Origin of the sequence: Pelagerythrobacter marinus, from assembly GCF_034375205.1 — a bacterium.
GTDB classification, from domain to species: domain Bacteria; phylum Pseudomonadota; class Alphaproteobacteria; order Sphingomonadales; family Sphingomonadaceae; genus Pelagerythrobacter; species Pelagerythrobacter marinus.
Genome location: NZ_CP139719.1, coordinates 2,296,235 through 2,352,603, shown reverse-complemented (window position 1 = coordinate 2,352,603; position 56,369 = coordinate 2,296,235). Strand labels below are relative to the sequence as shown.

47 protein-coding genes and 1 pseudogene (2 of these 48 running past the window's edge) are annotated in these 56,369 nt (G+C 69.5%); 17 read left to right on the top strand and 31 right to left on the bottom strand.

Translation table 11 applies throughout. The annotated features are described in order from the left end of the window. Both T8T98_RS11500 and nadA read right to left on the bottom strand, forming a co-directional pair. Positions 1–1,277 carry the 5' portion of a DUF2254 domain-containing protein gene (locus tag T8T98_RS11500; protein WP_251105095.1) on the bottom strand. 43 nt of this gene lie to the left of the window's left edge, so 1,277 of the gene's 1,320 nt are visible here — the first part of the coding sequence; it begins with the start codon at positions 1,275–1,277; its stop codon lies beyond the left edge, outside the window. Positions 1,278–1,335: 58 nt separating this feature from the next. Next, positions 1,336–2,322, bottom strand: a complete 987-nt coding sequence (nadA, locus tag T8T98_RS11495) for a quinolinate synthase NadA (protein WP_160733931.1) — start codon at positions 2,320–2,322, stop codon at positions 1,336–1,338. Positions 2,323–2,460: 138 nt separating this feature from the next. Between nadA and T8T98_RS11490 the strand changes: the two genes are divergently transcribed. Continuing rightward, positions 2,461–4,449 carry a BCCT family transporter gene (locus tag T8T98_RS11490; RefSeq protein WP_322295674.1) on the top strand — a complete coding sequence of 663 codons (1,989 nt, stop codon included), beginning with the start codon at positions 2,461–2,463 and terminating at the stop codon, positions 4,447–4,449. A 73-nt stretch (positions 4,450–4,522) separates the two neighbouring features. Here T8T98_RS11490 and T8T98_RS11485 read toward each other — a convergent pair whose 3' ends face one another. Beyond that, the gene (locus T8T98_RS11485; RefSeq protein ID WP_251105097.1) at positions 4,523–5,230 is read right to left on the bottom strand and encodes a DUF4230 domain-containing protein; all 708 of its coding nucleotides are present in this window, start codon (positions 5,228–5,230) and stop codon (positions 4,523–4,525) included. Next, positions 5,227–6,114, bottom strand: coding sequence for an MBL fold metallo-hydrolase (locus T8T98_RS11480; RefSeq protein WP_160733929.1), 888 nt, complete (start codon positions 6,112–6,114; stop codon positions 5,227–5,229). Before T8T98_RS11480 ends, T8T98_RS11485 begins: the two co-directional genes overlap by 4 nt. Positions 6,115–6,203: 89 nt before the next feature. On the opposite strand from T8T98_RS11480, the gene glpK reads away from it, so the two are divergent. Beyond that, positions 6,204–7,685, top strand: coding sequence for a glycerol kinase GlpK (gene glpK, locus T8T98_RS11475; RefSeq protein WP_251105098.1), 1,482 nt, complete (start codon positions 6,204–6,206; stop codon positions 7,683–7,685). Here glpK and T8T98_RS11470 read toward each other — a convergent pair. Together T8T98_RS11470 and T8T98_RS11465 are read right to left on the bottom strand one after the other, a co-directional pair. Continuing rightward, positions 7,682–8,143 carry a DUF1465 family protein gene (locus T8T98_RS11470; protein ID WP_251105099.1) on the bottom strand — a complete coding sequence of 154 codons (462 nt, stop codon included), beginning with the start codon at positions 8,141–8,143 and terminating at the stop codon, positions 7,682–7,684. The two genes, glpK and T8T98_RS11470, sit on opposite strands and share 4 nt — an antisense overlap. A 109-nt stretch (positions 8,144–8,252) precedes the next feature. Further along, positions 8,253–8,450 (bottom strand): YdcH family protein, encoded by a 198-nt coding sequence (locus tag T8T98_RS11465; RefSeq protein WP_160733926.1) that lies wholly within the window; start codon positions 8,448–8,450, stop codon positions 8,253–8,255. A gap of 171 nt (positions 8,451–8,621) precedes the next feature. Here T8T98_RS11465 and T8T98_RS11460 point away from each other — a divergent pair, with 171 nt between their 5' ends. The 5 genes from T8T98_RS11460 to tilS all read left to right on the top strand — a co-directional run bounded on the left by T8T98_RS11460 (position 8,622) and on the right by tilS (position 14,318). Continuing rightward, positions 8,622–8,777, top strand: a complete 156-nt coding sequence (locus T8T98_RS11460; protein WP_160733925.1) for a YdcH family protein — start codon at positions 8,622–8,624, stop codon at positions 8,775–8,777. Between the two features lie 225 nt (positions 8,778–9,002). Further along, complete coding sequence (ptsP, locus tag T8T98_RS11455; RefSeq protein WP_251105100.1) at positions 9,003–11,273, top strand: phosphoenolpyruvate--protein phosphotransferase; 2,271 nt, start codon at positions 9,003–9,005, stop codon at positions 11,271–11,273. A 133-nt stretch (positions 11,274–11,406) separates the two neighbouring features. Next, the gene (locus T8T98_RS11450; protein WP_251105101.1) at positions 11,407–12,258 is read left to right on the top strand and encodes a helix-turn-helix domain-containing protein; all 852 of its coding nucleotides are present in this window, start codon (positions 11,407–11,409) and stop codon (positions 12,256–12,258) included. Between the two features lie 160 nt (positions 12,259–12,418). Continuing rightward, a complete protein-coding gene (locus T8T98_RS11445; RefSeq protein ID WP_160733922.1) occupies positions 12,419–13,369 on the top strand; it encodes a tetratricopeptide repeat protein in 951 nt (316 codons plus the stop codon). A gap of 82 nt (positions 13,370–13,451) precedes the next feature. Then, entirely contained in the window at positions 13,452–14,318 is an 867-nt protein-coding gene (gene tilS, locus T8T98_RS11440; RefSeq protein ID WP_251105951.1) for a tRNA lysidine(34) synthetase TilS, read from the top strand. On the opposite strand, the gene T8T98_RS11435 is transcribed toward tilS, so the two are convergent. The 4 genes from T8T98_RS11435 to zwf all read right to left on the bottom strand — a co-directional run bounded on the left by T8T98_RS11435 (position 14,319) and on the right by zwf (position 19,121). Continuing rightward, complete coding sequence (locus T8T98_RS11435) at positions 14,319–15,095, bottom strand: L,D-transpeptidase family protein (RefSeq protein WP_251105102.1); 777 nt, start codon at positions 15,093–15,095, stop codon at positions 14,319–14,321. A gap of 110 nt (positions 15,096–15,205) precedes the next feature. Then, positions 15,206–15,820: a bifunctional 4-hydroxy-2-oxoglutarate aldolase/2-dehydro-3-deoxy-phosphogluconate aldolase gene (gene eda, locus T8T98_RS11430; protein ID WP_251105103.1), complete on the bottom strand. Its 615-nt coding sequence runs from the start codon at positions 15,818–15,820 to the stop codon at positions 15,206–15,208. A 4-nt stretch (positions 15,821–15,824) separates the two neighbouring features. Further along, positions 15,825–17,633, bottom strand: a complete 1,809-nt coding sequence (gene edd, locus T8T98_RS11425; RefSeq protein ID WP_251105104.1) for a phosphogluconate dehydratase — start codon at positions 17,631–17,633, stop codon at positions 15,825–15,827. A gap of 48 nt (positions 17,634–17,681) precedes the next feature. Continuing rightward, positions 17,682–19,121 carry a glucose-6-phosphate dehydrogenase gene (gene zwf, locus T8T98_RS11420; protein ID WP_160733918.1) on the bottom strand — a complete coding sequence of 480 codons (1,440 nt, stop codon included), beginning with the start codon at positions 19,119–19,121 and terminating at the stop codon, positions 17,682–17,684. Between the two features lie 138 nt (positions 19,122–19,259). Here zwf and T8T98_RS11415 point away from each other — a divergent pair, with 138 nt between their 5' ends. Then, positions 19,260–20,288, top strand: a complete 1,029-nt coding sequence (locus T8T98_RS11415; protein ID WP_160733917.1) for a LacI family DNA-binding transcriptional regulator — start codon at positions 19,260–19,262, stop codon at positions 20,286–20,288. 40 nt (positions 20,289–20,328) lie between these two features. On the opposite strand, the gene T8T98_RS11410 is transcribed toward T8T98_RS11415, so the two are convergent. The 4 genes from T8T98_RS11410 to T8T98_RS11395 all read right to left on the bottom strand — a co-directional run bounded on the left by T8T98_RS11410 (position 20,329) and on the right by T8T98_RS11395 (position 25,421). Further along, positions 20,329–23,109 carry a phosphoenolpyruvate carboxylase gene (locus T8T98_RS11410; RefSeq protein ID WP_251105105.1) on the bottom strand — a complete coding sequence of 927 codons (2,781 nt, stop codon included), beginning with the start codon at positions 23,107–23,109 and terminating at the stop codon, positions 20,329–20,331. Then, positions 23,106–24,083: a glucokinase gene (gene glk, locus T8T98_RS11405; RefSeq protein WP_160733915.1), complete on the bottom strand. Its 978-nt coding sequence runs from the start codon at positions 24,081–24,083 to the stop codon at positions 23,106–23,108. Before glk ends, T8T98_RS11410 begins: the two co-directional genes overlap by 4 nt. 76 nt (positions 24,084–24,159) lie before the next feature. Further along, on the bottom strand, positions 24,160–24,969 hold the full coding sequence (locus T8T98_RS11400) for a transglutaminase-like domain-containing protein (RefSeq protein WP_160733914.1): 810 nt from the start codon (positions 24,967–24,969) through the stop codon (positions 24,160–24,162). A 35-nt stretch (positions 24,970–25,004) separates the two neighbouring features. Then, positions 25,005–25,421, bottom strand: coding sequence for a secondary thiamine-phosphate synthase enzyme YjbQ (locus T8T98_RS11395; protein ID WP_251105106.1), 417 nt, complete (start codon positions 25,419–25,421; stop codon positions 25,005–25,007). An 18-nt stretch (positions 25,422–25,439) separates the two neighbouring features. Here T8T98_RS11395 and T8T98_RS11390 point away from each other — a divergent pair, with 18 nt between their 5' ends. Further along, positions 25,440–26,021 carry an alpha-ketoglutarate-dependent dioxygenase AlkB gene (locus T8T98_RS11390; RefSeq protein ID WP_251105107.1) on the top strand — a complete coding sequence of 194 codons (582 nt, stop codon included), beginning with the start codon at positions 25,440–25,442 and terminating at the stop codon, positions 26,019–26,021. Here T8T98_RS11390 and T8T98_RS11385 read toward each other — a convergent pair. The 4 genes from T8T98_RS11385 to rimO all read right to left on the bottom strand — a co-directional run bounded on the left by T8T98_RS11385 (position 26,018) and on the right by rimO (position 31,287). Further along, positions 26,018–28,159, bottom strand: a complete 2,142-nt coding sequence (locus T8T98_RS11385; protein WP_251105108.1) for a TonB-dependent receptor — start codon at positions 28,157–28,159, stop codon at positions 26,018–26,020. The two genes, T8T98_RS11390 and T8T98_RS11385, sit on opposite strands and share 4 nt — an antisense overlap. A gap of 1 nt (position 28,160) precedes the next feature. Continuing rightward, positions 28,161–28,388 (bottom strand): hypothetical protein, encoded by a 228-nt coding sequence (locus tag T8T98_RS11380; RefSeq protein ID WP_251105109.1) that lies wholly within the window; start codon positions 28,386–28,388, stop codon positions 28,161–28,163. Then, positions 28,385–29,539 (bottom strand): PepSY-associated TM helix domain-containing protein, encoded by a 1,155-nt coding sequence (locus T8T98_RS11375; protein WP_251105110.1) that lies wholly within the window; start codon positions 29,537–29,539, stop codon positions 28,385–28,387. Before T8T98_RS11375 ends, T8T98_RS11380 begins: the two co-directional genes overlap by 4 nt. 356 nt (positions 29,540–29,895) lie before the next feature. Further along, entirely contained in the window at positions 29,896–31,287 is a 1,392-nt protein-coding gene (gene rimO, locus T8T98_RS11370) for a 30S ribosomal protein S12 methylthiotransferase RimO (RefSeq protein WP_160733908.1), read from the bottom strand. Positions 31,288–31,355: 68 nt separating this feature from the next. Here rimO and T8T98_RS11365 point away from each other — a divergent pair, with 68 nt between their 5' ends. Together T8T98_RS11365 and T8T98_RS11360 are read left to right on the top strand one after the other, a co-directional pair. Beyond that, a complete protein-coding gene (locus T8T98_RS11365; RefSeq protein WP_251105111.1) occupies positions 31,356–31,766 on the top strand; it encodes a DUF1761 domain-containing protein in 411 nt (136 codons plus the stop codon). Between the two features lie 52 nt (positions 31,767–31,818). Further along, complete coding sequence (locus tag T8T98_RS11360; RefSeq protein WP_251105112.1) at positions 31,819–32,226, top strand: DUF1761 domain-containing protein; 408 nt, start codon at positions 31,819–31,821, stop codon at positions 32,224–32,226. A gap of 22 nt (positions 32,227–32,248) precedes the next feature. Here the strand turns inward: T8T98_RS11360 and T8T98_RS11355 are convergent, their stop codons facing one another. The 4 genes from T8T98_RS11355 to serS all read right to left on the bottom strand — a co-directional run bounded on the left by T8T98_RS11355 (position 32,249) and on the right by serS (position 36,296). After that, positions 32,249–33,367, bottom strand: coding sequence for a potassium channel family protein (locus T8T98_RS11355; RefSeq protein ID WP_160733905.1), 1,119 nt, complete (start codon positions 33,365–33,367; stop codon positions 32,249–32,251). Positions 33,368–33,378: 11 nt separating this feature from the next. Continuing rightward, positions 33,379–34,158, bottom strand: a complete 780-nt coding sequence (locus tag T8T98_RS11350; RefSeq protein ID WP_160733904.1) for a M23 family metallopeptidase — start codon at positions 34,156–34,158, stop codon at positions 33,379–33,381. Beyond that, on the bottom strand, positions 34,155–34,919 hold the full coding sequence (gene surE / locus T8T98_RS11345; protein ID WP_251105113.1) for a 5'/3'-nucleotidase SurE: 765 nt from the start codon (positions 34,917–34,919) through the stop codon (positions 34,155–34,157). The genes T8T98_RS11350 and surE overlap by 4 nt, the downstream gene beginning before the upstream one ends. Before the next feature lie 93 nt (positions 34,920–35,012). After that, positions 35,013–36,296 (bottom strand): serine--tRNA ligase, encoded by a 1,284-nt coding sequence (serS, locus tag T8T98_RS11340; protein WP_251105114.1) that lies wholly within the window; start codon positions 36,294–36,296, stop codon positions 35,013–35,015. A 183-nt stretch (positions 36,297–36,479) separates the two neighbouring features. On the opposite strand from serS, the gene T8T98_RS11335 reads away from it, so the two are divergent. Then, positions 36,480–37,739 (top strand): sulfotransferase family protein, encoded by a 1,260-nt coding sequence (locus T8T98_RS11335; protein ID WP_251105115.1) that lies wholly within the window; start codon positions 36,480–36,482, stop codon positions 37,737–37,739. A gap of 66 nt (positions 37,740–37,805) precedes the next feature. Here T8T98_RS11335 and T8T98_RS11330 read toward each other — a convergent pair whose 3' ends face one another. Next, positions 37,806–40,169: a TonB-dependent receptor gene (locus tag T8T98_RS11330; RefSeq protein WP_251105116.1), complete on the bottom strand. Its 2,364-nt coding sequence runs from the start codon at positions 40,167–40,169 to the stop codon at positions 37,806–37,808. A gap of 103 nt (positions 40,170–40,272) precedes the next feature. Here T8T98_RS11330 and T8T98_RS11325 point away from each other — a divergent pair, with 103 nt between their 5' ends. After that, positions 40,273–40,911, top strand: coding sequence for a TetR/AcrR family transcriptional regulator (locus T8T98_RS11325; protein ID WP_251105117.1), 639 nt, complete (start codon positions 40,273–40,275; stop codon positions 40,909–40,911). A gap of 19 nt (positions 40,912–40,930) precedes the next feature. Here T8T98_RS11325 and T8T98_RS11320 read toward each other — a convergent pair whose 3' ends face one another. After that, a complete protein-coding gene (locus T8T98_RS11320; RefSeq protein ID WP_251105118.1) occupies positions 40,931–41,335 on the bottom strand; it encodes an SRPBCC family protein in 405 nt (134 codons plus the stop codon). Between the two features lie 102 nt (positions 41,336–41,437). Next, positions 41,438–42,025 carry a TetR/AcrR family transcriptional regulator gene (locus tag T8T98_RS11315; RefSeq protein WP_251105119.1) on the bottom strand — a complete coding sequence of 196 codons (588 nt, stop codon included), beginning with the start codon at positions 42,023–42,025 and terminating at the stop codon, positions 41,438–41,440. An 89-nt stretch (positions 42,026–42,114) separates the two neighbouring features. Here T8T98_RS11315 and T8T98_RS11310 point away from each other — a divergent pair, with 89 nt between their 5' ends. Together T8T98_RS11310 and T8T98_RS11305 are read left to right on the top strand one after the other, a co-directional pair. Then, on the top strand, positions 42,115–42,624 hold the full coding sequence (locus tag T8T98_RS11310) for a DoxX family protein (RefSeq protein ID WP_237487065.1): 510 nt from the start codon (positions 42,115–42,117) through the stop codon (positions 42,622–42,624). Between the two features lie 94 nt (positions 42,625–42,718). Further along, complete coding sequence (locus T8T98_RS11305) at positions 42,719–43,588, top strand: penicillin-binding transpeptidase domain-containing protein (RefSeq protein ID WP_251105120.1); 870 nt, start codon at positions 42,719–42,721, stop codon at positions 43,586–43,588. Positions 43,589–43,634: 46 nt separating this feature from the next. On the opposite strand, the gene T8T98_RS11300 is transcribed toward T8T98_RS11305, so the two are convergent. From T8T98_RS11300 to T8T98_RS11275, 6 genes and pseudogenes are all read right to left on the bottom strand, one after another. Next, positions 43,635–44,708, bottom strand: a complete 1,074-nt coding sequence (locus T8T98_RS11300; RefSeq protein WP_322295907.1) for a glycoside hydrolase family 97 catalytic domain-containing protein — start codon at positions 44,706–44,708, stop codon at positions 43,635–43,637. After that, positions 44,704–45,663 (bottom strand): annotated as a pseudogene (locus T8T98_RS11295) (glycoside hydrolase family 97 N-terminal domain-containing protein); the annotation flags it as partial. The gene T8T98_RS11300 and the pseudogene T8T98_RS11295, both read right to left, overlap by 5 nt. Then, on the bottom strand, positions 45,660–47,285 hold the full coding sequence (locus tag T8T98_RS11290) for an alpha-amylase family glycosyl hydrolase (RefSeq protein ID WP_251105121.1): 1,626 nt from the start codon (positions 47,283–47,285) through the stop codon (positions 45,660–45,662). The gene T8T98_RS11290 and the pseudogene T8T98_RS11295, both read right to left, overlap by 4 nt. Further along, positions 47,282–49,105 (bottom strand): alpha-amylase family glycosyl hydrolase, encoded by a 1,824-nt coding sequence (locus tag T8T98_RS11285; RefSeq protein WP_251105122.1) that lies wholly within the window; start codon positions 49,103–49,105, stop codon positions 47,282–47,284. Before T8T98_RS11285 ends, T8T98_RS11290 begins: the two co-directional genes overlap by 4 nt. Beyond that, the gene (locus T8T98_RS11280) at positions 49,102–50,658 is read right to left on the bottom strand and encodes a tryptophan halogenase family protein (RefSeq protein ID WP_251105123.1); all 1,557 of its coding nucleotides are present in this window, start codon (positions 50,656–50,658) and stop codon (positions 49,102–49,104) included. Before T8T98_RS11280 ends, T8T98_RS11285 begins: the two co-directional genes overlap by 4 nt. Before the next feature lie 69 nt (positions 50,659–50,727). Further along, the gene (locus T8T98_RS11275; RefSeq protein WP_251105124.1) at positions 50,728–53,427 is read right to left on the bottom strand and encodes a TonB-dependent receptor; all 2,700 of its coding nucleotides are present in this window, start codon (positions 53,425–53,427) and stop codon (positions 50,728–50,730) included. 281 nt (positions 53,428–53,708) lie between these two features. Between T8T98_RS11275 and T8T98_RS11270 the strand changes: the two genes are divergently transcribed. Continuing rightward, positions 53,709–54,746, top strand: coding sequence for a LacI family DNA-binding transcriptional regulator (locus T8T98_RS11270; RefSeq protein ID WP_160733891.1), 1,038 nt, complete (start codon positions 53,709–53,711; stop codon positions 54,744–54,746). A 114-nt stretch (positions 54,747–54,860) separates the two neighbouring features. After that, positions 54,861–56,369 carry the 5' portion of an MFS transporter gene (locus tag T8T98_RS11265; RefSeq protein WP_251105125.1) on the top strand. Its footprint extends 21 nt past the window's final position, so the window shows 1,509 of its 1,530 coding nt (coding positions 1–1,509); the start codon lies at positions 54,861–54,863; its stop codon lies beyond the right edge, outside the window.

Here is a 56,369-nt window from a genome sequence, read left to right as displayed (position 1 = left end):
ACCCTGTGCAGGTCGGGCCCGTCGAGCCGGTTGCACGCCTGTTCGTACAGCATCCGGCCCTGTTCGCGCAGCATGTCCTTGCGCCGGCGGTCGGGCAGCGGGATGGCGGCGTCGCGCAGCGCGTCGAACATGACCAGCGCCGCGACCGGGCTGGCAGCCACGCCGCCGCGGATCGCGTCGAAGCTGCGCTCGATGAACTGGCCGAACGTCTCGGGTAGGGGGGTGACCCGGTTTCCGTCGGGATGGTCCTCCCGCCGCCGCTCGAGGTCGCGCAGACCGAGATCGGCGATGGCCGCGCCGAGCCAGTGGATCGCGGTGATCGCGGTGAAGGGATCGTTGATCCCCGGCGACAGCGCCCGCAGGCCGATCTCCACCAGTTCGTCGAGCAGGAAGCGCGGGTCCTGCGTCGGCGTGCGGGTGGAGCCGAGCGTGAAGGCCCCGCGCAGCCGCTTTTCCTGCCGTTCGTCCATCTCGCCTTCGCAGATGCGGACCAGCGGCATTCCCGGGTGGACGAAATCGCCGGTGCGCACGTCCAGCGCGAGGCGGCAATCGGCCTCGCGCGCGACCTCTTCGAGGTCGTCGAACTCGATCAGCTGGACATAGCCGGTGGCCTGCGCGGCCAGCGGGCTGCCCTGCGGGGCCGGGGGGCTTTCGCCGCCGCGGTGATCCTGCGGATAGTTCTCGTCGATATCGCGCAGCAGCCGCCGGCCGATCCCCTCCAGCACCGAATTGATGCGGATCGAGGAAGGAACGTGGTTGAGGAAATAGACCAGCACCGCGATCGACAGCGCCATCAGGAAATAGGCGACCAGCAGCGAGAGCTGGGGCACGAAGCCGGGCAGGGCGGTGGCGATCGCGTCGTCGGTGCCCGCAGGCGGTTCCTCGTCCAGCCGGACCGAGCGCAGGACCGTGATCGCGTAGACGAAGGTGCCGATGAAGGTCGCCAGCGAGAGCTGGTTGCCCTTGTCCTCCATGAAATTGGTCAGGAGGCGCGGGCCATAGGTGCCGCTGGCATAGGCGACCGCGGCGATCGTGATCGAGAAGACGGTCGATGCCACGCCGATCATCGAGCCGGCGATCACCGTCAGCATGTTGGCCGCCCCGTCGGGCCGCGCCGGGACGATCGCCTCCACCCGGTTGAGCCATTCGGCCGCCCCCATCCGGTCCGCCTGGATGAGCCCGAAGGCGAGCAGGACGGCCCCCAGCGCGAACAGCGCCGGATAGAACCAGTAATTGGCGTTGAGCCGCGCCAGCAGCCAGCGAATATCCACCCTCATGGCCGGTCAACGCCCGGAAGGGGGATCGGTTGCATGGCGCGCGCCGGCCGGCAGCCGCTCAGACTTTGCCCAGGTCGCCCTTGCCGATCGTGCCGCTGGCCATTTCCAGCATCCGGTCGAGGCTCTGCTTGGCCTTCAGCCGCAGGCCTTCCTCGATCTCGATCCGCGGTTCGAGATCGCGCAGGCAGGCGTAGAGCTTCTCCAGCGTGTTCAGCGCCATGTAGGGGCAGATGTTGCACGAACAGTTGCCGTCCGCCCCCGGCGCGCCGATGAAGTTCTTTTCGGGCAGGGCCTTTTCCATCTGGTGGATGATGTGCGGTTCGGTCGCCACGATCAGCGTGTCGCCTTCGAACGTGCGCGCGAACTGCAGGATGCCGCTGGTCGAACCGACGTAGTCGGCATGGTCGATGATCGTCGGCGGGCATTCCGGGTGCGCGGCGATCGGGGCGCCGGGATGCTGTTCCTTCAGCTTCAGCAGCTCGGTCTCGCTGAAGGCCTCGTGCACGATGCACACGCCGGGCCAGAGGAGCATGTCGCGGTTGAACTTGCGGCTGAGATAGCCGCCCAGGTGCCGGTCGGGGCCGAAGATGATCGGCTGGTCCTCGGGAATCTGGCTGATGATCGTCTCGGCAGAGGAACTGGTGACGATCACGTCCGACAGCGCCTTAACCTCGGTCGAGCAGTTGATGTACGTCAGCGCGATGTGATCTGGATGCGCCTCGCGGAAGGCGGCGAACTTGTCCGGCGGGCAGGAATCCTCCAGCGAGCAGCCCGCGTCGAGATCGGGCAGGACGACGATCTTCTCGGGGCTGAGGATCTTGGCCGTATCGGCCATGAACTTGACCCCGCAGAACGCGATCACGTCGGCGTCGGTCTCGGCCGCCTTGCGGCTCAGTTCCAGCGAATCGCCGACGAAATCGGCCAGGTCCTGGATCTCCGGCTTCTGGTAATAGTGCGCCAGGATGATCGCGTTGCGCTCCTTGCGCAGGCGATCGATCTCTGCAAGCAGGTCGGTGCCGGAGGGGATATTGTTTTCAAACGACATGCCGGTCTCCTATGCCGGGCGATATAGGAAGCGTTCGGGCGATTGTCGCGGAGTTATTCTTCGACATCGCGTGGCCCCGCTATCCGCCCGCGGCCGTGCAGAACCTTCCCCGTGCAGGTGAACGAGATGGAGAAAGGCGTGAACGACCCAGTCCTCAAGGAAGCGGCGGCGATAGAGCAGAGCGCGCGGATCAAGGTCAATCCCCCGGTCTTCTTCACCTCGGCCGCGCTGATCCTGGCCTTCGCCCTGTTCGGGGCGCTGTTCTCGGAACGGGCCGGCGCCCTGTTCAGCCAGGTCCAGGCGCTGATCGTGGTCGATTTCGGCTGGTTCTACGTCGCGGCGGTGGCCGGCTTCCTCGTCTTCGCGGTGTTCCTCATGGTCAGCCGCTACGGCGACATCAAGCTGGGCCCCGACGATTGCGAGCCCGAATACAGCTATCTGTCCTGGTTCGCGATGCTGTTCAGCGCGGGAATGGGCATCGGCCTCGTGTTCTTCGGGGTGGCGGAACCGATCCAGCACTATGCCGCCCCGCCGGTGGGCGAGGGGCAGACGATCGACTCGGCGCGCCAGGCCATGGCGCTGACGTTCTTCCACTGGGGCTTCCACGCCTGGGGCATCTACGTCGTGGTCGGGCTGGCGCTGGCCTATTTCTCGTTCCGCCGTGGCCTGCCGCTGACCGTGCGCTCGGCGCTGTTCCCGCTGATCGGGCGGCGCATCCACGGCCCGATCGGCCACGCGGTCGACGTGTTTGCCGTGCTGGGCACGATGTTCGGCGTCGCCACGTCGCTGGGGGTCGGGGTGCTCCAGGTCAATGCCGGGTTCGCCTACCTCTTCGGGCTGCCGATCGGCACGCCGACCCAGCTGATCCTGATCGCGGTGATCACGGGCCTTGCCGCGATGTCGGTCTTCCTCGGCCTCGACCGGGGGGTCAAGCGCCTTTCCGAGATGAACATCGTGCTGGCCGTCCTGCTGCTGCTGTTCGTCCTGTTTGCCGGTTCGACCGTGTTCCTGCTGGAGGCGCTGATGCAGAACATCGGGGCCTACCTCTCATCCTTCGTCCAGCGCACGTTCCGCATGTACGCCTACGAGCCGAACCCGTGGCTGGGCGACTGGACGCTGTTCTACTGGGGCTGGTGGATCGCCTGGTCGCCGTTCGTCGGCATGTTCATCGCGCGCATTTCGCGCGGGCGGACGATACGCCAGTTCGTCGCCGGCGTCCTGCTGGTGCCGGTCCTGTTCACCTGCCTGTGGATGACGGTCTTCGGCAATACCGCGATCAACCTCGACATGACCGGGGTGGCGCCGATCGCCGACACGGTGGCCGACAACCTGCCGATCGCGCTGTTCGAAATGCTCAACCAACTGCCGTTCTCGGCGATCACCTCGCTGATCGCGACGCTCCTGGTCATCACCTTCTTCGTGACATCGGCCGACTCGGGCGCGCTGGTGATCGACATGATCACCTCGGGCGGGGCGGACAACCCGCCGGTGTGGCAGCGTATCTTCTGGGCCGCGAGCGCCGGCGGGATCGCCGCGGTCCTGCTGGTCGCGGGCGGGCTGGAGGCGCTGCAGACCGCGGCCATTGCCAGCGCCCTGCCCTTCGCGGTGATCATGGTGTTCATCTGCTTCGGCCTGCTGCGCGCGCTGCAGATGGAGGAACTGGGATCGGCCGCCGACCTGACGCAGCCGATCAGCGCGCCGGCCGACCCGGAACTGAGCTGGAAGCAGCGGCTCGCCTCGATCACGCATTTCTTCCACCGCGACGAGATCGAGCACTTCCTGGCCGACACCGCGCGCCCCGCGATCGACGAGGTCGCGACCGAGCTGCGCCGGCGCGGGCTCGCGCCCGAACTGGTCCAGGAAGGCGACCGGCTGGAACTGACGGTGCCGCACGGGGAGCGGGGCGCCTTCCGCTACACGATACGCAGCCGCGCCTTCCTCGCCCCCAGTTTCGTCTGGGCCGAAACGCGCAAGGCGCACGAGGAGGAACGGCGGCATTACCGCGCGATGGCCCACAGCTCCGAGGGTGAACATACCCACGACGTGACCGGCTATACCGCGGCGCAGCTGATCCACGACCTGCTGAACCGCTATGCCCATTTCCGCCATGCGCGGCGGCTGGCCTGAGGGCGCGCCGGGAGGGTGTGCCTGAGCGCAGCGACGCGCGCGCGCCGTGCCCGTTATGCCGGGGTGCCGCGGGCTAGGGCGCGGGGGGCGCGTCCTCGCCGTCGAACGTGACGCGGACGCTGGCCCGTTCGTAGCCGGCGACCTGCAGCGGGATGGCCAGGTTCTGGCGCACGGCCTCGCGCGCGGCGGTCCGCGCCAGTGCGAGCACTTCGGGGTTCCTGGCGAATTCGCCCGCCTTGCGCTCGGCCTGTTCGGAATTGTTGCGGCTGAGATCGCGCGAGGCGTCGCGGGTGATGAAGACGCCGCCCTGGAACACGCGGGCGCGCGCTTCGTCGAGGTTGGGCCGGCTCGTGCGCAGCGGGGGCAGGTGCACGGTCAGCCGCTGGGCCTCTGCATCCCATTCCATCCGCTCGCGATCGACTTGCGACAGGTCCACCCGGTATTCGACCGTCGCCGGGATGATCATCGCCTGGCGCGATCGCAGCACCGGCACGCCCAGGACGCCGCGCGTATCCTCGCTCTCCGCGACGACTTCGAAACGGGAAGAGAAGACGATGAGCGAGTTCTGCTTTTCGAACGCCAGCATCGCGCTGCCGACCGGGTCGCCCTCTTCCTGGTAGAAGAACGCGCGCCAGCCGAGCCAGGCCGCGAGCGCGAGCAGCGCGATGACGATCATCCACGGCACCGCCTGGACCAGCGCGAGCGGGCGTTCCTCGCGCAGCTCGGGGGCGGGGGTGGGGGTGGCGCTCCCGCGCTCGCGTTCGCGTTCGTCGGTCTTCATCCGGTTTTCCATCGATCACCCGAACGGGCCACGCGCCCGCGGCGTTCCAGGTCGAGCAGGTGGGCCGTCACGCTCATCTCCGCCGCGCCGTGCAGGCGCGGATCGAGGCCCTTGTACATCCGCGGCACGAAATCGGCCGCGGCCAGCGGCCCTTCGCCCAGCAGGCGCAGGATCTGGTTCTCGCGCTGGCGGCGATGGCCGATCATTCCGCGCACGAGCTGGCGCGGCTTCTCGATCGCGGGGCCGTGCGCGGGATAATAGACGCGGTCGTCGCGTTCGTGCAGCCGCTCCAGGCTGGCCATGTATTCGCCCATGTCGCCATCGGGCGGGACGACGACGCTGGTGGACCAGCCCATCACGTGGTCGCCGGTGAACAGGGCGCCCGTTTCCTCCAGCGCGAAGCACAAGTGGTTCGACGTGTGGCCCGGGGTATGGACCGCGCGCAGGGTCCAGCCCGGCCCGGTCATCGCCTCGCCGTCTTCCATCACCCGGTCGGGGGCATAGGCATCGTCGAACGCGGCGTCGGCGCGCGGCCCCCATGCGTCCAGCACCTCCCGGTCGAAGGCGAGCGGGGCGCAGCCGACCACCGGCGCGCCGGTCGCCGCGGCAAGCGGGCGCGCGCCCGGCGAATGGTCGCGGTGGGTATGGGTGCACATGATGGCGACGACTTCCGCCGTCCCCAGCGCGCCGCGAATGGCGGCGATATGCGCCTCGTCCGCGGGGCCCGGGTCGATCACCGCGACCCGGCCTGCGTCGCCCACGATGTAGGTCTGCGTGCCGGTATAGGTATAGGGGGAGGGATTGGGGGCGAGCACCCGGCGCACCAGCGGTTCGGGCTGCTCGGCCAGGCCGGTCGGCCAGGGCTTGGGGGGCGGTCCTGCCATGCGCTCCCATATGGGGGCGCGCCGCGCGCCTGTCGAGTTCCGGGCGACAGGCTCTGGCGCGGCGGGCGATTGGCGCTAGGGTGCAGGTCATGGGAGAAAGGATCCTCGTCCTCGACGCGGGCACGACCTCGACGCGCGCCATGGTCTTCGGCGCCGACGGGGCGCTGCACCAGATGGCCCAGCGGCCGCTGACGCAGCACTATCCCCGGCCGGGGTGGGTCGAACACGACGCGGACGAGATCTGGCAGCGCACGCTGGCCTGCGCGCGGGAGGTCATGGCCAGTGCCGGCGGCGCCGGGGCGATCGCGGCGATCGGGATCACCAACCAGCGCGAGACGGTCGTCGCCTGGGACCGCAACAGCGGGGAGCCGCTGGCACGCGCGATCGTGTGGCAGGATCGCCGCACGGCCCCGCTTTGCGCGCAGCTGAAGGACGAAGGGCACGAGCGCGCCGTCCAGCGCCGCACCGGGCTCCTGCTCGATCCCTATTTCTCGGCCACCAAGATGCGCTGGCTGCTCGACAACGAGGCCGCCGTGCGCGCGGCGGCGGAACGTCGTGCGCTGGCGCTGGGCACGGTCGAAAGCTGGCTGGTCCACAAGCTTTCCGGCGGGGCCTTCGTCAGCGATGCCAGCAATGCCAGCCGCACCCTGCTCCTGCCGCTTGACGGGGCCGGGTTCGATCCCGGTCTCTGTGCGCTCTTCGGCATTCCGCCGCGCGCCCTGGCCGACGTGGTCGATACGCACGGCACCCTGGCGGTCGCCTCGGCCGACGTGCTCGGCGCGGCGATCCCGGTCTGCGGGCTGGCCGGCGACCAGCAGGCCGCGACCGTCGGGCAGGGGTGCCTGGCGCCGGGGGAGACGAAGGCGACCTATGGCACCGGCGCGTTCATCCTGACGAACCAGGGCGACCGCGTGCCCGCCTCCGGCCACCGCCTGCTCGGCACGGTCCTGACCCAGCGCGAGGGGCGGCGGCGATATGCGCTGGAAGGATCGGTTTTCGTCGCCGGCAGCCTGGTCCAGTGGATACGCGATTCGCTGGGCCTGATCGGCTCCGCGGCGGAGACCGAGGCCCTGGCCCGCTCCATCCCCGACAGCGGCGGCGTCACGATCGTGCCCGCCCTTTCCGGGCTGGGCGCGCCGCACTGGCAGGCCGATGCCCGGGGCGTGATCGCGGGGCTCAGCTTCGCCAGCGGCCGGGCCCAGATCGCCCGCGCCGCGCTGGAGGCGATGGCCCACCAGACCCACGATCTCGCCGCCGCCTTCGCCGCGGACGGGGAAAGCTGGCAGGCCCTGCGGATCGACGGGGGGATGAGCGCCAACGACTGGATGGCGCAGGATCTGGCCAACATGCTGGGCATCGCGGTCGAGCGGCCCGATTTCGTGGAAACGACGGCTTTCGGCGCGGCCATCCTCGCCGCCGTGGGCGCCGGGTTCCACGCCAGCCTGGACGACGCCGTCGGCGCGATGCGCGGCGCCGTTCGCCGGTTTGAGCCCGCGATGGCGGGCGACGTGCGCGAGGAACGGCTGGCCCGCTGGCGCCGGGCGCTGGCCGCCGCGGTGCCCGCGGCCTAGATCTCGCCCACCGCCCGGCCGAGCCGTTCGCGCAGGCGCAGGACGGCCGCCGGGCGCATTTCGAAACTGTCGCGCCAGGCCCGGTCGAGCCGGGTAATGCGCGCGTGCAGCAGCTCGCTGGCGCGGACCAGCTCGCCGATGTCCCCCGGCAGCAGGGCGAGATTGTCCGGGTCGGACGGGCGATCGGGCGGCAGGGCGCCGTGGCGGCGCAGCTGGAACTCGCTCATCTCGCCGTGGAAATGGGCCCGGCGGTTGAGCAGCCAGGCCAGTGCATGCATGACGCGGGTGGTCGTGCGCAGCCCCTCCACCGACAGGGCGATGCGCGCGAAATCGTCCTCGTCCGCCGGCAGGCTGGCCTGCGACAGGTCGAACGCGGCGCGCACTTCGTCGGCCAGGGCCAGCGCCTCGTGATAGAGCGCCTCGATAATCGCCTGGCTGATATCCGCGTGCGTTCCCATCGCGGCCACAGCGCTACCCCAGCGCGCGCGCGCCCGCCAGATGCGCGGGGCCTGTTTTCCCACGCCGAATGCGCGTGTTCCGTTGCGGGACGATGCGTTTCCGGTCTGCTCAGGCGATGATGTCGGGAAGCAGCTCGTCCTCGATCGCGGCGATCCGGTCGCGCAGGCGCAGCTTGTGCTTCTTGAGCCGGGCGAGCTGGAGCTGGTCGGTCGAGCCGGCAGCGCGCAGCGCCTCGATCGCCGCGTCGAGATCGCGGTGCTCGACCCGCAGCGTCGCCAGTCGCTTGCGCAATTCCTGCTCGTTCATCCGGGGCCGATTCCACGCCGTTTCGTTTCACCGCGCCTCTGCCCGGTCCCGTCGAAATGCGCAATCGGGGGACTTCGCAAGCGGGCGCGCTTGTGGTTCTATAGCTGCACGCGGCTCGACCGCGAAGGCGAGTCGCTGTCCTAACGGTGTTCAACCAAAGGAGAGCACACAATGGTATCGTCCCACGCCAATGCCCTGCAGAGCAAGCACGCCGGCCTCGAGGAGCGTCTTCGCGACGAGTTGAACCGGCCCGTGCCCGACGCGGCGACGATCCAGGCCATCAAGCGGCAGAAGCTCAGGATCAAGGAAGAGCTTTCCACGATCTGAAGCGCCTGTTCCAGCACATGCGCGGCCCGGCCGGCCCATCGGCCGGGACGCCCCGCCCCGCCCCGCGCCGGGCGATCGCGCTTTCCCCGCGCCGGCGCATGGCAACGGCGCCTCTCGCCATCGGGCCGTGCGGGTGCGGATCGGCCCGGTTCGCGGCCACGGCGGTGCAATTTCGTAGCGTAAGCGCCGTTCCACAGCGCGCGCTTTTGGTATAGGCGGCTTTGCATGAGCGCCGCAGTCGCAGCCCGCCAGATCCTGACCCGCCTGCACGAAGTGATGGCCTCGCGCCTTCACGCGCAGGGCAAGCTCGACCAGGTCGTCGACATCATCGCCGAGTGCCTCGATAGCGAGGTCTGCTCGATCTACCTCCTGCGCGAGGGGATGCTGGAGCTTTTCGCCACGCACGGCCTCAACGCAGAGGCGGTCCACGTCACCCGCATGGCGATCGGCGAGGGGCTGGTCGGCACGATCGCCGACAATGTCGAGACGCTGAACCTGGCCGAGGCGAAGGCCCATCCCGATTTCCAGTACCGGCCCGAGACGGGGGAGGAGAAGTTCCATTCCTTCGCCGGGGTGCCGATCGTCTATCGCGAGCGGGCGGTGGGCGTGCTGTGCGTGCAGCACCTCGACCCGCGCCGGTACGAGGATGTCGAGATCGAGGCGCTGCAGACCACCGCCATGGTCCTGTCGGAGCTGATTTCGAACAACGAGCTGATCGACGAGGAGGAAGCGCGCGGCCTCGCCCCGGCCGACACCGGGCCGGCGACCGTGGCGGGCCTGCCGCTGGTCAAGGGGCTGGGCAGCGGGGTCGCCGTCTATCACCAGCCCCGGATCACGATCGACCAGGTCATGGCCGACGACATCGAGGCCGAGCGCCAGCGCGTCTATCGCGCGTTCGACCGGATGCGCGACCAGATCGACAACCTGGCCGACCGGGCCGAGTTCGGCGTCGGCGGCGAACACGAAGAGGTTCTCAAGACCTACAAGATGTTCGCCTACGACGAAGGATGGAGCCGGCGCATCAACGAGGCGATCGATTCCGGCCTGACGGCGGAAGCCGCGATCGAGCGGGTCCAGCAACGCACCCGGATGCGCATGCGCGAGATCGACGATCCTCTGCTGCAGGACCGGATGCACGACCTGGAGGATCTCGCCAACCGGCTGCTGCGGATCGTCTCGGGGCAGATCGGCACCGCCGCCAGCCAGGGCCTGCGGGGGGACGCGATCCTGATCGCCAAGAACCTCGGCCCGGCCGAACTGCTCGAATACGACCGCCGCCGCCTGAAGGGCGTGATCCTCGAAGAAGGCTCGCTGACCGCGCACGTGGTGATCGTCGCGCGGGCCATGGGCGTGCCGGTGCTCGGCCGCGTGCGGGGGCTGCGCGGCATGGTGCAGGAAGGGGATCTCGTCCTGCTCGATGCCGATAACGGCAATGCCGTCGCCCGCCCGGCGCAGCAGGTCGTCGATGCCTTCGCCGCCCGCTTCGCCAAGTCGCGCGAGCGGCAGGCGCACTATGCCGAACTGCGCGACGTGGAGCCCTTCACCCGCTGCGGGACGCGGATCGAGGTGATGATAAACGCCGGCCTGCGCGACGACATCTCCGCCCTGCCGCTGGTCGGGGCCGACGGGATCGGCCTGTTCCGGACCGAGTTCCAGTTCCTCGTTTCCGCGACCCTGCCCCAGCGCGAGCGGCAATTCCGCCTCTACCGCGATGTCCTCGACGCCGCGGGCGACCGGCCGGTGATCTTCCGCACCGTCGATATCGGGGGCGACAAGGCCCTGCCGTACTTGCGCGAAAGCGAGTTCGAGAACGACGAGAATCCCGCCATGGGCTGGCGCGCCCTGCGCCTGGCGCTCGAACGCGAAGGGCTGCTGAAAGTCCAGGCCCGCGCGCTGCTGGAGGCGGCGGCCGGGCGTTCGCTGCACGTCATGTTCCCGATGGTCAGCGAACCGTGGGAATTCGACGCCGCCAAGGCCGTGTTCGACAGCCAGCTGGCGCACTTGCGGCGCAAGAAGAAGCTCCTGCCCGAAGCGATCCGTTACGGTGCAATGCTGGAAGTGCCGGCGCTGGCCGAAGTGCTCGACCAGATGGTGCCGCGCCTGTCCTTCCTCTCGGTCGGGACCAACGACCTGACGCAGTTCCTCTTCGCCGCCGATCGCGCCAACCCCAAGCTGGCAGAGCGCTACGACTGGTTGAGCCCGGCGATCCTGCGTTTCCTGCGCCGGATCGCCCAGGCCACCGCGGGCAGCGGGGTGGACCTTGGCGTCTGCGGCGAGATGGGCGGCCGGCGGCTGGAGGCCCTGGCCCTCCTCGGGCTGGGATTCCGGCGGCTTTCGATCACCCCGGTCGCGGTCGGGCCGATCAAGGCGCTGGTGCGCCAGGTGGACCTGGCCGAACTGGAAAAGGCGATGCAGGGCTGGCTCGCCGCCCCGCCGCAGGACATGCGCGGCGCGCTCACCGCCTGGGCGCAGGAACGCGGCATCGAAACCGACTGAACCGTCGCGCCCCTGCGCCCTTCCGTCGCAAAGCCCGGCAGGGGCCCGGCGATCGGCTTGACAGGGTGGCGCGCCCGCTATTGTCCGGTTACTATCAATCGGGCCGTATTATTTCGGGTACGCTAGGGACGGCATGTCAGACGAAACAAGTGAAACTCCTGGCGAGCTGCCACTGGAGGGCGCGGGCCAGCGTTTGCGCCGGGCGCGCGAGGAAGCGGGCCTGACGGTCGAGCAGGTCGCGGCCGAGACGCGCATTCCGCAACGGCACCTCGAAGTGATCGAGGCGGGCGATTTCGCCGCCCTTCCGGCGCGCACTTACGCGATCGGCTTCTCGCGCACTTACGCCAAGGCCGTGGGCCTCGACGAGGGCGAGATCGCGCGCCAGGTGCGCGAGGAAACGGGCGCGGTGCAGGAACGCGGGCAGCCGCACGGCGCCAGCTTCGAACCGGGCGACCCGGCCCGCGTCCCCTCGCGCGGGCTCGCCTGGCTCAGCGCGCTGGCGGTGGTCCTGCTGGTCGCGGGCGGCTTCGCCTATTTCAAGGACTACTTCTTCCCCGGCGCGGGGCCCGGGCCGATCACCGCGCCGGAAGCCGAGGTGGCCGCGGCCGGCGAGGGCGCGGCCGATGCGCGCGCGGATGCCGCGCCGCCGCCGGCCGGCGGCCCGGTCGTCTTCACCGCGCTGGAAGACAATACCTGGGTCAAGTTCTACGACGCCAGCGGCGAACAGCTGATGCAGAAGCAGATGGCGCGCGGCGAGACCTATACCGTTCCCGCCGATGCCGATGGTCCGCTGGTCTGGACCGGGCGCCCCTATGCCCTGGCGATAACCGTCGGCGGCCGCAGCGTGCCCAAGCTTTCGGAAGAGGACGAGATCGTGCGCGACGTGCCGGTCAGCGCGGAGGCCCTGCTGGCCCGGGCCGATGCCGGCGCGGCGGATGAGGCGCCGTCCGCGGGGCAGGCCGAAGCCGGCGCGGGCGGGGCGTAAACCGGGTTAGATTTCCCCCGCTTTACCGCCCGAACGCCTCGACAGGGGCGATCGTTTGAGGCAAAAATCGCCGCCATTCAGGCGCAGTTCGGCAAACGTGGTGCCTTCAAGGGGGCGCAGCGCCGGGCGGCGCGGATCGAGGGACAGGAGCGAACTTGACATGAGCAGCCGCACGGGCCGTGCACTTCTTGGCGTACTGGCAATCGTATCGGTCGGGGCCGTTCCGGCACCGGCCCTGGCCCAGGACGGCAGTGCCGAGGCGCGCCTGCGCAAGCTGGAAGCCGAAGTGCGCGCCTTGCAGCGCACCGTCTTCCCCGGGCCCGAAGGGCGTTTCTTCCAGCCGGAGATCACCGGCCCGGCGCAGCAGGGCAGCACCGCGGCGGCACCGTCCACGACCGCGGTGACCGACATTCTCGCCCGTCTCGACGCGCTGGAGGGCCAGATCCAGTCGCTCACCGCGCAGACCGAGAACAACACCAATGCCCTGGGGCAGCTCGAAAGCCGTCTCGCCGCGCTGGAGGTGACGCGCGGCGCGGCGCCTGCCACCGGCGCGCCCGCCGCCGACGCTACCGGCAATGGCAGCGGCAATGGCGGCGCGGCGCAGGAAAACCTTTCCGCGATGACCGGCGGCGCTTCGTCCGCCGGCGCGCAGCAGCCGGCGACCGGCCCCACGGCGGCGCGGCTGGCGGCGGTGCAGGAAATCGCCAAGCCGCAGACCGACGATCCGGGCGACGACGAGTATTCCTACGGCTACCGCCTGTGGAACGCCGGCTTCTACCCCGAGGCGCAGCAGCAACTGACGCTGTTCGTCGAGAAATATCCCGATCACTGGCGCACGACCTATGGCCGCAACCTGCTCGGCCGGGCCTACCTCGATGCGGGCAAGCCGGCCGAGGCCGCGCCCTGGTTCCTGCGGAACTACCAGGCGGACAAGCAGGCCGCGCGCGCCCCCGACAGCCTGCTCTACCTGGCCGAGGCGATGATCGCGTCGAACGACACCAGCCGCGCCTGCATCGCGCTGGCCGAATTCGCCGAGACTTATCCGGCGATCGCGGCCGGCCGCCTTTCCGACCAGTACGAGGCCAATCGCCGCAAGGTGACCTGCAATTGACGGCCCGCCCGATCCCGACAGCCTAGAGCGCTTTCGCGCCGATCTCGCGCGGGTCTGGCCGGCGGAGGGCGGAAGGCTCGGCATCGCGGTTTCGGGCGGCCCCGACAGCCTGGCCCTGCTCCTGCTCGCCCACGCGGCCCTGCCCGGACGGGTCGAGGCTGGGACGGTCGATCACGGGCTGCGCGATGAAAGCGCGGCCGAAGCGGCGATGGTCGCCGGCCTCTGTCACCGCCTGGGCATCGAGCACGCGACCCTGCCGGTCGCGCTGGACGATGGCAACGTGCAGGACCGCGCCCGCGCCGCGCGCTATGCCGCGCTGGGCGCGTGGATGGAGCGCCGCTCGCTCGACGCGCTGGCGACCGCCCATCATGCCGACGACCAGGCCGAAACGCTGCTGATGCGGCTCAACCGCGGCAGCGGCCTGTCGGGGCTGGCCGGGATCCGCGAATGCGCGCCGCTGCCGTGCGGGCGGCCGGTCGTGCGGCCCCTGCTGGCCTGGCGCCGGGCGGAATTGTCCGCGGTGGTGGAAGCCGCCGGGATCACCCCCGTGGACGATCCTTCGAACCGCGATCCGGCCTATGACCGGGCGCGGATCAGGCAGGCGATGGCCGCGGCGGACTGGCTCGACCCGGTGGCCATCGCCACGAGCGCGCGCCTCCTGGCAGAGGCGGAAGTGACGATCGCCGCCATTGCCGACGACGCGTTCGCGCGCGGCGTTTCGCGCGAGGCGGGCGGTTTCCGCTATCGACCGGAGGGGCCGCGCCTCGTCAGGTACCGCGTGGTGCAACGCATCCTGCAGGCGCTGTCCGCGCGGCCGCGGGGCGGACAGGTCGCCGCCCTGGTCGAAAGGCTGGAAGGCGGGGGCGCGGCGAACCTGGCCGGCGTGATGGCGCGGGCCGAGGGCGAGGCGTGGCTCTTCGCGCGCGAGGCCCCGCGCCGCACCGGCTGATCAGATGATCGAATCGCCCAGCTGCATCGTTTCGCCGCGGGTGATGATGACCTTGTCGCCCTTCTTCGCGATCGCGAACAGGCGGCTGGCAAGCGGGTCGGGGATCGCGATGCACCCGTGGCTGGCATAGCCGTTCTCGACTTCCGATCCGCCGTGAATGGCAATTCCGTCCAGCGTCAGGCGCAAGGTCCAGGGCATCGGCGCATTGCCGTATTTCTCCGAGACGTTGTGCCGTTCCTTGGAAATGATCGGGAACGTGCCGACCGGGGTGGGGTGAGCCTCGGTGCCCAGCATGGCCGCGGCCGCGCCGATTTCATACCCGCCGCGGAAGATCGAGATCACCCGCGCTTCCAGGTCCACCGTGATGACCAGCGGACCGGGGGGAACGCCCTCGTCGTCCCAGTGCCACTCGCCGTACTTGATCGGCCCGTCGATCGGCAGGATGCGCTTGACCACGAAGTCGTCGCCCGCCCCGGCAGAGGCGGGCTTCGGCTCCGGCGCCGCGCTCTGCCTGTCGGCGGTGCGGGCCAGGGCGGGGCCATCGTCCTTGCCCGCGGCAGCGTCTTCGGCGCGGGTCGTGCCCTTGCCTTCGGCGTCGCCATCGCCATCGCCGGCCGCCAGCGCCGCCGCGTCCACCGGTATCGCGGTCGCGCCCGGTGCAGCGGCCGCCCCGGTCGCTTCGCCGCGGGGCCACATTCCGCTCGCCAGCGTGGCGCCGCCGAACAGGAGAACACATGCGGCGGTCGCGCCGCCAATCCATTTCAGCATCGGGTTCATGCCCGGCACTATGCGCCCGGCGCGCCCGGCGTTCCAGTGCGAAGCGCGAGGCGTCCCGCGGGGGGACGCGGTCCGGGCAAAAGTTAACGCCGCGCGCGGGGGGGGGGGCGTCAGCGCGCCAGCGCGGCAGCCTGCCGGGCGAGATCCTCGATCGCGGGCTTGTCGGGCGTGCCGCGCGGGGCGACCCAGCTGCCGCCGACGCACAGGACCGGCTCGAAGGCGAGCCATTCGGCGGCGTTGTCCGGCCCGATCCCGCCGGTGGGGCAGAAACGGCACAGGCCGAAGGGCGCGGCCAGCGCCTTCAGCGCGGGAAGCCCGCCGGCGGCCATCGCCGGGAAGAACTTGAAATGGGTCAGCCCCAGGTCGAGGCCGCGCATCACGTCGCCCGCGCTGGCGACGCCGGGCAGGAACGGCACGTTGCGGTCGATCGCCGCCCGGCCGAGCGGCTCGGTCAGCCCGGGCGAGACGATGAAGCTGCTGCCGGCTTCCATGGCCTGGTCCAGCTCGTGTTCGTTGGTGACCGTGCCCGCGCCGACGATCGCGCCGGGCACCTGCTTCATCTCCGCGATCGCTTCCAGCGCCGCCGGGGTGCGCATCGTCACCTCCAGCACCGGCAGCCCCCCTGCGACCAGCGCCTGGGCCAGCGGCACCGCGTCGGCCACCTCGTCGATCACGATCACCGGGATCACGGGGGCGGTATTCATCAGGGTGGCAATATCGGTCATCGGTTCAAAGTCCTGCTGTGGCGAGCATGGCCGATCCGCCCTTCTCGGCGCTGTCGGCGAAGTTGCGGAACATGGCGAAAAGCTCGCGCCCGGTGCCGCCCTCGGGCCGCGGTTCGGGCGCCGGGTCGCGGCTGTCGAGGTCGGCCGTGGTCGACAGCTCGCCGCTGGCCGCGCAGAGGCGGATCGTGTCGCCATCGCGCAATCGCGCGAGCGGGCCGCCGCCGAGCGCCTCGGGCGTGCAGTGGATCGCCGCCGGCACCTTGCCGCTGGCGCCGGACATGCGCCCGTCGGTGATCAGCGCGACGCGATAGCCGCGATCCTGCAGCACGCCGAGGGGCGGCGTCAGCTTGTGCAGTTCGGGCATCCCGTTCGCGCGCGGCCCCTGGAAGCGGACGACCACGATCACGTCGCGGTCGAGCTCGCCGGCCTTGAAGGCCTCGGCCACCTGGTGCTGGGTCTCGAACACGCGGCAGGGGGCCTCGATCGTCCAGCGGTCGCGCTCGACCGCCGAGGACTTGAAGCAGGCGCGGCCCAGGTTGCCTTCGACCAGCCGCATCCCGCCATCGGGCTGGAACGGATCGGACACCGGGCGCAGCATCTCGGCATCGCCGCTCGGCCCCGGCTCGCGCCAGGTCAGCCGGTCTTCGTCGAGGCCCGGCTCCAGCGCGTAGTCCGACAGGTCGCCCCGGCCGACGGTCAGCACGTCGCGGTGGGCCAGCCCGGCTTCCAGCAGCTCGCCGACGACATAGCCCATGCCGCCCGCCGCGTGGAACTGGTTCACGTCGCCCGCGCCGTTGGGATAGACATGGGCGAGCAGCGGCACGGCCGAGGACAGCTCGGCCAGGTCGTTCCAGTCGAACACGATCCCCGCGGCGCGCGCCATCGCCGGCAGGTGGATCGCGTGGTTGGTCGAACCCCCGGTCGCCAGCAGGCCGACGGCGGCGTTGACGATCGACTTCTCGTCGACGCAGCGGGCGAGGGGGCGATAGTCGTCGCCGTCCTGCCCGATGGCCGCGACGCGGTGCACCGCCTCCCGGTCGAGCGCCTGGCGCAGCTTCGTCCCCGGCTGCACGAAGGCGGCGCCGGGAACGTGCAGGCCCATGAGCTCCATCATCATCTGGTTGGAATTGGCCGTGCCGTAGAATGTGCAGGTGCCCGGCGAATGGTAGGAACCGAGCTCGCTCTCGAGCAGCTCCGCGCGCCCGACCTTGCCTTCCGCATAGAGCTGGCGGACGCGCTGCTTTTCCTTGTTCGGGATGCCGCTGGGCATCGGGCCGGAAGGGACGAAGATGCACGGCAGGTGGCCGAAGCGCAGCGCGCCGATCAGCAGGCCGGGCACGATCTTGTCGCAGATGCCGAGCGTGAGCACGCCGTCGAACATCGCGTGGCTCAGCGCGACGCCGGTGGACAGCGCGATCACGTCGCGGCTGAACAGGCTCAGTTCCATGCCCGTTTCGCCCTGGGTCACCCCGTCGCACATGGCCGGCGTGCCCCCGGCGACTTGCGCGGTGGCGCCGACCTCGCGGGCGTAGATCTTCAGCCGTTCGGGATAGCGGCCATAGGGCTGGTGGGCCGAAAGCATGTCGTTGTAGGCGCTGACGATGCCGAGATTCGGCCCGCGGTTCGCCTTCAGCGCCTCCTGGTCCTCGAGCGAGCCGGCATAGGCGTGCGCGAGGTTGGAGCACGAGACCGTGCTGCGATCGGGCCGGTTGTCGGCCTCGCGCTGCATCAGGTCGAGATAGGCCGCGCGCGTCGGGCGCGAGTTGGCGATCACGCGCCGGGTCACGCGGTGGATCGTGTCGTGGAGGGTCATGCGAACCTCCTTTCGCTGGGTTGCGGGGGCAGGGCGGCGGGGCGGAGGCTATTCATGCCAGGTCACCCCGTCGCGTTCGGCGAGGGCGATGGCGGCGCTGGGGCCCCAGCTGCCCGACATGTAGGTGCGCGGCTGCAGGCCCTGGGCGGCCCAGCCGGCGCGGATCGCGTCGATCCATTCCCACTGCGCCTCCACCTCGTCGCGGCGGACGAACAGGGTCTGGTCGCCTTCGAGCAGGTCGAGCAGCAGGCGTTCGTAGGCGATCCGGCGGACCGCGCCGGAAAAGGCGTGCGGCATGGCGATGTTCAGCGGCACGCTGCGCAGCCGGATCCCCTCGCGGTCGAGCCCGGGCACTTTCGCCATCAGCGAGAGCGTGATGTTCTCTTCCGGCTGGATGCCGATGACCAGCTTGTTCGCCTGAACTTTCGCGCCCTTGCCTTCGAAGATCGAATGGGGAATCGGGCGGAACTGGACGACGATCTCGGTCACGCGTTCGGGCATCCGCTTGCCCGTGCGCAAGTAGAAGGGCACGCCCTTCCAGCGCCAGTTGTCGACGTGGGCCTTGATCGCCACGAAGGTCTCGGTGTCGGAAACCCGGCCCAGTTCCTCGTCGTAGCCGGGCACGGCCTCGCCCTGGATCGCCCCGGCGCGGTACTGGCCGGTCACGGTCTCGCCCTCGACCACGCGGCGCAGGCTGCGCAGGACCTTGACCTTCTCGTCGCGGACGGCGGTCGCGTCGAAGCTGCCCGGCGGTTCCATCGCGACCAGCGCCAGCAGTTGCAGCATGTGGTTCTGCACCATGTCGCGCAGCGCACCGGCGTCGTCGTAGAAGGCGACGCGCCCTTCGAGGCCGACCGTTTCCGCCACGGTGATCTGAACGTGTTCGATATGCGCGGCGTTCCACAGCGGTTCGAACAGGATGTTGGCGAAGCGCAGGGCAAGCAGGTTCTGCACCGTTTCCTTGCCCAGGTAGTGATCGATCCGGAAAATCCGCTCTTCGGGAAAGGCGGCGGCGACCGCGTCGTTGATCTCGCAACTGGTCGCAAGGTCGGTGCCGAGCGGCTTTTCGAGGCACATGCGCACGTTGGGCCCGTCCAGCCCGGCGTGCTGCAGCCCGCGGATCGTCGGTTCGAACAGGCTGGGCGCGGTGGACAGGAAGATCGCCAGCCCGCGCGCCGGCTCGCCCACGCGGGCGGCAAGGTCGTTGTATCCTTCCAGCGTCGTCGCATCGAGCGGCTGGTAGGTGAGGCGGTTGAGGAAATCGGCCATGCCGCCGCGCCGGTTGGCCGGCAGGTAGGTTTCCAGCGCCTCGCGCGCGAAGTTGCGGAACCCGCCTTCGTCGAGGTCCGACCGCGCGGTGCCCACGATCTTCAGGTCGGGCGCGAGGAGGCCGTCGTGGTCGAGCGCGCAGAGCGACGGCAGCAACATGCGCTGCGCGAGGTCGCCCGTGGCGCCGAACAGGACCAGCCGATCTGCGGTAAAGCTCATGCGTCGATGCCTTTCGCTCGTCGCCTGACTACCTAGGCAGGCATCCCCCCGGGCGCCAGTGCATCGCATACATATTCAGCCTCGCTTGCGCTTTGGCCTGCACTTGCCGATAGGGGGCGACATATGGGCGAGAGGTCAATGGATACGCGAACGAAAAGGCGGCCGACGTCGATCGACGTCGCGGAACGGGCGGGCGTGAGCCAGTCCACGGTCTCGCGCGCCCTCGCCGGGTCGGAAGTGATTACCGAGGCGACGCGCGCCCGCGTCCTGCGCGCGGCGGAGGAAATCGGCTATTTCGTCGACGAGCGCGCGGCGCGGCTGCGGCGCGGATCGACCGGCACGATCGCGGTGGTCGTGATCTGCCGCCCGGGGCAGGGCGCGGCCGACATCAACCCGTTTTCCTACATGCTGCTGGGCAGCGTGTGCCTGGCCGCCTCGGAACGCGGGTTCGAGACGCTGGTGTCGTTCCAGGCGCGGGAAGAGGACCTTTTCGGCCATTACGAGGAACGCGGCTGGGCCGACGGGCTGGTCGTGATCGGCACGACGACCAACCGCGCGGCCTGGGACTATTTCCGCAAGCTGGAGAGCGCCGATCGCAACGTCGCCTACTGGGGATCGCCGTTCGAGGACCTCGAGTGGGTGCGGTCGGACAACCGCGCGGCCGGGCGCCTCGCGGTCGAACACCTGCTGGCGCGCGGATACCGGGCGCCGTGCTTCCTGGGCGCGATCGATTCCGCCCAGCACCAGTTCGCCGAGCGGTACGAGGGGTATTGCGAGGCGATGCGCGCCGCCGGCCTCAACCCCAGCCTGATCGCGACGCGCGAAGGCGCCACGCGCGAGGAGGAAGGGGCGGAGGCCTGCGCCCGCTACCTGGCGGGCGGGGGCAGGGGAGACGCGATCTTCGCCGCCTGCGACGCGATGGCGCTCGGCGCGCTGGAGGAACTGGCGCGGCGCGGGGTGTCGGTGCCCGGCGAAGTGGGGCTGGTGGGTTTCGACGACTTGCCCGCCACCCGCTACAGCCGGCCGCCGCTGACGACGATCGCGCCCGATGCCGCCGCGGCAGGCGGGCTGCTGATCGATGCCGTGCTGGGCAACGGCGAGCAGGAGGCCGAGGGCCGCCGCCGGGTGCCGGTCTCGCTCGTCGCCAGGGGCAGCACGGCGCGCTAGCGCCGGCCCGGGTGCCGTTTCCCGCAGGGGCGCGGGCCGCCTAGCCGTGGGCGCCGAACTCGTTGGCAATCGCGGTCGCGATCCGCAGGTTCAGCGCGTGCGCGCGCTCGATCGGGGCGATGAACTCCGCCTCGATCGCCGCGTAGCCGCCGGCGCCGTGATCCGGGTAGTCGGACGGTTCGTCGAGAACGTAGTCGGACGGCCCCGGGAAACGCGTCGGGAAGGCGCGGCGCAACTGGGCCAGCGCGTCTTCGACCCGCAGGGTCAGGACCATCTCGATCACGTCGCGCCGGCTGATGTCGTTGGCGCGGCTGAAGGCCGGCACCGAGACGGCGCGCAGAAACATGTGCTGCAGCAGGGCGAGGCGCAGGGCCTGGAGCACGCCGATCCGGCGGCGCACGTCCTCGCGGTTCTCGATCGGTGCCTCGTCGGGCAGGAGATCGAGCAGCTGGTGCAGTTTCAGCGCATCGATCCGCAGGCGCGAGGCCAGCCGCCGGAACACGCCGGCGCGATCGTCCTTGACCAGGTATTCGGCGAGCGCCGCGCACGGCTCGGCCAGGTCGCGCTCGGTCCCGCGATAGGTCCGGCTGGCCCAGTAGGCGGAATTGTACAGCTCGCCGAAGGCGGCGACCGTCTTGATGCTGGCCAGCGCGTTCGATGCGCGCACCAGCCGGACCATCTGCCGCCCCCGCGCGCTGTCGGCCAGGAGCGCGGCGATTTCCTCGCGGTTGCCTTCCGCCGCGCTGCCGAAGCCGGCGATCACGTTGACCGGATAGCCAAGCTGCTGGAGGATCGCGTTGTGCGGGATCGCGCGGATCTGGCGCAGGCTCATCTCGCGGTCGGACGAGAGATCGGACTGGCGGCGCGAGACCCGGCTGCCGGTGGCGTTCAGGAGGCCGAGGCCGAAGGCGGTGACCGCGCGCGAATACGTCGCGCTTTCCAGGTGCTCGTTCTGGTGATCGCGGATCGCGCGGTAGAAATCGAGGCTGAGGTCGGTCCGGCGATAGAATGGGTCCGCCGGGGCCCCGGCCGCGGTCTCGGCCGGGCGCAGCTGGGCGATCCGGGTCAGGGTCGCCAGCGCCAGTTCGGGATTGGCGAAGAACAGGTACCCGTCGCCGCCCTGGAAGCTCACCTCGGGCTCCAGCCGGATGCCCGCGCGCGCGAAGCGGCGCCGGGCCCAGGGGCTCAGCGGCCATTCGAGCCGGTCGGCGAACCCGCCCGGGTGGGCGCCGCGGCCCATCGATTCGCCGTGCGTGTCGAAGATCAGCGCGGCGACATCGGTCAGGCCATTGGCGGCCATCGCTTCTGCCAGCCGGCCCTGGAGCCGCTCGATCGCGAGGCTGGCGGGGATCTGGCCGACGAACCGGCCGGCATCGGAAAAGCCGGTCTGGATGCACACGCGCCCGCGGCGGCGGGCATAGTCGCGGTAGATATCGTCCGCCAGCAGGGCGTCGAGGAAGCGCCCGCCGTGTTCCAGCGCGGTCTCGGTCTCGAACAGGGGCGATACGTCGACTTTGTCCTCGACCCCGAAAAGGCGCGCGAAATAGACCGCGGCGAGCACGGTGGCCGGCTGCTCGCACTCGGCGATCAACATGCGGATCGGCGCGTCGGCGTCGATGTGGCGCAGGATCTGGGCCATGGCCAGGAACTGGCGGATCGCGGTCGAGCTCTCGATCGCGAGGGCGGCGAAATTGCTGCGCAGCGGCTCCGCCCCGGCGATCAGGTCGCGCAGCGTGCCGAGCGCGCCCTGGCTGGCGAGGTCCACCGTCAGGCCGGCTTCGTCGAGGCGCCGGCGGATCGCGTTGTGCAGCTGCTTGGCATTGACCCGGAAATGGATGCCGCCCATGCCCAGCCCGTCGGCGCGCATTGCCGCGGCGAGGGTCTTCAGCGCGACCGCGCGTTCGCCGCCCGCTTCGCGTGCCTCGCCCTCCAGCCGCTCGACCAGCGGTTCGAGCGACAGCAGCTTGGCCGGATCGTCCGCCGTCAGGCGGTTGGCCGCGGCCGAAAGCGCGGCCGGATCGTCGAGCGGCTCGGCGAACAGGCCCGCGCACTCGGCCGTGTGATCGCGCGCGGCGCGCAGCGTTTCGAGCAGCGCGTGCCCATCGTCGATCGCGGCGAGGCTTTCGGCATAGCGGGCCAGGCGCTCGGCCTTTTCCGCGAGGCGGAAACCGATCGAGGTGTGCCAGCCGATGTCGGTCCGCCCGTCCATGTCGTAGCCGACCCAGGTCGCGAAGCGGAACGGCAGCGGGGCGAATTCGTGCCACCGGTCGGGCCAGCGTTCGCGCGCCGCGTCCAGCAGCCGCGCGACGATCCGGTCGCGCGCGTCCTGCCCGCGGGCCATCGCGGCCATGGCCTGGCGATGTTCGAAGGCGAGCGTGATCGCCGGGCGCTCGGCCGGGATCGCGCAGGCGGTTTCGTCGATCTCGCCCTCCGACGCGGCGGCCGTCGCCACGGCTTCGGACTGGGCGGGGGGGAGGAGGAAGGTCGGGTGGGCGGTGAAGACCGCGTGGAGCTGCGGGTTTTCCCAGGCCGCGCGGAAGGCGTCGAAATCGCCGCTGTCCAGGCAGCCTTCGATCGCCGCCTCGTTCTCGGCCGGCGCGACCGGGGCGACCAGCCGGCGCAGGCGCCCGGCGCGGGTCATCAGCGCCTCGCACTCGAGCTCGGCGATCATGCCCTCTATCGCGGCGAGATCGATCTCGCCCGCTTCGAGCGAACGCGAGAGATCGAGCGCGAGCTGGAATACCGGGTTGAACAGCGGCGTTTCCTGCGTCTGCCGGTGCAGCGCGCCAAGGCGGTCGGTCAGTTCGGCCACGGTCTTCATGCCGTTTCTCCATGTTCCGCGACGAACGCTGCCGCCGCGCCGTAAAGCCCCGGTTGGGGGTGAACGATGAGTTTGACGGGAATCTCGGCCATCAGACCGGCGAACCGGCCCTTGGCCCGGAATCGCTCGGCAAAGCCCGATGCGGGCAGGGTGTCGCGGATGCGGTACCCCAGCCCGCCGGCGATCACCACGCCGGCAAAACCGCCCTGGGCCAGCGCCATGTCACCGGCGACCGAGCCGAGCGAGAGGCAGAACCGGTCCACCGCCGCGGCGGCGAGGCTGTCGTCGCCCTGCATCCCGCGGGTCCAGATCTCGACGTCGTCGTATTCGGGCACCGTCCGCCGTTCCATCGCCGCGAGCGTCTGGTAGATGTCCACGATCGCGGGGCCCGAGACCACCCGTTCCACCGAGACGCGGCGATGGCGCCGGCGCAGGCGGGCCAGGATCGCGTCCTCGATCGAATCGAGCGGGGCGAAGTCGATGTGCCCCCCTTCGGTCGCCTGGACGCGGTAGCCGTCGCCCGAGCGCCACAGGTGTGCCACGCCGAGGCCGGTGCCGGGGCCGAGCACGGTGATCGTGCCTTCGCCGCCCAGCGGCCCGTCGGGGCCGGTGAGGTGGAGGAACTGGTCGTCCGGCGCGCGCGCGACGGCATGGGCGACCGCGGCGAAATCGTTGACGATCGTGTAGCGTCCGACGCCCAGCTTCGATTTCACCAGCGGCGGGCGGATGATCCACGGGTTGTTGGTGAAGCGGATGATGTCGTCGCTCACCGGGCCGGCGATCGCCATGCTGACCGCATCGGGCAGGGTGCCGCCGCGCCGTTCGCGGAAATCCTCCCACGCGGTCTGGAAGCTGGCGTGGTCTTCGGTGTGCAGCGTTTCCGGCTCGCTCAGCGCGATCGCACCGTTTGCCTCCACGGTCGCGATCGCGAACCGCGCATGCGTGCCGCCGATGTCCACTACGACGAGTTCCATCGCTATCCTCCCGGAGCTTCCCCTCGCCGGCCTGCTAGCAGCACGATCGCGCCCTGCCCACGCATCGCATACATATTCACTCGCCCCCGGCCGTGCGCCCTACCTGCACGGCCTTGTCGATGAACTCGGTCGGGCCGAAGCTGGTCATGAAGCTGACGTCGGCCGCGTCGCGCCCGACCCCGATCTTCACGATCTCGTCCGCGCGGGCCATGTCGGTCGCGTCGACCAGGTACCAGGCCCCGCCGCCCGGGGTGGTCGGATCGGTCAGGAACACTTCGGCCACGGCGTGGAAATCCTGCGGCGTCACGCCGGGGGCGAAACAGCTGACGAAGCGCGCGGGAACGCCCGAGGCGCGCGCCAGCATGATCGTGACATGGGCATAGTCGCGGCAGATCCCGCGCCGTTCGATGAAGCTGTCCAGCCCGGTCGTGTTCGAGGTGCTGGAACCGGGCGCATAGGCGAAGTTGCCGGCGATCCAGTCGCGGATCGCCGCGATCCGCGCGCCGCCGCGGCTGCGGCCGAACTCCGCCTCCACGAACGACTGGAACCGGTCGGCCGGGCAATAGCGCGAATCGAACAGGTACTGCACCGTTTCGCCCGGCAGCTCGTGCGGCGGCAGGCGTTCGAGCCCGGCGATGTCCGCCTGCATCCGCTCGACCGCGACCGTCGCGCGATAGGTCACCTCGTACCGCCCCTCGGCCCGGATCCAGACCCGTTCGCCGATCGCGTCCTGCGCCGGAATGCGCGCGAAATGGGCGCCTTTCGTCGCCCGGGTGTCGGTTTCGAGCAGCCTCTGCTCGGGAATGGGCGCCGCCTCGAACTGGAGCAGGACGTCGGTCGGCTGCTCCATGCGGAAGGCGAAGGAAAGGTCGATCGAAATGGCCATGCCCAAGATACGCCGGACCGGCCGGTATGTTTCGCCTAGTCGCCGGCGAGGTGCAGGGCGACGTGGCGCCGGTGGGGCCGCGCGCGGTGTTCGACGAGGAAAAGGCCCTGCCAGGTGCCCAGCGCCAGCCGCCCCTCGATCACCGGGATCGCGTGGCTGGCCCCGGTGAGCGCGGTCTTCAGGTGGGCCGGCATGTCGTCGGGCCCCTCGTCGTCGTGATCGTAGTGCGCGCCTTGCGGGGCGAGCCGGTCGAGCCATCGCAGGATGTCGCCCTGCACCGCCCGCGCGGCGTTCTCGTTGATCAGGAGCGAGGCCGAGGTATGGCGGCAGAAGGCCGTGAGCAGGCCGGTCGTCACCCCGGTGCCGGCGAGCCAGTCGGCCACAGGCGCGGTGATGTCGCGCATCCCGGGCCCTTCCGTATCGAAAGCGAGCGTGGTGGCGTGGTGCGGCATGGGCCCCATATAGGGCCGATGTCGCGGCAGATCGACCTCTTCGCCTCCCCTCCGGCCGTGCCCGGGCTGCGCCTGGTCGAAGACGCGGTGGACCGCGCGGCCGAACGGGCGCTGGAACGGCGGATCGACGCCGCGCCGCTCGAACCCTTCCGCTTCGGCCAGTGGCGCGGCAAGCGGCTGACCGCGAATTATGGATCGGGCTACGATTACCAGCGCGGCCGGCTGGCGCCCGCGCCGCCATTGCCTGGCTGGCTGACCGACGCGCGCGACGCGCTCGCCCCGCAGGTCGGGCGCGCGGCGGGCGATTTCGTGCAGGGGCTGGTGATCCGGTACGACCCCGGCGCGGGGATCGGCTGGCACCGCGACCGGCCGCAATACGGCGAGGTGATCGGCCTGTCGCTGTCGGCGCCCGCGGTCCTGCGCCTGCGCCGCCGCACCGCGCAGGGTTTCGAACGGCGCAGCGTCGAACTGCCGCCGCGCTCGCTCTACCTCCTGTCGGGGGAAGTGCGCGCGCAGTGGGAGCATTCGATCGCCCCCATGGAGGCGACGCGCCGTTCGGTCACCCTGCGCACCCTGCGCACCCTGCGCACCCTGCGCTAGAAATCGACCGAGACGGAGGCGTTGACCGTGCGCGGCCGCCCTTGCAGCAGCGACGGGCTGAAGCTGTCGTAGCCCGAGGCCCAGTACCGCGTGTCGGCCACGTTATCGACCGTCAGGCGCAAGGTCACCGGGCGATCGCCGGCCACGACGACGTAACGCGCGCCGAGATCGAACACGGTCCAGTCGTCGAGGCGCAGGGTGTTCGCGGCATCGGCCCACTGCTTGCCGGTATGCGTCATGCGCCCGGTCAGCGTCAGGCCGGGCAGGAAGGGCGCGTCCCATTCCAGGTTGGCATTGGCCGCGAAGCCGGGCACGCCCGTCGCCTCGCCGCCGTCGCCGCGCTCGGCGTCGATCGTCGAAAGGCCCGCGATCAGGCGCAGCCCCTCTACCGGTTCGCCGTTGACGGTGAACTCGATCCCGCGATGGCGCTGGCGGCCGACATAGCCGTAGCGCAGCGTTCCGCCGGGCCCGGTCACCGTGCCGTCGCCCGGGCGCTCGACCTCGTAGAACGCCAGCCCGGCGTAGAGGAACCGGCCCAGCGCCAGCTTGGCGCCCGCCTCGTACTGCGTGGACTTGCGCGGGGCGAGCATCTCGCCCGGGTTTTCCAGCCCGGGTTCGAGCGGCGCGGTCGGGCCCTGTTCCAGCGCCTCGATGCGGTTGGCGTAGAGCGAGACGAAGGGGATCGGCTTGACCACGATTCCCGCGACCGGGGTGACGGCGCTGTCGTCGTAGACCGTTTCCAGCCCGCCGCCGAAGTAGCTGTAGGCGCGGCTGTGGATCGTCTGCAGGCGCAGCCCGCCGGTGATCAGCACGCGGTCATCCCACAGGCCGATCGTGTCGGAGGCAAAGGCGCTCCACAACCGGCTTTTCGCGATCGGGTAGGGATCGTCGAGATCGCCGCCGACGAGGCTGGACGCGGGCACGGCGACCTGCGGCGTGTCATAGAGATTGGTGGCATAGCCGGCGAAGCCCGGTCCGTAGCGGAAATCGTAGGCATTGCGGTTGGTCTGCCAGCTCGCGCTGGCGCCGAACACGATCTCGTGCGTCACCGTCTCGCCCAGGTCGACGCGGATGCCGGCTTCCGCCGCCTCGTTGTTGTCCGTGCGGGGGACGTAGAGCGCGGTGCCATTGGCATCGCCCGTCGCCGCGTCGACGATCGTCAGCCCGGCGTAGAGCCCTTCCTCCCGCCCGTCGCGTGCGCCCGCCTTCGCGTAGAGCAGGGCGTTGTCGGCAATGTCCCATTCGAGCGACAGCGTGCCGAAGACGTCGCGCATCTCGGTATAGGCAAAGTCCTGGGCATAGTTCGCGTTGGCTTCGGGCACCGCGGGCAGGGCGGCGAGGCCCGCGCCGAGCGTGACCTTGGGGCGCAGCGAGTCGACGCGGACCTGCTGGTAGGCGAGGTCGAGCGCGGCGCGGAAGCTGCCGCCGTCGTAATCGAGCGCACCGCCGATCACCTGCGTGCGCCTCTCCTCGCGCTCGACGGCGGTTTCCCCGTCGCGATAGGCGCCGTTGACGCGCAGGCCCCACTGGCCGTTCGCGCCGAACCGGCGGGCGAGGTCGAAGCTGCCGCCGAAGTGGGCATCCGCGTTGTAGCCGATCGTCGCGCGCGTCAGCGGGTCGTACCCGGCGCGCTTGAGCTTGAGGTTGACCGATCCGCCGATCGTCGATCCCCCCGGCGCCGCGCCGTTGAGGAACGCGCTCGCCCCGTTCAGCACCTGCACGCTGCCATAGAGTTCCGGCGCGACGATCTGGCGCGGGGCGACGCCGTAGAGGCCGTTCACGCCGACGTCGTCGCCGTTGAGCGCGAACCCGCGGATCACGAACAGTTCCGAAGCATTGCCGAAGCCGTAGCCGGTCCGCACGGTCGGGTCGTTCTCCAGCACTTCGCCCAGGGTCAGCGGCTGCTGGTTGAGGATCAGCGATTCGTCGAAGCTGCGGATCGAGAAGGCAAGGTCGGCCGCGTGCTTGTTGCCCAGCACGCCGGCGTCGCCGCCGTTGGTCACCTCGGTCGCGTTCTCGCGCTGGGCGGTGACGACGATCTCCTGCGCGTTCTGCCGGGCGCTTTCCTGGGCGAGCGCGGGCGTGGCGGCTGCGGCGAGCGCGAGGGCGGAGGCCGTGAATGCGGGGCGAAACGTCATGTCAGGTCTTTCTGTATCGGGAGGGCAATCCGCGCCGGCGCCAGGCGACGCCGACCGCGAGGAGGGGAAGCGAGAGTAGCAGCCAGGCGAGGGCATCGCGCAGGCCGTCGCCGGTCAGGCCGAGGACGAGGCCGGCAAGGCTGGCGGCGAAAAGGATCGCGGGAATCGCGAAGACGCGCAGCACGCTGCGCCGGCCGCGGCGCCGGAGGGGGGAGCCGCGCGCTTTCACGCCAGGCGCCCTTCCGCCCCGCCGGCGATCTCGGACACGCGGCGCTCGACCGCGCCCGGGCTGCGGCGCCACCAGAGCAGCACCCCGGTCCACAGCACCCAGATCGTGACGAGCGTCAGCAGGGCCCAGACGATCTTGAGCGGCAAGCCGCCGTAGTCGCCGAAGTGCAGCGGCTTGGACATCATCAGCGCCTGGTTGAGCGCGGGCATGGCGCGCGCGTCGACCAGTTCGCCGCTGCGGGCGTCGATCAGGGCGGGGGTGAGCAGGTGCTGGGTGAGCGGCCGGTCGCCCTGGAAGAAGACCGCGTAATGGCGCGCGGTGCTCCATTCGCCGCCGGGGAAGGCGATGAACTGCGGCGATCGGCCGGGCAGGGCGGCGCGCGCGCTGGCCATCGCCCGGTCGAGCGAGCCGTAGTCCTCCGGCGCGACCGGATCGGCCCCGCCGTGCCGCGCGGTCATCGCCGCCAGTTCGCCTTCGCGCCACGCGTCGGTCAGCGGGTCGGCGAAGGCGTTGATCATGCCGGTGCCGCCGACGACGAGCGCCCAGGCGAGGGCGACGATGCCGGCGAGGTTGTGCTGGTCGAGCCGCCCGACGCGGCGGCTGCGGTCGAGCCGCAGCTTGCCGAACCGCAGCCGCCGCATGAACGGCGCGTAGAGCACCGTGCCGGAAACCAGGGCGACCACGAAGAGCGCGCCCATCGCGCCCAGGAGCCACATGCCCGGCTGGCCGAGAAACATGTCGGTGTGGAGTTGCAGGAGGAAGTCCATCACGCCGCCGCCCGGTGCAGGGCCGAGCGATCGCCCGGTCGCGCGGTCGAAGAACAGCAGGGTCATGTCCTCCCCCGCGGCGTCGGGCGTGGGGCCGGTGGTCACGGTCAGCAGCGGGCTTTCCTGGCTGAAGGCCATGAACAGCGGAACTTCGCCCGGCCGCTCGGCCAGCGCGGTTTCCACCATCGTATCGAGCGCAACGCCGCCTTGCGCCGAAGGCGCGCCGGGCAGGGCGGTTTCGTAATCGACGCCCTCCAGCGCCTCGATCTCGTCATGGAAGATCAGCGGCAGCCCGGTCGCGCACAGCATGAGGAGGAACACCGTGGGCACGATGCTGCTCCACTTGTGGACCAGATACCAGGCACGGATGGTGCTGCGCTGCATGGCCCGCGCTTATGTCGGGGCACGGGCAAGGTCAATGATAGGCATTTGCAATAACGGCGTCCGCCCCAAATGCGTCTGCATCAAGGGCACCGACCAGCAGCGCCAAAGGATTTTCCTACACGCCGATCGCTCGATAGCGTCTGCGCGATTGCCGATTCGCCCGGTCTTCAGGCTCTTTCCCAGCGTCGATAGCCGCCCCTGAGATGGGCGCTAGTGCCAATGCGGGCGCATTTTCCCGCCGCGAATCCCTGTCCGTCCGCTTGCTCAAAGGGGCCGAATGCCGGGGAATAACAACCGGCTGGCGGAGAAAGATGAAAGTTACACGGTGTCGCCTTTGTCACCCCGATCGGGGTGATTCAGGCCGGTACGGCGTAGAGATCGTGCGCGTCGGCGTCTTCCACCACGACGTCGATGATGTCGCCCGCCCGAAGATCGGCGGAGACGTTGCGAAGGAAGACCTGCCCGTCGATCTCCGGCGCGTCCGCCTCGCTGCGCGCGGTCGCCCCGATATCGCCGTCTTCGTCCGGCTCGCCGACTTCGTCCACGATCACGGGCAGGGTGCGCCCGACCTTGGCCGCCAGGCGCGCCGCGCTGATCCGCTCGGTCACTTCCATCAGCCGGGCGTAGCGTTCTTCCTTCACCGCTTCGGGCACCGGATCGGGCAGGGCATTGGCGGCGGCCCCTTCGACCGGTTCGAAGCGGAACGCGCCGACCCGGTCGAGCTGCGCCTCCTCCAGCCAGTCGAGCAGGTAGCGGAAATCCTCCTCCGTCTCGCCCGGGAAGCCGACGACGAAGCTCGACCGGATGGTGAGATCCGGCGCGATCCGGCGCCATTCGCGGATCCGCTCCAGAACGCGGGCCTCGTTCGCCGGGCGCTTCATCGCCTTCAGGACTTTCGGCGCGGCGTGCTGGAAGGGGATGTCGAGATAGGGGGTCAGCAGACCCTCGGCCATCAGCGGGATGACCGCGTCGACGTGCGGGTAGGGATAGACGTAGTGCAGCCGCACCCAGGGCACCCGGCCTTCGGGCGTGCGCAGGGTGCCAAGCTCGCGCGCGAGGTCGGTCATGTGCGCGCGCACCTCGCGCCCGTGCCACTGCCGCGCCTCGTGGCGCGTGTCGACGCCGTAGGCCGAGGTGTCCTGGCTGATGACCAGCAGTTCCTTCGTGCCCGCGGCGACCAGCTTTTCCGCCTCGCGCAGGACCGCGTCCACGCGCCGGCTGGCCAGCTTGCCGCGCAGCTGCGGGATGATGCAGAAGGCGCAGGAATGGTTGCAGCCTTCGGAGATCTTCAGATAGCCGTAATGGCGCGGGGTCAGCTTCAGCCCCGCCTCGTCGAAGGCGGCCTGGGGGATCAGGTCGACGTAAGGGCCCTGCGAGGGCGGAGCTGCCTCGTGGACTGCCTCGACCACGTCCTCGTACTGGTGGGCGCCGGTCACCGCCAGGACGGCGGGGTGCGCGGCGCGGATCGCCTCGGCATCCTCGCCCATGCAGCCGGTCACGATCACGCGGCCGTTCTCGGCGATGGCTTCGCCGATCGCGGCCAGGCTTTCTTCCTTCGCGCTGTCGAGGAAGCCGCAGGTATTGACCAGGACGACATCGGCGCCGGCGTAGTCCGCGCTCATCGCATAGCCGTCGGCGCGCAGGCGGGTGAGGATGCGCTCGCTGTCGACGAGCGCCTTGGGGCAGCCGAGGCTGACCATCCCGATCTTCTTCTGATCGGGGATCGGGGACGTGGATCGGGCGGACATTGCGCCGCGCCCCTACACCCGTGCGCGCCAATGCGCTAGCAGTGAGTCGAACGAAGGAGAAGGCATCCTTGGGTCCGATCGACTGGACAGGAGTTATCGCGGCGACGCTGACCGCCGGGCTGATCGCGCTGGCCTGGTACGGGCCGATCTTCGGGATGGCGAAGGCGCGCAAGGTCGCGCCGGGCAAGATCGCGGTGCGCCGCCGGCCCGAACACGTCGTCGCGATTACCGGCGGGCTCCTGTTCCTCAGCGCGGCGATGATGGGCCACATGTTCGCCCGCGTCGGCGGCGAGACGCTGGCTGCGAAGCCGTGGCTCTATTTCATGATGTCGGGCGGGCTCGCCGGGGCCTTCGTGATTCCCGCGCTGCTGATCAGCTACAGCCACATCCGGGTGGCGACGCGCGTCGCGCTGATCGATGCCGGTTACTGGCTGACCGCCTATCTCGCGATGGGCGGCGTCTTCTGGCTCCTGGCGTAAAGATCGGCTAGCCTTCCCGGCGGGTCGCGGCTCTCGAGGGGAGGGAATTGCGATGCTGTGGGAAGTCAACTGGCTGGCGATCGCGCTGGCCGCGCTGGCCGGGTTCGTGGTCGGCGGGATATGGTACGGCCCGATCATGGGCAAGCGCTGGATGGGCGCGGTCGGGATCACCGAAGACGAGATCCGGCAGGGCAACATGACGCTGATCTACGGCGGGGCCTTCGCCTTCGCCCTGCTCGCGAGCTGGACCCTCGCGCATACTTTCGCGACCTACGGGCGCGAACTGTCGGTTTTCGTCAAGGTGCTGACGGCCTTCGGCGTGGCGCTGGGCTTCATCATCCCGGCGATCGGGACCAATTACCTGTTCTCGCAGAAATCGAAGGTCCTGTTCTTCATCGACGCCGGGTACTGGCTGCTGTTCTACATCGCGATGGGGCTGGTCCACGCCTACATGCCGTGAGGCGGGCGGGGACGCGGCGGCCTCACGCGCCGGCGCGTTCCCCGCGGCCCGCGGCATTGCCCGTGCCGTTGCCCCGGCCATTGTCGTCGCAATCGCTCGACGGGCGGATCTCGACGATGACGTCGCCCGCGCGCAGCGTGCCCGCCTCGTCTTCCCAGAAGCCGCAGGCCCCGCCGTTGCGATAGATGCGCAGGCCCCGCCCGCCCGTCGCCAGCTGGTCCAGCGGCTTGCCGATCTCCTCGGGCAGGACGGGCCGCTCCACCAGGTGGACCCGCCCGGTGACCGAGGCGAGGTCGGCCATGTACTCGGCGATATGCGTGCCCTGCGCGCTGCCGGCGAGGAGGAGGCCGGTGAAGCGGACCGGGTTGATGACGTTGTCCGCCCCGGCCTGCCGCGCGAGCAACTCGTTGTCCGCCGCGCGCACGACCACGCTGATCGGCAACTTGGGCGCCAGGTGGCGCACGGTCAGCACGATCAGGATCGAGGCATCGTCGCGGCCCGCCGATACGAGCACGGTCTGCGCCTCGGTAATGCGCACCGCCATCAGGCTTTCGTCGCGCGTCGCGTCGGCGGCCATGACGTTGCAACCCAGCGCCTCCGCCTCGGCGAGGCGTTCCTCGCGCGTGTCCATGACGACGATGTCCCTCGGGTCGGTGCCGCGCTCGATCAGCTCGGCCACGGCTTCGGAGCCGGATACGCCGAAGCCGAGGACGACGACGTGATCGGACAGCTTTTCCTGGATGCGGGCCATGCGCCATTTCTCCCAGCTGCGCCTGATGATGAAGTGATAGGCCGCGCCGACGAAGATGAAGATGACGGCGAAGCGGATCGGGGTCACGATCACCGCCTCGACCAGGCGCGCGCGGTCGCTGATCGGCGCGATGTCGCCGAAGCCGGTCGTGGTGATGGAGATCATGGTGAAATAGACGACGTCGAGGAAGGAAACCTCGCCGTCGAGGTTGTCGACAAGCCCCTCGCGATCCCACCAGTGGATCATGATGACGATGAAGACGAGCGTGAGGGCAAGGCCGATGCGAATGCCGAGATCGGCCCAGACCGGGACCTTCAGCCTCCGCCGCAGGGGCTGGAAACGCTGCGCGCGCGCGCCGCGGTCGCGGCGTTGCCCCTGGCTGCGCGGCATCCGGCTCCAGATCACGATCCGGGCTTTCTGCCGAAATGGTCCTGCGGATCGACTTTCGCGTCGCCGCGGCGAATCTCGAAGTGGAGCTCGGGCGCCTCTGCATCGCCCGAACTGCCCGCGATCCCGACCCGCTCCCCGCTCTTCACCACATCGCCCGGCTTCACGGTGATGCGGCCGAGGTGGCCGTAGGCACTGCGCCAGCCGTTGCCGTGGTCGATCACGACCAGTCTGCCGAAGCGGGGGGCATCCTCGCGCGCGACGGCGACCGTGCCGCTGGCCGCGGCGCGGACCATGTCGCCGGGGCGCACGGCATAGTCGATCCCGTCGTGGCCGCCGCCGTCGGGCCGCAGGGCGAAGCCGAGCCGCACCTCGCCGTCGTGCGGGGGGCGGAAATAGGGGCGGGCCGGGGCCGGCCGCGCGGGCACGGGGGCGCTGATCACGGCGGGGATGATGAGCCGCTGGCCCGGACGGATGCGATAGGGCGGCTCCAGCCCGTTGGCGACCGCGATCGTGTCGAACGCGACGCCGTATCGCACGGCGATGGCGAAGCCGGTTTCCCCCGGCTTCACCACGTGGGTCCGCTGGCGCGGGATGACCAGTTTCTGCCCCTCGCGGACGATATAAGGTTCGGCCAGACCGTTGGCCGCGGCGATCACCGCCGCCGGCACGCCGGCGCGGTTCGCGATCCCGTTCAGCGTCTCGCCCGCGGCCACCACGTGTTCGGTTTCGCTCGCCGGGTCGGTGGCGGCGAGCAGGAACGGCAAGGCGGCGATCAGGGCGCGGCGTTTCATTCGCTGTACCGCTCGCCCAGTTCGCCCAGCGAGGCATGGTGCGTCAGGTCGAGCTGCAGCGGGGTCACCGCAACGTATCCCTCGTCGATCGCTTCCAGGTCTGTCCCATGGTCTAGCGTGTGCTCGATCGCCTCCAGCCCGAACCAGTAATACTTGTAACCGCGCGGGTCACGCCCTTCGACCACGGTGCCGCGCGAATAGTCGTGGAAACCCTGGCGCACGACGCGGATGCCGCGCACCTCGCCCGGCGGGAGCGGGGGGAAGTTGACGTTGACCAGCGTGCGCTTGGGCAGCGGCGCGTCGAGCAGCGGGGCGAGCACCCGCGCGCCCCATTCGCGCGCAGCGCCGAACGGCACGTCGTCGCCCATGCCCTCGCGCGCGTAGACCTGGCTCAGCGCGATCGAGCGGACGCCCGCCAGCGCCCCTTCGATCGCGGCGGAGACGGTGCCCGAATAAGTGATGTCGTCGCCCAGGTTGGCCCCGCGGTTGACGCCCGAGAGGATCACGTCGGGGGCGGCGTCCATCACCGTGCGCAGGCCCATCGTCACCGCGTCGGTCGGCGTCCCGGTTACCGAGAAGCGCCGGTCGTCGTGGCGGCGCAGGCGCACGGGGCGGGTCAGGGTCAGCGAATGGCCGGTGCCCGACTGCTCTTCGTGCGGGGAGCAGATCCAGATATCGTCGGAGAACTCGCGCGCGATCTCCTCGAGGATCTTCAGGCCCGGCGCGTAGATGCCGTCGTCGTTGGTGAGGAGAATGCGCATCGTGTCGTCCCGCTCCGGCTTCTCGGCAAGTGAGGTCTGATAACCAATTAGGTTATAAAAGTCAAGAAAATATTACGCAAAAGGTTCTTAGGGCTACCGGCTTTCGGGCCGGAGCCGTTCGACCCCGCCCATCCACGGCCGCAGCGCCTCCGGCACGTCGACCGAACCGTCTTCGCGCTGGTAGTTCTCGAGCACCGCGACGAGCGTGCGGCCGACCGCGAGGCCGGAGCCGTTCAGGGTGTGGACGAACTCGGTCTTCTTCGAGCCTTCGGGGCGATAGCGCGCGTTCATCCGCCGCGCCTGGAAATCGCCGGTGTTCGAGCACGAGGAGATCTCGCGCCAGGCGCCCTGGCCGGGCAGCCAGACCTCCAGGTCGTAGGTCTTGCGCGCGCCGAAGCCCATGTCGCCGGTGCACAGCAGCATCCGGCGATAAGGCAGGTCGAGCGCTTCCAGGATGCCCTCGGCGCAGCGGGTCATGCGTTCGTGCTCGCCCTCGCTGTCTTCCGGGCGGCAAATGCTGACCAGCTCGACCTTCTCGAACTGGTGCTGGCGGATGAAACCGCGCGTGTCCCGGCCCGCCGCGCCTGCTTCGGAGCGGAAGCACAGCGTATGCGCCGCCAGGCGGATCGGATCGGCCAGATCGGGCAGGATCTCGCCCGCGACCGAGGCCGTCAAGCTGACTTCGGCGGTGGGGATCAGCCAGCGATCGTCGGTCGTGCGGAAGCTGTCCTCGGCGAACTTGGGCAGCTTGTCGGTGCCGTACATGGCATCGTCGCCGACCAGCACCGGCGGGTTGCACTCGGTATAGCCGTTCTCGCGCGTTTGCGTGTCCAGCATGAACTGCGCCAGTGCGCGGTGCAGGCGGGCCATGTCGCCGCGCAGGAAGGTGAAGCGCGCGCCCGACAGCCTGGTGCCGGTTTCGAAATCCATCCCCAGCGCCGGGGCCAGGTCGGCGTGTTCCTTCGGCTCGAACGCGAAATCGCGCGGATCGCCCCATTGCGACAGCTCGACGTTGTCGCTCTCGTCCGCGCCGTCGGGCACGTCGGCCGCCGGCAGGTTGGGCAAGCGTGCCAGCGCGTCGTTCAACTCGGCGGAGAGCGCGCGGTCTTCCTCCTCCAGCGCGGGGAGCGCCTTTTTCAGTTCCGCCACTTCGGCCTTCAGGGCCTCCGCCCGGTCCCGGTCGCCCTGCGCCATGGCCTGGCCGATCTCCTTGGACGCCTCGTTGCGGCGGCTCTGCGCTTCCTGCATCCGGGTCGCCACCGCCCGGCGTTTCGCGTCGAGTTCGACCAGGGTTTCGGCGGCCGGTTCGGCCCCGCGCCGGGCGAGGGCGGCGTCGAAGGCTTGCGGATCGTCGCGGATCAGGCGGATGTCGTGCATGGCCGGGCCTATGCCCGAGCGCCGCGCCCATTTCCAGTGGGCTTCGGGGAACGCGATCGGCCCCGGGGGGTAGACAATCCACGGATCGATTGGCAGCGATGGGCGCGCCAAGTCCGCAGCCGGGCGAGAGAATTGAACAATCCAGCTATCCGTCCCCCGCGGCGCACGCCTTTCATCGACATCGTGGATTTCGGCATTCGGGCCGGCCGCCGGCTGGGCGCGGTGGCCCCCGCGCGGCTGGAGAAGGCGCACCTGCTGGAACAGGCGGCCGAGGCGGCCGGGCTCGACGATTTCGGCGATCGCTGGTTCGAACGGCCGATGGACGTGCTGCTCGACGCGATCGTGGGCGAGGCGCGGCTGAACGCGGCGGGCGATTTTTCCGCCATGCAGCAGTTTCACCACGTGCTGCGCGACCGGCTGCTGGCGCAGATGTGGTTCCGGCGCCACCCGGAAATCCTCTCGCGCCCGATGCCGCGCCCGGTCGTGATCGTCGGGCCGATGCGTTCGGGAACGACGCGGATGCACCGCCTCCTGGCGAGCGATCGGCGGTTCACCCACATGCGCAGCTTCGAAACGATCAGCCCGGTTCCCCGGCCCGGTTTCGAGGAAGTGATGGAGGGCCGGCGCGAGGATTTCCGGCCGGTCCTGGCCCGGCGGATCATGAAAGTCGCGCGGCTGGCCAATCCGCGGACCCTGTCGATCCACCCGACCGGCCCTTACGAGCCGGAAGAGGAACTGGGCCTGCTGGTCGCCAGCATGTGGGGCATGAAGCACGAGGCGCAGTGGCACGTCCCCAGCTATGGCCGCTGGTGCGAGGGCGAGAGCGCGGTTCCGGCCTATCGCCACATGGCCGACCTGCTGCGGCTGGTCGGCTGGTCGCAGCAGGCATCGAGCCTGCGCCCGTGGATTCTCAAGACCCCGCAGCACATGCTCGACCTGCCCGCGCTGCTGGAGGTGTTCCCCGACGCGCGGCTGATCTTCACCCACCGCGACCCGCTGAAGGTCGTCGGCAGCGCGGCCTCGCTCGCCTGGAACCAGACGATCATCTATTCCGACCATGCCGATCCGGCGCGCATGGGGCGCGAATGGCTGCACAAGACGGCCTTGCAGGTCGAACGGATGCGCGCCGCGCGCGAGACGATCCCGCAGGAACGGATGATCGACGTCCAGTACGAGGACATGGAAAGCGACTGGCGCGGGACGATGGAGCGGGTCTATCGCTTCCTGGGCCTCGACATGGCGCCGGCCCTTCCGGGGATGGAAGACTACATGCGCCGCGCCAGCGCGCTCAAGCGGCGCCCCCATGCCTACAGCCTCGACGAATTCGGCCTGACGAGCGGCGACGTGCTCGACCGGCTGGGCGACTATGTCCGCGCCTTCGACGTGCCGATCGAGGGGACCGCCCCGGCCAGGCAGGCGCGGCGCGGCATGCGCGCATCCTGACCGGCCGGCGCCAACAGGCCGGGGCGCTCGGCCCCGGCCTGTCCCGATCGGCGTCGCTGGCGGCGATCAGTACTTGAACGTCGCGGTGACGAAGACCTGCCGCGGGTTGCCGTAGAACGCCGTCAGCGTGCCTTCCGGCCCCAGCGTGGGGATCGGCTGGCCATTGGCCGTCAGGATCTCGCCCGTCGTGGGATCGGTCGCGACGAACGTGTAACCGGACGTCTTGTACTGCTTGTCGAACAGGTTCTTGCCGTAGAGGCCGATGCTCCACCGGTCGCCCGGCGCGGTATAGACTACGCTGGCATCGACCAGCGCATAGCCGTCCTGGTCGAGATAGGGATTCGGGATCTCGAACTGGTAGGTCTTGCTGCGATAGGAGACCGTGGTGCCGAGATAGAGATCGCCGGCGCCCAGCGGGGCGGTGTAGCTCGCCGTGCCGCTGGCGGTCCACTTCGGCGTGTTCTGCACCTTGCGGTGTTCGGCCACGTCGGTCGGGGTATTGTTGATATTGGTGATGTACTCGTCGTACTCGGCATCGATATAGCCGAGCGAGCCCGACAGGTTGAACCCACCGCCCAGCCGGGCGCTCGCTTCCAGTTCCACCCCCTTGAAGGTCGCCTTGCCGGCATTCGACACGACCCCGCAGAAGCTGGGCAGGCCATTGGCCTCGCAGGCGACCGATCCGGGGACCTGCACGTCGGTATAGTCGGCGTAGAAGCCCGCGACGGCGAGGTTGAGCCGCCCGCCCGCGAGGCTGCCCTTGTAGCCGATCTCGTAGCTGTCGACTTTCTCCGGCGCGAAGCTGAGGAAGGCGGCGATCTCCTCGTCCGAACGGTTGCCGTCGTCGTCGAGGTCGGGCGCATTGCTGCCGACCCCGCGCGGATCGAAGCCGCCGCCCTTGAACCCCTGCGAATAGGAGGCGTAGAGGTTGTGATCGGGCGTCGGCATGAAGCTGAGCGAGGCGCGCGGCGTGAACTTCTTGAACTCGCGGCTGCCGGTGAAGTCCGTCGCCGCGTCGCCGAACGGGATGCCCGCGCCGCCGAAGTAGGGCGATCCGCCGCCGAGGTAGTTCTGCCGCAGGATCGAGGCGGTCCGTTCGTCCCAGGTGTAGCGCCCGCCGAGCGACAGGCTCAGCCGATCGCTGAGGTCGTAAGTGAAATCGCCGAATATCGCGTAAGTCTCGGTATCGACTTCGGCCTGGGTATAGGCGGTCAGGCCGGCGAAGGTGGTGAAGATCCGCACGTCGAACAGGGTATCGGCCCTGGCGTCGAGGTAATAGAGGCCGAGGAGGCCGGTCAGCGGGCCGCCGTCGTCCCACATCAGCTGGAATTCCTGGCTGATCTGTTCGTTGAAATAGACCCCGGGAACGTCGAGATCGACCGCCGGAAGCGCGTCGAAATCGATCGGGGTATAGCTGTCGTCCTTGCGCCAGGCGGAGATCGAGCGCATCGTCAGCGCATCGCTCAGCATGACTTCGGCATTGATCGCCATGCCGTAGGATTCGACGTCCTGTTCCGGGTCGTCCAGCGCGCCGCGCGTGTCGTAGACATTGTCCAGCACCGGCGCGCCCGAGGCGAGCCCCGGGATCAGGCGGTGGCCGCCGCGCGGATTGCTCTTGTCGCGGGTGTAGTCGCCCGAAACGCGCACGAAGACCGGTTCGCCATAGCCGCCCATCTCGAGCGACAGGCGGCCGGCCCAGACGTCCTTGTTATAGTTCTCGATCCCGAGGGTGAGGTTGTCGCCGAATCCCCCGCGCGAGAGGCGGGCGATCGATCCGCCGACGCGCACGATGTCGCCGAGCGGGGCCGAGGCGGTGACGACGGCTTCGGCCTGGTCGTAAGTGCCATAGGTCGCGCGCGCCTTGAGCGAGAATTCCTGCGGCAGGCGCCGGCTGACGTATTTCACCGCGCCGCCGATCGTGTTGCGGCCGTAGAGCGTGCCCTGGGGGCCGCGCAGGACCTCGATCCGCTCGACGTCGTAGATGTCGAGCACGGCGGCCTGGGGGCGGTTGAGATAGACGTCGTCGAGGTAGATGCCGACGCCCTGCTCGAACCCGGAGACCGGGTCCTGCTGGCCGATGCCGCGAATGAAGGCGGAGAGGGTCGAATTGGTCGCGCGCGAGCTTTCCAGCGTCACGTTGGGCACGGCCTGGGCGACATCGGTGATGTCGAGCGCGCCGCGTTCCGCCAGCTGCTCGCCGGAAAACGAGGAAACGGCCACCGGCACGTCGATCAGGCGTTCCTCGCGCCGGCGCGCGGTCACCACGATCACGCCCGCATCGCCCGCCGGGGCGGCCTCCTCGGGCTGCGCGGGCTGGGCCTGGCTTTCCGGGGCCGGCGCCTCCTGGGCCGCGGCCGGCTGCGCGGCCAGGGCGATGGCCGCCGCACTTCCCAGGAGCGCGGCCGCGATACCGGTATCGAAAGTCTTCATGATCCTCTCCTGTCCTTGTTTGCTCCTTCAATATTGAAAGGTGAACCGGGTTTCAAGTTTTCTCTTGCCCTTGCCCGCCACGGGCCCTAGCCCTTGCCGGGGGATGGACATGGAAAAACACGAAAGCGCGCCCCTCGATGCCAAGCGCCCGCGTACCGAGCGCGGCCGGCGCACCTTGCGCAAGCTGCTCGACGCCGCGGCGATCGAGTTCGGCGAAAAGGGATTCCACGAGGCGTCGATCAGCACGATCACCGCGCGGGCGGGCACGGCGCTGGGCAGTTTCTACACCTATTTCGATTCGAAGGAGGCGATCTTCCAGGCGCTGGTTCGCGACATGAGCGAGGCGGTCAAGCTCGCCGCGCGCGAGGCGCTCGACGAACCGGCCCCGGCGCTGGAGCGCGAACGGCAGGCGCTCGCCGCCTTCCTGCGCTTCGCCGCCGAGCACAAGGAAGTCTATCGCATCATCGACGAGGCCGAGTTCGTCGATCCGGACAGCTATCGCCAGCATTACGAGACGACCGGCGCGCGTATCCTCGAACGCCTTCGCGAGGGCGCGCGCAAGGGCGAACTGCGCGGCGACCTGGAGGAAGCCCATGCCTGGGCAATCATGGGCATGAACGTCTTCCTCGGCCTGCGCTACGCCGTGTGGGACGACGGGGCCATGCCCCCCGAACGGGTGGCGGCGCTGGCCAACGACCTGCTCGCGCGCGGGATCGCGCGCCTGGCCCCGCAGGGCGACTGACCGGCCGCCGGGCCTGCGCCTAGCCGGCCCCGGCTTCGCGTTCGATGTTCCGCACCAGTGCGCTTGCCCCTTCGATCACGAGGGGGCGCACCGTTTCGGCCCGCTCGGCGGGCAGGAAATCGCTGGTCCACACGAACCGGCAGCTGTCCGCGTTCCGCGGAAGGATCTCCATCGAGGCGGCGTGACGCTCGAACATGTCGCCCAGGACGCTGTAGGCCAGGCGGCGCCCAGCGTCGTCCACGGTCACCACCTGTTCGCGCACGACCATGCCATTGGCGAACGTGACGGTACGAACGTCGCCTTCCATCGTGCAACCGGTCAGGACCGGCGCGAACAGGCGGTCGGCCCGGTCCACGCGGCGAAGCATGGCCCAGGCCCGCTCTGCGGAGACGGCGATATCGTGCTGATGTCGGATCGTGGCCATTGAAGGGTCTCCTGGGCTGGTGCGGGCCGGCGGCAACCGGCGCGCTATCGGATGGATGGTGGCGGGCAGGGCGGTTGGCGTCCGGCGATTTGCGGGCCCGTTTCACCCGGCATCCGCTTCGCCCCGGTGCGCGTCGATCCCCGGCTGCAACAGCGTGAGTACGCGGTCGGGCGCTTCGTCCGCCCCGACCGGCAGCCGCCCGCTCATCGACAGCAGGGCCAGCCCGTGGACCAGCGCCCAGGCCGCGACCGGGCCCGGATCGCCGGGGTCTTCGTCGCCCGGACGCGCGCTGCTCCGGGCAAGGATCGCGAAGGCTTCGCGCCCGGCCTGCGCGAGCGCGGGATCGGCGGGATCGACTTCGGTTTCGGGCCCGAACATCAGGCCGTAAAGCCCCGGGTTGTCGTGCGCGAAGGCGAGGTAGGCCTTGCCCAGTTCGGTCAGGTTTTCGCAGCCCGCGCGTTCCGCCTCGCGCAGCCGGTCGCGCAGCCTCTCGAAGCCGAGCGCGGCGATCGCCGACATCAGCGCGCGCTTGTCCCTGAAATGGGCATAGGGCGCGGCCTGGCTGACGCCGACCTCGCGCGCGACCGCACGCAGGCTGACCGAGGGCGGGCCGCCGCGCTCGACGAGGCGCAGCGCGGCCTCGATCAGCGCGCTGCGAAGGTTCCCGTGGTGATAGGCATCGTTGGACATTTCGGTTCCTGGCGGCTTGACGCCTCCGCGCGGGTGCGTATCTTAACGGTGTATAGATTGCTGGCGCTCCGACTGAAAGGGGGCATGGGATGTTTTTTCTGGCTCTGATGGCGACGCTTTCCGGCGTGGCGCTGGTCTGGAGTGTCGTGCGCGCCGCGCCGCTCTGTTGGCGGTCGGTCATGCGATATGGAATGGCCGGTGCTTTCCTGTTTACCGGCTTCGATCATTTCCTGAGCCTCGAGACGCGCTACCTGCCGATGATCCCGCCCTATCTCGGCCCGTTCGGGCGCGAGCTGGTGATCGCGTCGGGCGTGGCGGAACTGGCGGGCGCGATCGGCCTCCTGCTCCCCCGCGCGGCGTGGAGCCGCTTGCGGCTGCCCGACATGCGGCCCGTGGCGGGCGTCGGCCTGGCCCTGCTGCTGTCGGTGACCGTGCTCGCCAACGCGCACGTGGCCGAGGCGGGGCTGGAGGTGCAGGGACTGTCCGCCGGGCAGACCTACGCCGCGATCCGCCCCCTGCTGCAGCCGATTTTCATCCTCTGGGCGCTGGTCTGTTCGGAAGCGATCTTTCCCCCGCGCCGAAGCGCGCGAACCAGCTGATCCGCTGCGCCGCATTCCCATTTCCCCGGAAAAAGACAGGACCTATCGACCCATGAGAACCGCCGTCGCCAGGCCCCTGCGACCCGCTCTTCGCATGTTTGCGGTCGCTGCGGGCCTCGTCGCCCTCGCCGGGTGCGAGGCCCATCGGCCATCGTTCCTCGCGCTCCAGCCCCGGCAGGCCGCCGGCTGCGAGGCACTGCCCGACCGGGAGCGATCCACGGTGGTCGTGTTCGATCCCGGGCGGCGCCTGCTGCTCGCCTGCAACCCGCAGCGTGCCGGGGAGCGCTTCGTCCCCGCCTCCACCTTCAAGATCCCCCATGCCCTCATCGCGCTGGACCTGGGGGTGACCGCCCCTTCGGAGACTTTCGCCTGGGACGGGCGGGACCGCGGCGTCGCCGCGTGGAACGCCGATCGCACGCTGGGACAGGCGATCTCGACGTCGGCCGTGTGGGTCTTCCAGGCGCTGGCGGAACGGATCGGCCGGGCGCGGGAGAAGGCCGGGGTCGAACGGCTCGGTTACGGCAACCGCGAGATCGGCGCGGCGGAAGACCTGGGGCATTTCTGGCTCAGCGGCCCGCTGAAGATCAGCGCGCTCGAACAGGTCGACTTCCTGCGGCGGCTGCGCGAAGGCGACCTGCCCGTCTCGGCAGCCGCGCTGCGCGAGGTGCGCGCCATGGCCAGGCTGGAGGCGGACGGGCAGGGCAACGTGGTCCACGGCAAGACCGGGGCCATGCTGCCGATCGACGACGAGGGTTTCCTGCGCGCCGGGGCGGACGACCTGCTGCCCGCCGGTGAAGAGCGGACCGGGTGGTTCGTCGGCTGGCTGGAGCGCGGCGACGGGGAGGGGGAGCCGGTCTATTTCGCGACCAACCTCGATCTCGCGCTGCCGGGGGCCATGGCGGCGCGGCGCAATGCCACCTATGCCGTGCTGGCGGCGAACGGATACCCGGTGCCGGCGCCCTAGATCAGCCTGCCGGCGCAGCCGACCGGGCCGTCCGCGCCCCCGCTGCTCAGGCCCCGGCCGGCGTCAGCCGGATGGCGAAGCCGCCGCCGGGGGCCATGCGCAGGTCCAGGCTGTCGGCCGCGGTCACCTCGCGCCGCTCGATCGCGATGTCGAAGCGCGTCGGCCCCTCGAAATGGGCACTCCCGGCGTCGCGGTAGATCTCCGCCCGATAGGTCCTGCCGGGATCGAGGAAGTCGAGCGCGATCGCCATCTCGCGCGCATCGGCATCGGTGGCCCCGCCCAGGTACCAGTCCTCGCTGTTGCGGTCCTTGCGCGCGGTCACGACGTAGTCGCCGACTTCCGCGGCCAGAACCCGGCTTTCGGACCAGTCGACCGGAACGTCCTTGATGAACCGGAACGGCTCGGGATGCTCGGCATAGTGTTCGGGCAGGTCGGCGACCATCTGGATCGGGGAATAGACCAGGACATATTCGGCCAGGGCCCGCGCCATCGTCATCTGCAGGGGCTGGCCGCGCCCCTCGAGGCTGAGGATACCGGGGGTGTAGTCCATCGGGCCCGAAAGCAGGCGGGTGAAGACCATCGTCGGGACATGGTCGGGGCCATTGGGCGGGGTGCCCCAGGCGCTGAACTCCATCCCGCGCGCGCCCTCGCGCGATACCCAGTTGGGATATGTGCGCCGCAGCCCGGTGTCCTTGACCGGCTCGTGCGGGTTGACCGCGATCTGCCGCTTCGCCGCCTCGGTCACGACTTTCAGGTGGTGGCGCTGCATCACCTGGCTTTCGGTGCACTCGCGGGTCTCGCGCCCGTCGGGATGGACGTAGCGCAAGTTACAGGCATCGGTGACATAGCCGGACTTGATCGTCTTCACCCCGCGCGCGGCCATCAGGTCCAGCCCGGCCTCGAGCTGGCGCTCGTAATTGCCGACATCGCCGCTCGTCTCGTGGTGGCCGACGATCGCCACGCCCTTCGCGGCGGCATGGCGGGCGACGTCCTCGAAATCGTAATCGGGATAGCTGCGGGTGAAATCGAATTCCGCCCCCGTTGAAGAACCAGTTGCCGTCCCAGCCGAGGTTCCAGCCTTCGACCAGCACGCCGTCGAAGCCGTGCTCGGCGGCGAAATCGATGTAGCGCTTGACGTTCGCGGTCGTCGCCCCGTGGCGCGGGCCCGAGCCCCAGGTTTCCTCGTCGAGGTGGAGCGACCACCATACGCCGACGTACTTGTGCGGCTTGAACCAGCCGACGTCGCCGAGCCTGTTCGGTTCGTTGAGATTCAGTTCGACCAGACTCTCCGCCAGGCCGGCCGCGTCGGGCGAGACGCGGATCGTGCGCCAGGGCGTCGCGAAGGGCACCGCGCGCGTCGCCCGGGCCGCGCCGGAGCCGGTCGGTGCCAGCGTCGCGCGAAACCGCGTGCCCGTGGTGCGCTTCACCCACATCCCCGCGAAATCGACCAGGGCCGCCTCGTGGATCGCGACGTGGGTGCCGCCCTCCATGCGGAACGTCAGCGGCGTATGGGCCAGCGAAACGCCATCGATCGGCGTTTCCTCGTACAGGTATTCGTACCGGTTCCACTCGCCGCCCGGTATCCACCAGGCGGTGCCGTTGCGGGCGAGGTTGAACTCGGTCAGCTCGTCGGCGATCCGCAGCGTCTCGCCCATGCTCGGATCGTCGAAGACATAGCGGAAGGCGACCGCGTCGTCGAAGACGCGGAACGTGACGCCGAACCGGCGCTGCTCTTCGCTGTCTTCCTGGAAGCGGACGGTCAGTTCCTCGTGGTGATCGCGCACGAAGCGCTGCTCGCCCCAGGGTTGCTCCCAGGTCTCGTCGTGGCTCGCCCGGGTGCTGCCGGCGATCTGCAGGCGGCGCTCCAGCTTGTCCTGGTCGGTCAGCAGGAAGCCGAGCCGGCTGTCGGTCAGGACGGCCTCGCCGTTCCGGTCCACGCGGTAGAACGGGCGCCCCTCGCCATCGACGTCGACGGTGACGGTGATCGTCCCATCGGGCGAGGCGACGACTTCTTCCGCCACGGCGGGCGCGGCGGGCAGGAGGGCGAGGGCGGCGAAAACGGGGGCAAGTCTCATGGTTCGATCACCAGGGCGCTGTAGGAAGGGAGGGTGGCGGGCGTCGCCGCGTTGGCCGCGGCGAGAACGGTGCCCGCCGCGAGGTCGGCGGGCGGCGCGACGTCCGACGGGCCGAGATTGAACAGGCAGAGCACCCGCTGGCCGGGCGCAGTGCGCTCGATCACGAACAGGTCGCCTACGCATTCGCACCGGCTCACCGCGCCGTGATGCAGGGCCGGGTTGGCGCGGCGCAGCGCGAGCATGGCGCGCGTGTGGTGGAGAAGGGAGCCCGGGTCGGCTTCCTGCCGGTCGACGGCGCGGGCGGCATTGTCCTCGCCCACCGGCAGCCAGGGATCGCCCGCGGTGAATCCGCAATGGGGGGCGCCGGCTTCCCACGGCATGGGCGTACGCGCGCCGTCGCGGCTCAGCGTCAGCGGCCAGTTGGCGATCGCTTCCGGATCGTGGAGCTGGTCGAAGGGAATGTCGACCTGCGCCAGGCCCAGTTCCTCGCCGTAATAGAGGATCACGTTGCCGCGCAGGCAGGCGAGCAGCGTGATCTTCATGCGCGCCGCGCGATCGCGCGCTTCCGGCGGCCACCAGCGGCTGACCGCGCGGGGGGCGTCGTGGTTCTCGAACGCCCAGCTGGGCCAGCCCATCCCGTCTTCATCGGGCCATTCGGCCAGCGCGGCCCGGATCGCCCCCGGCGTCAGCCGGTCGGCATAGAGGAAGTTGAAGCCATAGGCGGAATTGAGGTGCGTTTCCCCCGCGGTGAAGCTTTTCATCTCCGCCTCGGCCCCGTCTCCGCCGACTTCGGCGACGGTGAAGATACCGTCGTACTCGTCGGTCAGCGCCCGGATGCGCTCGATGAAGGCCGGGATGCCGGGGTGCGACATGTTGTATTTCTTGACCTGGAAGTCGAACGGGCGCGTTCGCGGCCGGCCGGTCGGCGGGGCGGCCGGATTGTCGCGCAGCTGCGGGTCGTGCATCGCGAAGTTGAGGGCATCGATGCGAAACCCGTCCACGCCCCTCTCGAGCCAGAACCGCATGACGTCCAGCACCGCGTCCTGCACCGCGCGGTTGTGCATGTTGACCTGCGGCTGCGAGCTCAGGAAATTGTGCAGGTAGTACTGGCCGCGGCGGGCGTCCCAAGTCCAGGCGGGGCCGCCGAACACCGATTGCCAGTTGGTGGGTGGCGACCCGTCGGGCCGGGCATCCGCCCAGACGTACCAGTCGCTTTTCGGGTTGGTCCTGTCGCGGCGGCTTTCGGCGAACCACGGGTGTTCGTCCGAGGTGTGCGAATAGACCTGGTCGATCAGCACCCTGAGGCCGAGTTCGTGCGCGCGCGCGACCAGCGCGTCGAAATCGTCGAGCGTGCCGAAAATCGGGTCGACGTCGCGATAGTCGGCAACGTCGTAGCCGAAATCCTTCATCGGCGAGGTGAAGAAGGGCGAAATCCAGACCGCATCGACGCCGAGCGACGCGACATGGGGCAGGCGGCGGGTAATGCCCGGCAGGTCGCCGATCCCGTCGCCGTTCGAATCCTGGAAGCTGCGCGGATAGATCTGGTAGATCGCCGCGCCTTTCCACCACGGAAGGTCGGCCGTGGTCGCCGCCATGCCTTCCAGCCTTTCGACGCGGTTCATTCGGCGATCTCCGACACGCGGCAGACGGCCCAGCCGAAGGCGGGGAGGGTCACGGTCGCGCTGCCCGGGGCAGCCACGCCGCCCGGGCACTGGCCGGCAAGCGCTTCGAAGCCGCGCGCGTCGTAGCCGACGACCACGTTCGCGCGGCGCGCCTGTGCGGCCGTGTTGAACGCCGCCAGGTACTCGGTGCCGCTATCCGGATCGAACCGGCTGACCGCGAAGATGCCGGCCTCCTGCCCGTAATGGCGCACGACCTGGCGCCCGCGCGAGAGCGCCGGGTGGGCGCGGCGCAGGGCGGAAAGATCCGCGACGAGTTCGAACAGCGGATGCGTTTCGTCGAAATTGTCCTCAGCCGTGGTGGCCGCGGTGCCGATCAGATCGTTGTCGTTGTAGCTGGCGGTCTGCGACGGGAACATGTCCTCGCGCGCGGCCTGGTCGTTGCCGTCGCCGACGAAGCCCTGTTCGTCGCCGTAGTAGATCAGGGGGCTTCCGCGCAGCGTCAGCAGCATCGCGTGGGCGAGCTTGACCCGGGCCAGCAGCTCTTCCTGCCCGATGCCGGGCCGGTCGGCTTTCACCAAGGTCGCGAACCGCCCCATGTCGTGGTTGCCGAGGAAGGTCGGCATGGCCCGCGCGGCTTCCTCGCCGCCTTCGTAGAGCACGTCGCCGTCGAACAGCGCGTTCAGGACGTGGGTGCCCTTGCCTTGCCCCACGGTCTCGCGCATTGCCTGGGCGAAGGCGAAGTCGAGCACGGCGGGGAAGCCGTCGCGCCGCGTGTATTGCGCGATGTAGCCGTTGTCGGCGCTGTCGCGATAGACTTCGCCGAAGATGTGGAAGTTGGGAATCCCTGCTTCGCGCGCGGTTTCCAGCATCGCGGGCACGAAGGCCTGCCAGAATTCCGGGTTCACGTGACGCGCGGTATCGACGCGGAAGCCGTCGATGCCGAAATCGCGAATCCACGCGGCATAGATATCGATCATGCCCTCGACCACGCGCGGGTGCTCGGTGAACAGGTCGTCGAGGCCGACGAAATCGCCGAAGCGGCTGCTTTCTCCGCTGAAGGTCGTGTCGCCGCGGTTGTGGTAGTAGATCGGGTCGTTCAGCCAGGCGGGCACTTTCACGTCGGCTTCGTCGGCCGGGACCACCGGGGTATAGGCATATGCCGGGTCGGTCAGGCGCGCGAAGTTGGCTTGGCTGCGATCCTCGTCCCCCTGGAAGCCGGGATTGATCGGCTCCCCGTCGATCCCGCCCTTGCGCGAATAGGGATAGTCGCCGCGGCTGCGATAGGCATAGCCCGTCTCCTCCCCCTCGGCATAGCGGATGACGTCGGCGGTGTGGTTGGTGATGATGTCCATGTAGACCTTCATCCCGCGGGCATGTGCCGCGTCGACGAAGGCCTTGAACTCGGCGCGCGTGCCGAAATGGCTGTCGGGCCGGGTGAAATCGGTCACCCAGTAACCGTGATAGCCGGCGCTCTCGGCGCCGGGATCGCCCTGGACCGGCTTGTTCTGGAAGATCGGGGCGAACCAGATCGCGGTTACGCCCAGGCGTTCGAGATAGTCGAGACGGCGGGTCAGCCCTGCGAGGTCGCCGCCATGGAAGAAACCCTTGTGCGCAGGGTCGAAGCCGTGCGCCAGGCGATCGCCCGCGAAGCCGCCCCTGTCGTTCGTGCGGTCGCCGTTCTCGAACCGGTCGGGCAGGACGAAATAGACGATCTCCTCGCTCGGCAGCCGGTCGCGGAAAGCGGCCCGGGTTTCGGCCGTCTCGGCACGCGCCGTCGTGGCGAGGCCGAGCGCGAGAAGGGGGAGGGCGTAACGGATCATGCGGCGGCTTCCAGTTTGCGGCGGCCCTGTTCGGCGAGCCGGCTGACGTAGTCTTGGTGATCGGGCATGCGCGCGACATCGCGGGCATAGGCGTTGCGGACGGTGTCGAGGAACTGGCCGAGCTGTTCGCGTGAAAGCTGGTCGGCCAGCGGGTGCCAGGCTTGCGGCTCGATCCCCTGGCCGAGCATGACCTGGACCCAGCCGGGCACGTCGAACAGTTCGTCGTGGTCGCGAACGACCTTCCCGCCGGCGCGGAACATGGCCAGCTTCTCGGCCAGCGTGTCGGGGATCGCCATGTGCCGCAGCGCGTCCCAGAACGGCTGCCCCTCGCGCCCGTTGGCGTGGTAGTGGAGGATGATGAAGTCGCGGATACGCTCCATCTCCCACGCCGCGCGGCGATTGAAGTTCTCGCGGTCGGCCGCGCCGAAACCGGACACCGGCAGGTAGTCGAGCAGGCGATCGATGCCGGTCTGGATCAGGTGAATGCTGGTCGATTCGAGCGGTTCGAGAAAGCCCGACGACAGGCCGATCGCCACGACGTTGCGGTTCCATGCCTGCCGGCGCATCCCGGTCGTGAAGCGCAGCAGGCGCGGTTCGGCGGTCGGCGCGCCGTCGAGACTGGTCAGCAGCACGTCGCACGCGGTGTCTTCGTCGATGTGCGCGGAGCAGAAGACATGCCCGTTGCCGAGCCGGTTCTGCAGCGGGATGCGCCATTGCCACCCCGCCTCGCGCGCGGTCGCGCGGGTATAGGGCAGCCACGGTTCGCCCGGCTCGCAGGGAACGGCGATCGCGCGGTCGCAGGGCAGCCAGTGCGACCAGTCGGTCCAGCCGGTCCGCAGCGTCTCCGCGATCAGCAGCCCGCGAAACCCCGAGCAATCGACGAACAGGTCGCCCGCGACGCTCTGCCCGTTCTCCAGCCGGACCGCGGCGACGTGGCCCGTCTCGCCCTGCGTTTCGACGCGATCGATCCTGCCTTCCACGCGCACGACGCCGCGCGCTTCGGCATAGCGCCGGAGATAGGCGGCATAGAGCCCGGCGTCGAAATGATAGGCGAAGGGCAGGGGAGGCAGCGGGCTGCCGGCCTGGCGCTCGACATGGGCGAAGCGGTTTTCGCGGCAGGCGACGGCGTTGAGGACATAGTCGCCGATCGGCCCGGCCAGCCCCTCGGCCCGGGCGCGCAGCCAGTAATGCTGGAACGGGAGCAGGCCGAGCCCGCGGCCGACCAGGCCGAAGGCATGGAGATAGCGGCTGTCGGGTGCGCCCCAGCCGACGAACTCGATCCCCAGCTTGTAGGTGCCATTGGTCGCGGCGATGAATTCGGCCTCGTCGATGCCCAGCGCCGCGTTGAAATTGCGGATCATGGGAATGGTCGCCTCGCCCACGCCGACCGTGCCGATCGCGTCGGATTCGACCAGCGTGATCGACCAGTCCGTATCGCAGAAGCGCGACAGCGCGGCCGCGGTCATCCAGCCGGCGGTGCCCCCGCCGACGATGACGATCCGGCGCCCGGGGCGCGGCTGGCGCGCGCGGTGCGGTCCAGGCTGGCTTGTCATCACGCCTCCCCCAAGAAACGGCGGCGATTCCCCGGTACCCGAAGATACCGGGGAATGGCGCCCTGACGATCAGAACTTGTAGGTGAAGCCGCCCATGAAGCGGCGCCCGTAGTTCTGGTAGTTCATCACCTGCAGCGGCTCGCCCGGGTTGATCGCGACGAAGGGCTCGTTCGTCAGGTTGAAGCCCTGGAGGAAGAGCGACAGCCCCTCCAGCGTGCTGCCCGGCTGGAAGTCGTAGCCGATCTGCGCGTCCACGATCGTCTCTGCCTTGGCGCGGCGCCGGACGCGATTGGCGCCGAAGCCGGAGAAATCGCCGAGGAAGGTCGAGCGGTAGCGCATCGAGCCGCGGACCGAGAAGCCGCCCTTCTCGAAATAGGCGGTGCCGTTGGCGACCCAGCGCGAATAGCCGGGAATGTCCGACGGGGGCGAATCCGGGTCGGGCTGGATCTTGGACTTGGTGTAGCTGACCCCGCCGGTGACGCCGAAGCCTTCCAGCGCGGAAACGAATGTGTCGAACGGCAGCGTGCCCGCCAGCTCGACGCCGTAGATCTCGCCCCCGTCGCCGTTGATCGGCGCGCTGATGCGCCCCTGGTAGCTGAACGGATACCCCGGATCGACGACAGGGAAGCTGCTGTAATCGAACGGCCTTTCCGCCGTGTAGATGTAGTTGTGCAGCTTCTTGTAGAACAGCTGGGCGGCGAGGTAGCCGGCATTGCCGAAGTATTTCTCGAAATTCAGGTCGAACGCAGTCGCGCGGTAGGGGCGCAGGTAGGGATTGCCGCCCGAACCGGTCACGATCGCCTCGATCGGGTCCACGCCGTAGCTGAAGTTGACCCGCATGTCGTCGAGCCGCGGGCGCTGGATCTCGCGCGCGGCGGCGACGCGGATGATGAAATCGCTGTCGAAACGCAGCGACAGGTTGATGCTGGGCAGGACGTCCCAGTAATTGTCGCCCAGCGTGCGCTCGATGATGCCCTGCGCGGCCCCGGTGTTGACGAAGCCGGTCGAGCTCTGGTCGGTATGGATCGCCTGGACGCCGAAGTTGCCGGTGAGAAGGGCGGAGCCGAGGTCGCTCTCGATATTGCCCTGGGCGTAGAACGTCATGATGTCTTCGTTGATCGCGAAGCTCTTGAACAGGACGTCTTCCGCCTCGTTCGGGACGATCACGTATTCGCCGCCGTTGAGCAGGTCGAGCGGGTTGTAGCTGACCATCGGGCCGAGGCCGAGATAGTCGAGGTTGGTCGGCTCGAGCAGGTACTGGTCGGGCACCTGCGCCTGAAGGCGATCGCCGGAAAGATGCAGGAAGTACTCGTCGGGCACGAGCGTCTTCTGGCGCGTCACGAAGTTGAACCCGGCCTCGATCGAGCGGAGGAAGCCGCCGGCCAACTCCTTCTCGATATCGGCCTGGAACTGCCACAGCTCGTCCTCGACGATGCGGTCGTTGTAATAGCCGTGCTGGCGGCCGCCCGGCGCTCCGCCGCCCCAGCCGAGGGGGTCGGTCAGCTGGATCAGCGCCGGATCGCTGTAGTCGAGCACCTGGTCGGTGAAGAAAGTCCCGCTGGTGGTCGAGCGGAAAGTCAGCGTGTCGGTCGCTCCGGTGCCGCCGCCGGGCGCGGTGCCGGCGTTCGATTCGAGGATCAGCTCGTTGCGGTCGGTGCGCGAGAAGCTGACGTCGGCGTTGACGTTCCAGCCGTCGTCGCCCTCGTGCGCGATGTTGAAGCCGCCGGAATAGAGCTTGGCCTTGCGGACGTAGTTGTGGTTGTTCACGACCGCTTCGACGCCCGAGAACGTGCCGCCGGTGACCAGGCCGTCGTTCACTTCCAGCCCGGTGGGCGAAAGCTGCGCGCCCGACCATGCGAGCGGAATCTCGATCCCGCGCTTGATGTTGGTATCGTCGAAGTCGGAATAGAACCCGTCGAGCGTCAGCATCGTGGTCGGCGACGCCTGGTACTGGATCGTGCCGTTGACGCCGAGCCGCTTGAGGTTGGACGAGGTGACGAAAGGCTTCACGCCGCCGATGACCTGGTTGCCGTCGGGCCCGTCGGCGTAGCCCCAGGCTTCGAATTCTTCGGTCTGGTACGGCTCCTTCGAATAGGCGACCGACAGGGCCAGGCCGAGGGTGTCGTTGGCGAACTGGTCGACGTAAGTGCCGAACGCCCGGTAGCCGAAATCGTCGGACCCGCTGTTGAGCTTGCCGAGATCGGCGTGGACGCCGCGCGCGCCGACGGCGATGACCTGCTCGCCCTTGTCGAGCGGGCGGATCGTGCGGATGTCGATCGTGCCGACCAGGCCCTGGCCGACGAGGTTGGCCGAAGGCGACTTGTAGACATCGACCGAGCTGACGATCTCCGACGGATACTGGTCGAACTCGATCCCGCGGTTGTCGCTGGTCGAGGTCTGCTGGCGGCCGTTGAGCAGCGTGCTCGAGAAATCCGGGCCGAAGCCGCGCACCGAGATATAGCCGGCGCGGCCCGAGATGCGCTGCGAGGTGAGACCGGGCAGGCGTGCGATCGATTCGCCGATCGAGGCATCGGGCAGCTTGCCGATGTCCTCGCTCGAAACCGATTCGATGATCTGGTCCTTCTCGCGCTTCTCGGCGATCGCGCTTTCCAGCGAGGCGCGATAGCCGGACACGATGATGACATCCTCGTCGCCGCCCTCGGCGCTTTCCACCGGGTCCTGCGCTGCGGCCGGGCTGGCCAGTCCTGCCAGCGCGGCGGCGCAGGCCGGCAGGCTGACGGTTGCAGTAAGCTTGCTGCGAATTGCCATTTCGATGCACTCCCCAAACGGCCCGGAACCTATGCTGGTTGCCTGGGCGAAAATCTCCAGTCCCACGCGGGCAGCGCGTCACCACGATGCCCGGTCGATGCCCCGCATAGGTCCGGTGCGATCGGGGGCGGAAGACAGCATACGTATGTTGTTGCGGCGCACGCGAGGCCGGCCGGTGCCGCCCGTGCGGGGTTTGGGCGCCCCGCCGTTGCCCGTTCTGCGCGGCTTTTCTATGCAGGCTGGCGGGGGCCATGCGGCACCCCTGCCAGAGGAGAGGAGCGATGGGGCGCAAGCCGACCGGCCGTCCGACCAGCTTCGACATCGCCTATGCCGCGGGGGTCTCGCAGCCGACGGTCAGCCGGGCGCTGCGCGGCGACAAGGCCGTCAGCGCCAAGACCCGCGCGAAGATCGAACGGATCGCGCGCGAACTCAACTACACGGTCGACAAGAACGCGTCCTCGCTCCGCAGCCAGCGCTCGAACACGATCGCGCTTCTGTTCTTCGAGGACCCGACGCCCGATGACAGCATGATCAACCCGTTCTTCCTCGCGATGCTGGGATCGATCACCCGGGCCTGCGCCGACCGCGGGCTGGACCTGCTGATCTCCTTCCAGCGCATGGAGGACGACTGGCACGTCCAGTACCAGGACAGCCACCGGGCCGACGGACTGATCCTGCTCGGTTACGGCGATTACACCCGCTACCGCGAACGCATGGAGCAGCTGACCCGGCAGGGCACGCATTTCGCCCGCTGGGGATCGGTTTCCAGCGACACCAGCGGCGTGACCGTGGGGACCGACAATGTCGCCGCGGGCCGCCTGGCGGGCGAGCACCTGATCGCCCGGGGCCGCCGCCGGATCGCCTTCCTCGGCCATGCCGACGACCATTATCCCGAGTTTGCCGGCCGCTATCGCGGGCTGGGCGATGCGTTGGAAGCGGCCGGCCTCGCCTTCGATCGCTCGCTGCAGTTCGACGCGCTGACCACGGAGGAGGAAGGGCGCGCCGCGGCGCAGGCGCTGCTCGACAGCGGGCAGGCGTTCGACGCGATCTTCGCCGCGAGCGACCTGATCGCGATCGGCGCGATGCGCGCCCTGGCCGATGCCGGGCGCGCCGTGCCCGAAGATGTCGCGGTGGTCGGCTTCGACGACATCCCGGCCGCCAGCCTCACGACCCCGCCGCTGACCACGGTGATGCAGGACATCCGGGGTGCCGGCCAGGCCCTGGTCCAGACCCTGCTGGCCCAGATCGAGGGGCGCGACCTGCCCCCGCGCAAGCTGCCGGGCAAGCTGGTCGTCCGCGGCAGCAGCGGCGCCGCCTGACCGGCCAACGTATTCGTATACGCACTTGGCGGCCGGTCGCTGCCGTGCAAGCGATCGGGGAAGCGAGGATTGCACGCGGACGAAGATCCGCGGGACAGGGACGAGGGACAGGGCATGGACCAGGTGCTGCGGCAGAAGCCGCGCCAGAGCTTCGCCGGGCTGTGGAACATCAGCTTCGGATTCTTCGGCATCCAGATCGGTTTCGCCCTGCAGAACGCGAACATGAGCCGCGTCTTCCAGACCCTGGGATCGAGCATCGACGACTTGCCCGCGCTGTGGGTCGCCGCGCCGCTGACCGGGCTGCTGGTCCAGCCGATCATCGGCCACTTGTCCGATCGGACCTGGAACCGGCTGGGGCGCCGCCGCCCCTATTTCCTCGCCGGGGCGATCCTGTCGGCCCTCGCGCTGTTCCTCATGCCGCTCAGCCCGGCGTTCGGCGCGCCCCTGCTGTTCGCCGCGGCGATGCTGTGGCTGCTCGACGCCTCGCTCAACATCTCGATGGAACCCTTCCGCGCCTTCGTGGGCGACATGCTTCATGCCGATCAGCACGCGGCGGGCTACGCCGTGCAGACCGCGTTCATCGGCGCGGGCGCGGTGGTCGGTTCGATCTTCCCCTGGTTCCTCGAACAGGCCGGCGTCAGCAACCTCGCCGCCGACGGGGGCCTGCCGGGGACGGTGAAGTGGAGCTTCTGGGCCGGCGGCATCGCGCTGTTCACCGCGGTCATGTGGACGGTTTTCACGACGCGCGAATACAGCCCCGAACAGCAGGCGGCCTTTGCCGAAGAGCAGGCGCGCGCGCCGACCCCGACGGTCGATGCGCTGGCGGGCAAGAGCTATCGCGCCAGCGCGCTCTGGATCGCCGCGGGGGTCGCGGTGCTCCTGTCGGTCGACTGGGCCGGCTTCGAAAAGGAAGTCCTGCTGCTCGGCGCGCTCCTGGTCGCCTACGGCATTCTCAGCGCGCTCGGCATAGGGCTGGCCCGGCGCGGGCGAACGGCGAACATGCTTTCCAGCATCGTCGGGGATTTCTCCGGAATGCCCCCGGTGATGAAGCGGCTCGCGCTGGTCCAGTTCTTCAGCTGGTCGGCGCTGTTCATCATGTGGATCAACACCACGCCGGTCGTGACCCAGTACGTGTTCGGCAGCAGCGATACGACCAGCGTCGCCTATAACGAGGGGGCGAACTGGGTCACCGTGCTGTTCACCGTCTACAACGGGGTCGCGGCGGTGGCCGCGCTCCTCCTGCTACCCTGGCTCAGCCGAAAGGTCGGGCAGGTGATGACCCACTCGATCTGCCTCACGCTGGGCGCGGCGGGTTTCCTGATGTTCTTCGCGGTGCGCGACGCGACGATGCTGCTGGTGGCGGAAGTGGGCATCGGGATCGCCTGGGCCAGCATCCTGGCGATGCCTTACGCGATCCTCGCCAGCAACCTGCCGCAGGCCAAGCTCGGCATCTACATGGGGCTGTTCAACGTCTTCATCGTGATCCCGCAGCTGCTGGTGGCCACGGTGACCGGAAGCATCATGCAGGCCCTGTTCCCGGGGGAGCCGGTGTGGACGATGCTCTTCGCGGCAGCCAGCTGGCTCGTCGCCGCGATCGCCATGCTGCGGGTTAAGGCGACGCTG

Coding starts and splice junctions, on each gene's coding strand:
- T8T98_RS11465 (WP_160733926.1), bottom strand. CDS start 8,450: ATGAACGAGCAGGAATTGCGCAAGCGACTGGCGACGCTGCGGGTCGAG.
- T8T98_RS11290 (WP_251105121.1), bottom strand. CDS start 47,285: ATGAACCGCGTCGAAAGGCTGGAAGGCATGGCGGCGACCACGGCCGAC.
- T8T98_RS11385 (WP_251105108.1), bottom strand. CDS start 28,159: ATGACGTTTCGCCCCGCATTCACGGCCTCCGCCCTCGCGCTCGCCGCA.
- T8T98_RS11435 (WP_251105102.1), bottom strand. CDS start 15,095: ATGAACCCGATGCTGAAATGGATTGGCGGCGCGACCGCCGCATGTGTT.
- T8T98_RS11330 (WP_251105116.1), bottom strand. CDS start 40,169: ATGAAGACTTTCGATACCGGTATCGCGGCCGCGCTCCTGGGAAGTGCG.
- T8T98_RS11325 (WP_251105117.1), top strand. CDS start 40,273: ATGGACATGGAAAAACACGAAAGCGCGCCCCTCGATGCCAAGCGCCCG.
- T8T98_RS11360 (WP_251105112.1), top strand. CDS start 31,819: ATGCTGTGGGAAGTCAACTGGCTGGCGATCGCGCTGGCCGCGCTGGCC.
- T8T98_RS11390 (WP_251105107.1), top strand. CDS start 25,440: ATGTCGCGGCAGATCGACCTCTTCGCCTCCCCTCCGGCCGTGCCCGGG.
- T8T98_RS11315 (WP_251105119.1), bottom strand. CDS start 42,025: ATGTCCAACGATGCCTATCACCACGGGAACCTTCGCAGCGCGCTGATC.
- T8T98_RS11375 (WP_251105110.1), bottom strand. CDS start 29,539: ATGCAGCGCAGCACCATCCGTGCCTGGTATCTGGTCCACAAGTGGAGC.
- glk (WP_160733915.1), bottom strand. CDS start 24,083: ATGGAACTCGTCGTAGTGGACATCGGCGGCACGCATGCGCGGTTCGCG.
- T8T98_RS11415 (WP_160733917.1), top strand. CDS start 19,260: ATGGATACGCGAACGAAAAGGCGGCCGACGTCGATCGACGTCGCGGAA.
- T8T98_RS11285 (WP_251105122.1), bottom strand. CDS start 49,105: ATGATCCGTTACGCCCTCCCCCTTCTCGCGCTCGGCCTCGCCACGACG.
- T8T98_RS11470 (WP_251105099.1), bottom strand. CDS start 8,143: ATGGGAACGCACGCGGATATCAGCCAGGCGATTATCGAGGCGCTCTAT.
- nadA (WP_160733931.1), bottom strand. CDS start 2,322: ATGTCGTTTGAAAACAATATCCCCTCCGGCACCGACCTGCTTGCAGAG.
- T8T98_RS11410 (WP_251105105.1), bottom strand. CDS start 23,109: ATGAAGACCGTGGCCGAACTGACCGACCGCCTTGGCGCGCTGCACCGG.
- T8T98_RS11270 (WP_160733891.1), top strand. CDS start 53,709: ATGGGGCGCAAGCCGACCGGCCGTCCGACCAGCTTCGACATCGCCTAT.
- T8T98_RS11450 (WP_251105101.1), top strand. CDS start 11,407: ATGTCAGACGAAACAAGTGAAACTCCTGGCGAGCTGCCACTGGAGGGC.
- glpK (WP_251105098.1), top strand. CDS start 6,204: ATGGGAGAAAGGATCCTCGTCCTCGACGCGGGCACGACCTCGACGCGC.
- surE (WP_251105113.1), bottom strand. CDS start 34,919: ATGCGCATTCTCCTCACCAACGACGACGGCATCTACGCGCCGGGCCTG.
- T8T98_RS11460 (WP_160733925.1), top strand. CDS start 8,622: ATGGTATCGTCCCACGCCAATGCCCTGCAGAGCAAGCACGCCGGCCTC.
- T8T98_RS11395 (WP_251105106.1), bottom strand. CDS start 25,421: ATGCCGCACCACGCCACCACGCTCGCTTTCGATACGGAAGGGCCCGGG.
- ptsP (WP_251105100.1), top strand. CDS start 9,003: ATGAGCGCCGCAGTCGCAGCCCGCCAGATCCTGACCCGCCTGCACGAA.
- T8T98_RS11480 (WP_160733929.1), bottom strand. CDS start 6,114: ATGGCAGGACCGCCCCCCAAGCCCTGGCCGACCGGCCTGGCCGAGCAG.
- T8T98_RS11310 (WP_237487065.1), top strand. CDS start 42,115: ATGTTTTTTCTGGCTCTGATGGCGACGCTTTCCGGCGTGGCGCTGGTC.
- rimO (WP_160733908.1), bottom strand. CDS start 31,287: ATGTCCGCCCGATCCACGTCCCCGATCCCCGATCAGAAGAAGATCGGG.
- T8T98_RS11305 (WP_251105120.1), top strand. CDS start 42,719: ATGTTTGCGGTCGCTGCGGGCCTCGTCGCCCTCGCCGGGTGCGAGGCC.
- T8T98_RS11400 (WP_160733914.1), bottom strand. CDS start 24,969: ATGGCCATTTCGATCGACCTTTCCTTCGCCTTCCGCATGGAGCAGCCG.
- T8T98_RS11350 (WP_160733904.1), bottom strand. CDS start 34,158: ATGAAACGCCGCGCCCTGATCGCCGCCTTGCCGTTCCTGCTCGCCGCC.
- T8T98_RS11445 (WP_160733922.1), top strand. CDS start 12,419: ATGAGCAGCCGCACGGGCCGTGCACTTCTTGGCGTACTGGCAATCGTA.
- eda (WP_251105103.1), bottom strand. CDS start 15,820: ATGACCGATATTGCCACCCTGATGAATACCGCCCCCGTGATCCCGGTG.
- serS (WP_251105114.1), bottom strand. CDS start 36,296: ATGCACGACATCCGCCTGATCCGCGACGATCCGCAAGCCTTCGACGCC.
- T8T98_RS11280 (WP_251105123.1), bottom strand. CDS start 50,658: ATGACAAGCCAGCCTGGACCGCACCGCGCGCGCCAGCCGCGCCCCGGG.
- T8T98_RS11485 (WP_251105097.1), bottom strand. CDS start 5,230: ATGAAGACCGACGAACGCGAACGCGAGCGCGGGAGCGCCACCCCCACC.
- T8T98_RS11275 (WP_251105124.1), bottom strand. CDS start 53,427: ATGGCAATTCGCAGCAAGCTTACTGCAACCGTCAGCCTGCCGGCCTGC.
- zwf (WP_160733918.1), bottom strand. CDS start 19,121: ATGAGCTTTACCGCAGATCGGCTGGTCCTGTTCGGCGCCACGGGCGAC.
- T8T98_RS11355 (WP_160733905.1), bottom strand. CDS start 33,367: ATGCCGCGCAGCCAGGGGCAACGCCGCGACCGCGGCGCGCGCGCGCAG.
- T8T98_RS11320 (WP_251105118.1), bottom strand. CDS start 41,335: ATGGCCACGATCCGACATCAGCACGATATCGCCGTCTCCGCAGAGCGG.
- edd (WP_251105104.1), bottom strand. CDS start 17,633: ATGACCCTCCACGACACGATCCACCGCGTGACCCGGCGCGTGATCGCC.